The organism is Psychrobacter sp. Pi2-1 (assembly GCF_904846645.1).
Taxonomy (GTDB): domain Bacteria; phylum Pseudomonadota; class Gammaproteobacteria; order Pseudomonadales; family Moraxellaceae; genus Psychrobacter.
Genome location: NZ_CAJHBO010000002.1, coordinates 57,672 through 115,342 on the forward strand (window position 1 = coordinate 57,672; position 57,671 = coordinate 115,342).

The window sequence follows — 57,671 nt, forward strand, 5'->3', positions numbered from 1 at the left end:
ATGACTCTGTGATTAAAGATGGTGTACTCACTGACAAGAACTCTGAAGAAGCAAATAATAATAGTACTGCGATACCAAATCCTACTGCTATATTAGATGCGCCTCTACCAGAAAATGACAGCTTGGCTAAAGAAGAAATTGATCGTTTAGAAGATGAGCGTCAGCGACTGGCCGAACAAGAGAAGTTAGCCGCTGAACAAGTGACTATGAATAAGCAATTGACTGATATGAAGGCCGAACAAATTGCGCTACTTGAACAACAAATTGCTCAGTTAGAAGCAAACGACTCTAATAAAGCGACGGTTCAATAACCGTATACTTGATTTGGTTATAGAGAGGCTTACGATGGCGATTTTGCAACTCACACATGCCTCTATTTTAAATAGCAATGCACAGTTGCTTGTTTTACCTGTCAACAATGCTGGTGTCGTTTTAGATCCTGTACTTACACGAGCAAAAACTCTATTTCCTGATAATTATAGTCGCTATCATCGTGCGTGCCGCGATGGTAGTCTGAATGTTGGTAGCTGCTTAATTAATAAGCGTACACGTGAGCAAGTCGGACTTGGTATCAGTAGTAACGGGAATCAGCCAAACTATATTGCCAATCTCGTGATATCAAACCATCCTTATCATCCAACGCGCACACGCTGGCTGACTGCTGCTTTGATTGATTTGCAACAGCAAATAATGCCGCTCATACGTTACCAAGGCATACGCAGAGTTGCACTATTGGCACGTCCACTCATTTTTGATAACCCACATAATACTGCAGCTCACCAAAGTACTGAAGCAAATTCTCTGCCTTTAGATTGGCAGACTGATACGTTGCCATTACTGACCACCTATTTACAAGACTTACCAAAGCTACGTATCGATATACATCTGCCTAAAAGCATTGAGTTATAAATGGCCTTTTAGCTAGCCAGTCGTCGTCCTTTTGGACACATAAAAAAACCGCCTTGAATACTCTTACTGAGCATCTCAAGGCGGTTTCTTATTACTTAAACCACATCAGATATTGAGTATTAGTTCTGCTCAACACCTTTCATAGTTAGTTTGATACGACCACGGTTGTCAACGTCTTGTACAAGTACTTTAACGATTTGGCCTTCTTTTAGATAGTCTGACACATTCTCTACGCGCTCTTCTGCGATTTGTGAAATATGTACTAGACCATCAGTGTTTGGCAAGACATTTACAAATGCACCGAAGTCGACGATACGAGCAACGGTACCTTCATAAGTTTTACCAACTTCAACTTCAGCAGTTAGTGCTTCGATTTTACCGATAGCTGCCTTGGTCGCTGCTTTGTTTTCACCAAAGATACGGATAGTACCTGCATCATCGATATCGATAACCGCGCCAGTTTCTTCCGTTAGCTGACGGATAGTTGCGCCGCCTTTACCGATAACGTCACGAATCTTGTCTGGGTTAATTTCGATAACCGCGTAGTTTGGTGCATGAGCATTGATTTCAGTACGGCTCTCAGGCAATACTTGGTTCATTGCTTCTAGGATATGGATACGACCAGCATGGGCTTGTTTAAGCGCTTGCTCCATGATGTCAGGGGTAATACCTTCGATTTTGATATCCATCTGAAGTGCAGTGATACCGTTCTTAGAACCGGCTACTTTAAAGTCCATATCACCTAGATGATCTTCATCACCCAAGATGTCTGACAATACAGCAAAACGATCGCCTTCTTTAACCAGACCCATCGCGATACCAGCAACTGGTGCTTTTAATGGTACGCCTGCGTCCATCAATGCCAAGCTTGCACCACAAACAGAAGCCATAGAAGATGAACCGTTAGATTCAGTGATTTCTGATACCACACGAATCACATACGGGAAACGCTCGCTATCTGGCAGCATCGCTTGTACACCGCGGCGTGCTAGACGACCATGACCGATTTCACGACGTTTTGGAATACCTTCACGGCCCGTTTCGCCAACTGAGAAATGCGGGAAGTTGTAATGCAGCATGAAATGGTCACGAATCGTGCCACCTAGTGAGTCAATCATGTTGACGTCACGGCTATTACCAAGTGTGGTAGTAACCAATGCCTGCGTCTCACCACGTGTGAACAATGCTGAACCATGCGTATATGGCAATACACCAACTTGTACGTCAAGCGCACGAACTGTCTCAGGGTCACGACCATCGATACGCGGCTTACCTGACAAGATGTTGTCACGAACGGTGCGATATTTAAGATCGTTATAGATTTCTTTAAGCTCAGATACGGTATCAGCATAAGTTTCTGACTCAGCATCACCAGCAAGTGCATCAATAATTGACTGCTTAATTTCATCAAGCTTCGTGTAACGTGCTTGCTTATCAGTAATGGTATAAGCGTCAGCAACTTGCTCGCCGAACTGCTCTTTCATGCTGCTGGTAAGGGCTTGGTCACGCTCAGGAGCAGAGTATTGCTGCTTAGCAGTACCGATTTCTTCAGCCATTGAAGCAATGTTATCAATAACGATTTGTTGTTGCTGATGGCCGTACAATACTGCACCTAACATCTGGTCTTCTGACAGCTCTGCCGCTTCAGACTCAACCATCAATACCGCAGACTTAGTACCAGCCACAACCAAGTCTAGATCACTGGTTTCAAGCTGCTCAGATGTTGGGTTTAGAACGTATTCGCCGTTAATGAAACCAACACGAGCGGCAGCAACAGGACCATTAAATGGCGCATCAGAGATAGCCAATGCTGCTGAGGCACCGATTAGTGCAGCGATATCTGCAGACTGAGTTTTATCTGATGATACAACTGTTGCGGTGATTTGGATTTCGTTTACGTAGCCTTCTGGGAATAGCGGACGAATCGGACGGTCAATCAAGCGTGAAGTCAACGTTTCAAATTCGCTCGCACGGCCTTCACGTTTGCCGTAAGCACCTGGAATTTTACCTGCTGCATACATTTTTTCTTGATAATTAACCGTTAGCGGAAAGAAGTTTTGACCTTCTTTAGCTTCTGATTTTACGACTGCGGCAACTAATACTGTTACGCCGCCCATGTGTACTAAAATAGAGTTCGCTTGACGGGCAATACGGCCTGTCTCGATAACAACCTGCTGGTTGCCATACTGAAATTCACGCTTAATGGTGTTGAACATTGTCATATAATCTTCCTAATGTTGACTGACAAAACTGATATCAGCGTCAAAAAAGCTGATATCTGTCATTAAAATTCTGTGTATATGGCTATCAGTTGACATGCTTTCTATTAGAAATCATCGCAACCAATGCCAATAACGTTACTTGGTTATCTCATATATTTGTCTGAGTTAGACATCGTACTATTATGTATATTCGGTCGTGCAATTTTGGCTTTACTATAAATACTATCAAAAAGACATTAAGTCAAAAGACTTCGATGCTAAAAACCCTACAGGCTATTTTCTGAACTTTCAAATATCAGCTATCTGCGCTGATTACCAAGCCAAATAATGAATATCTTATTAATAATCGCCATATCTGTAGCAGATGCGCTATCAAACTCACAAGGCATTATTTTACAGTGATTTATAGCCATTGACCAATTAATTGCACAGTAGCGCAATTATCGTCAGAAAATACCGTATTTGAGACTTAGTTAGTACAGTTTATACCAATATTCCTCTCATCTATTCTATAGAAGGAGTTATAGCTCTTACTATTTGAGCACGGTATCTAAAACGAATAAGCATAAAAAAACGGCGTGAAACTATTCCACACCGTTTTTAAAAAAATCTATTTTATCGATAACAACAAACAAGTTCCAAGCGATTTAGCAAAAAATTCAGCATCCACTCGTACTATTGTCGTTAGATTAACGACGTAGACCTAACTGGCTGATTAGAGTAGTGTAACGACCAAGGTCTTTACCTTTTAAGTAATCAAGCAGTTTACGACGCGTGTTAACCATACGGATAAGACCGCGACGGCTATGATGGTCAGCTTTGTGTGCTTTAAAGTGGTTCTGCAAATCATTAATACGAGCACTCAACAAAGCTACTTGAACTTCTGGAGAACCAGTGTCATTTTCGCCACGTTGGTATTGAGCGATGATTTGTTCACGATCGGTATTAGTTAGCATAAATATCTCCGGCAATGCTAAAAACTTTAAATACAGGCTGCAATTTGAGTCAGTATTAAAGCAATAGAATAATAAATAAAATAACCTGTACGCCATTCAGGACAACCCTGCATTACTAGAGTTGACCTAGTGTACGACAAGCTCAGTTAACAACCATTTAGTATGTTTTGAATCGTACATTGTAGTTAGCTATAGCACTACTTAATCAAAGTAATGGGCTAATGACAGTACTTCATTCAAAACCTAATTTAAATGTGGGAGTAATTATAACAAAAAACTGCTGAACTAGCAGCAGTTTTTCATAATACTTGTAAAGCGACATTTAATTTCTAATAACTAGTATTTAATAGATAACTATCTATTAAGTGCCTACCTAGGCTACTTACTAACGTCAGACTCTGTCGCATTGCCGCCTAGTTCATCGTCTTCAAGAGGCGCAGCAGTAGTCAATTCCGCTAGGCTGTCTGGGACAGCATGCTCACGTGGATTGATTTCTTCTGCAAGCTTTTCAATCTCTTTTTCTTGCTCGTCCATATTGTTCGGTGAATTACTCATATTAGCTCCTGAATTATTATTTTGTGGACTAACTGTAGTTGCACTCATCGATCATAAGACGTGCAAACTATAAACATATCAATGCCACCTATTACAGATGGCATATTAAAAACTTACTTGTCTTCTTTCGCGTTTTCTAAATTAGCTGCGATACGTTCTGCTGCTGCTTCGCTGTTTTCACTATGATTGTCTTCAGTTTGACTTTTAAGCGCTGCTTCTGCTGAATCAGAACGTTGTTGCTCAAGTTTAGTATCGTTTGGATTAGAATTTGACATAGTATCTTCCTTAGTTATGGTTATACATGTTAGTTATACAGAGTTGAAATTTAATAGTACTTAGGTAATTAGATTTGTTTAGTTAGAAGTCAAAACTCTAAGATAATGCTTTATCTATGGCATCAACAAAATTGGGTATATCGTCTGGGTTACGCGAAGTAATAAGATTACCATCTACTTGTACTGTCTTATCTACGTAGTTTGCTCCAGCATTTTCTAAATCTAGTTGCAATGTAGGATAAGCGGTAAGGGTCTTGCCTTTAGCAATACCTGTATTGATGAGAACCCAAGGAGCATGGCAAATAACAGCTAATGGCTTTCCTGCTTCATTAATAGCATTGATAATTTGATGAGCCTTTTCATTACCACGAATATTATCTGCGTTGACAGTACCGCCTGGTAAAACCAATGCATCATAGTCAGAGACGTTGGCATCTTCTGCAAAGATATCGGCAGTAAAAGTATCACTCTTATCTACGTCTTGCTGCATGGCCTGCACTTCTTTTTTATCGTTTGTTGTTATGAGAAGTGTTTTATAGCCTTTGTCTTTTAGCTGACTATTGACGTCTTCATACTCTGCTTGTTCGAAGTGGTTATGTAGTAAAAAAGCGATCGTTTTCATAACTTTCCTTATTCTTATCTATTAGTTTTTGTGAGTCAGTATATTTTTATAAATTAGTTTTGTTATTATTCGGTAGTACATTTTCCTTTGAACTATTTTATTTTTATTCAAATGCATCCTTTCTGCATTGATTTTACTTTTAATTAGCTATTTCTAATTGTCTATTATTTTAATTATTTGCTTCATAGCAATTTTTTATTTTTATAATATTTATCCATTTTATTTTTTAGCTCAGCATTCCTTATCTGATGAATCTAGAGTACAAAAAAAACAGGTTTCACCATAGGCGAAACCTGCAATAAAATGTGACGGTATGTGATTAGTGTAAACTATTAGTAAATCAGGCCAGCATTAGGTGGTAGTTTCTCTATTTAAGTAACATTGGTGAAAACGTTACTATTAGCGCTGAATCAATTTCTTAGGTTGTAAACGTCCGTTTAAGCTCACAGACCCCAAACCAAGAAACTCTCCCTGCTCATTGAGTAGACGTATATCAACTGGTATTTCGTGCTCTAGGAGCTGAGGCGCATCATCAAGTCCAGTATCAGCTTTACCATTGGTACTAGCGTCACCATCAATACCGACAGAACTATCATTAGACAGCTGGTTAGAAACCATATTAGCAACATAATCTTTGAGCTTACCTGTCAGCTCATCAAATACGTTTAGGCGCTGCCCCATATGTACACGGGCGCATTGTTCCTCTGTCAACGTCAGTTCAGCATCAATATCAATACAAGCATCGATAGGCAGCAGCCAAGACTGACGCTCCTCTAAACTATGCTCTTCTAATAATGATAAAGCAATAGCATCATCAATGCTGAAGTTCCCTACTTGTGTACGACGTAATGCCGTCAAATGTCCTAGCGTACCTAGCTGCTTTGCAATGTCTTCCGCTAATACACGTACGTAAGTACCTTTAGTACAAGTAACCGTTAGATTAATCTGGGTATCATCTATCATCTGTAGATTGATTGCTTTAATCGTGATATCTCTAGGCGGTCTATCAACCTCAATGCCAGCGCGAGCATATTCATACAGTTTTTTACCGTCTTTTTTTAGCGCTGAATACATCGGTGGTATCTGCTGCTGAGCACCCAAAAACTGCTGTGCAATAGTCGCTAATGAGTCTTCATCAAATACTGGAATAGAAGCCTGCGTTACGATTTGGCCATCAGCATCACCAGTATCGGTTTGACTACCTAGCAAGATAGTCGCTTGGTAAGATTTATCAGCATCCAGTTGATAATGGCTAAACTTGGTGGCTTCACCCAAGCAAATAGGCAACAGGCCAGTTGCCATCGGATCAAGCGTCCCTGTATGCCCAGCCTTTTTACTATCGTGTATCGGTGATTTAAATAAATACTTCACTTTTGACACAACTTGCTGCGAGGTCATACCTTTGGGTTTGTCCACCAAGATAACACCTGAAACTTTTACTCTTTCAGGTGCTTTGCTGGCTTTTTTATCAGGTTGCTTAGACGCTATAGACATAATAATAATTTACTCGTCATTCTCGTTTTGCTCAGTTTTAGTCACGGCCTTGCTAATCAAGTCCATCATGTAGTTACCACGAGCAGTTACTTCATCATAATGAAAACGTAGGCGCGGCGTAGTACGTGTTTTTAGGCTATGGCTCAGCTCAGTACGCAAAAACCCTGCTGCTTTGTTCAGTACTTTGACGCTTTCTTCGTGATTGGTCTTGTTCATAGCATCATTGAGCTCAGGCTCCATGATAGTGACATAGACGTCCGCATAGCCTAAATCTGGGCTAACTTTGACACTAGATATAGTGACAAAACCTGTTAGACGAGGGTCATTAACTTCATCGCGAATAAGAACAGCAAGCTCACGCTGAATCTGATCCGACAATCTTTGTAAACGTTGGTTCATGTTGTTACCTTACTTTAATGGGCTTATTTTATTACTGTATAAGTCTGCTGATTAATAGATGTTGCACTGATATGTGCTAAAAAAGGCCTAGCAGGATGTACCTGTTAGGCCTAAGTACAGCTGAATATTAGCAAAATATCTAAATAGCTCAGCGGATTACGCATATTGCATTAATACATACTCTACTATCGAACAGCAGCTTTAGATAGTACGTGCGAACTCTTGGATTTCAAAGACTTCGATCTTATCGCCAGCTTCAACATCATAGCCACGAACGGCCAGACCACATTCCATACCAGTACGTACTTCATTAACGTCTTCTTTGTAACGACGCAATGATTGCAATTGACCAGTAAAGATAACTTGGTCATCACGCAATACGCGGATAGGTTTGTTGCGATAGATTGTACCTTCGACCACCATACAACCAGCAGCAGCACCGAACTTACTAGAACGGAATACTTCACGAACGTCTGCAACACCAAGGATTTTCTCGCGATGTTCAGGAGCAAGCATACCGCTCATTGCTGATTTTACATCATCGATCAAACCATAGATTACGCTATAGTAGCGAATATCCATATTAGCAGTATCTGCTTTACGGCGTGCGGTAGCATCTGCACGAACGTTGAATCCTAATAGTACCGCTTCACTCGATTCTGCAAGGGTTACGTCAGACTCAGAGATAGGACCAACGCCTGAACTGATCACTCTGACTTTTACTTCGTCAGTAGACAATTCGTTTAGGGCGGCTAGTAGTGCCTCAAGTGAACCACGTACGTCTGTTTTTAGTACAATATTCAAGAATGACACATCGCCTTGGCCCATCTGGTCAAACATGCTTTCTAAACGCATCGCATTTTGACGCTCAAGTTGACGCTCACGCTCACGGTTGGTTCTAAAGTCCGCAACTTCACGAGCTTTTTTCTCATCCGTTACCACTAGGAATTCGCTACCAGCAGCAGGTGTTTCAGGCAGACCTAAAATCTCTACAGGGATAGAAGGACCAGCTGACTTGATACGTTGGCCATGCTCGTCAGTCAATGCGCGAACTTTACCATAGTGCTCACCAGCTAGAACCAAGTCACCTTGTTTCAATGTACCTTTTTTCACTAGGACACTAACGACAGGACCACGACCTTTTTCAAGTCTTGACTCAATAACCACACCCTGAGCAGCACCGTCTAGTGGCGCTTCTAATTCCATTAGCTCAGCTTGTAAGCTAATGAATTCTAGTAGGTCTTCGATACCTTCGCCTGTTTTGGCTGAGATACGAGCCATTGGTGTATCGCCGCCCCATTCTTCTGAAACAACTTCTTTCGTCGTTAATTCATTAAGAACACGGTCAGGATCAGCACCTGGCTTATCCATTTTGTTGATAGCAACAATGATCGGCGTACCAGCTGCACGTGCATGATCGATTGCTTCTGCTGTTTGTGGCATCATGCCATCATCAGCTGCAACCACCAATACAACGATATCAGTCGCTTGAGCACCACGTGAACGCATTGCGCTAAACGCTGCGTGACCTGGAGTATCAAGGAAAGTAATAACACCGCGATCAGTTTTTACATGATAAGCACCGATATGCTGTGTAATGCCGCCCGCTTCGCCATTGGCAACTTTCGTTTCACGAATCTTGTCTAGTAGTGAGGTCTTACCATGATCGACGTGACCCATGATAGTCACTACTGGTGGACGAGTCTGGATGTTGCTGCTACGCTCATCAACTGCGTACTGTAAGTCATCTTCAACTTTAGTATCACTAACTGGTACTGGGTTGTGGCCCATTTCTTCAACAAGCAAGCTTGCGGTTGCTTGATCAATCGTATCTGACTCACGAGCCATTTCACCCATTTTCATAAGTAATTTGGTTACTTCGCGAGCTTTAACTGCCATGCGCTGCGCAAGATCGGCAACTGAAATTTGCTCACTAATCTCGACATCATAGACGATTTTTTCAACAGGTTTTTCAAACTTATGCTGTGACGCCTGAGTTGAACGCAAACCGTTTTTGCGGTTTTTGATTTCGCGCTCATCTTGGTTCTTACGACGACGACCACGAGTACCAGTACTATTCGAACCGCGTTTGATTTCGCGACGCTCTTTTTCAAAAGACTCTTCTAATGCATCACCGACCAAACCTTCAGCCAATGGCTCATCTTTACGTACTTCAGTAACAGGCTCACGGTCTGTATATTTACCAGCCATTTTGCGCATTTGCTCAAGTGTACGCTTTTGCGCTTCTTCAGCTTGTGTGCGGCGGGTTTCTAATTCGATTTCACGCAGACGCGCTTCTTCTTTCTCACGAGTCTCGCGAGCTTTACGTTCAGCAGCGGTTTCAACTTTAGGCTTAGTTGCAGCAACTTTCTTCTTCGGCTGTTCTTTAGGCTTAACTTCAGCCGTCGCTTTACCGCCTTTTTTGACGACAACTGATGTAGAAATATCATCGTTTTTGTCGTCTGATTTTTTGCTAGAGCCTAAGCTTGCGCGCATTGCTGCTAGCGTTGCTGCTTGACGCTCTTCCGCTTTTTTCTTAGTAGCGGCGCGTTCTTCAGCTTCTTTTGCTGCACGTTCTTGAGACTCAACCAGAGCCTGCTCACGAGCGGCTAGCTCTTCAGCCATCTTTTCTGGATCAGGCTTTTCGAATACTTTCTTTTTACGCACTTCTACATTGACGCTCTTAGATTTACCAGAAGAGCCGGTCACACGTGCAGTACTGGTCGTCTTAGATTTAAGACTAATACGACGCTTTTCTTGTTGACCATGACTTTGTTTTAAATACGTCACCAGCTTTTCTTGCTCAAGCTCGGTGACTAGGTCATCCTCTGCGCGAGCAGGCAGGCCAGCATCTACTAATTGCTGCTTTACAGCATCTGTAGTTTTGCCTACCATTTCTGCCAGTTCTTTGACGGTCTTATCTGCCATTTATTATCACCTACTGTCTATTATTTGCTATATGTTCAATTCAGTTGTTGGCTACAAATGATTGGGTTAAGGCTGATACTTATAAATAGATATCAGCGCTTTATTCTCAATAGCATATCACCAAAAGACAGCGATATGCAGTTACCGCTTATTCATCGAACCAAGATTCCCGAGCTTTCATGATGAGTTTTCCTGCAGTTTCAGAGTCTAATCCTTCGATATCTTCTAGATCGAAGACGGCTTGTTCTGCCAAATCATCAACAGTAATGATGTCTTTTTGCGCCATTTTATAAGCCCAACTGACTGTCATACCTTCAAGCTCTTGAAGCTCTTGACTTGGCTCTTTCATGTTCTGTTGTTTGACCAGTTCATCAGCGATGACAACTTCTTTAGCACGCTCTTGAATCATATCAATCGCTTCATCGTCTAGACCTTCGATATCATAGAAAGTCTCAACTGGTACATAGGCCACTTCTTCGATACTGGTAAAACCAATATCAACCAATGCTTGTGCTAAATCTTTATCTACTTCTAGGCGCTCATAGAATAATTCAATAAACGCTTTTGATTCGTTTTGTTGACGTTGCTGATATTCTTCTTCGAGCATCATATTCAGCTTATAGCCCGTCAACTCAGACGCTAGACGTACGTTTTGACCTTGTGAGCCAATAGCACGCGCCAATTGATCATTGGTGCTAAAGATAATATCTGCCGTTTGCGTATCTTCATCTAAAATGATACTGCTTACGTCAGCAGGCTCTAGAGAGCTGATGATGAACTGGGCAGGATCATCTGACCATACCACCACATCAATACGCTCACCGTCTAACTCTTGCTGTACTGCTTGGATACGTGTACCACGCATACCAATACAGGCACCAACTGGATCAATACGATGATCGTTGGTCTTCACGGCTATTTTAGCACGAGTACCTGGCAGACGAGCGACGTTACGAATTTCGATAATTTGTTCTGCGATCTCAGGCACTTCTTTTTGCATCAATGCTGATAACATTTCAGGATGTGTGCGGGATAACAATAACTGTGCACCACGGTTTTCACGGTTCACATGATACAAGATAGCGTTGATACGCGACTTTGCACGGAGTTGTTCGCGTGGCAACATTTGATCACGTGACAAATAACCTTCAGCATTGTCACCCAAATCAATGATATAGCCATCACGAGTCTGTTTTTTGACTTCGCCATACATCATCTCACCAACACGCGGCTCGAAAGCATCTGCAACTAGTGCACGCTCAGCTTCACGAATCTTTTGGATGATGACCTGTTTGGCTTGAGTGGCAGCGATACGACCAAATTCGATTGATTCAATTTGCTCTTCTTTAATATCACCAATTGACCATTCTTCTTGATCAAGATCGGTGATAGCAAGCTGACAAGCTGGCATTTCATGGTCTTCATCTGCAACCACTGTCCAGTAACGATAAGTATCGTAATCGCCAGTTGCACGGTCGATTGCTACCCGTACAGCCACTTCTGGCTGCTCGGTATATACTTTTTTCTTAGTCGATACCACCAAAGCGTCTTCAATTGCTTCAAAGATATCTTCAGGATTTAAGCCCTTTTCATTACTGACAGTTTCTACTACCGTTAAGATTTCACGACTCATGCTATACCTGTCCTATCATTTTTTAATTGACTTAAATTTTATAATTTGGGTGCTGCTATTATATAGTTGCTATAAGCCACATAAGCTATTGGAAGATAAAACTGTCTATCTATAAACAGTTACCCTAGTAAGAATCTAGGCATCTTCATAAATCAAATTGGCTTTATCAATATTACTTAGTGCAATCTCAAACTGCTCGCCATCACTTGACGTCAGTTTTAAAGAGTTTTCATCAATACTATCTAAAGTACCTGTGGCTTTACGACGTTTTTGATCGCCTGTACCGATGGCTTGAATCAGACGCAAGCTCACAGTTTGACCAACATACGCATGCATTTGCTCATCTGAGAAAAACGCACGGTCAAAACCAGGTGAAGATACTTCTAAGATATACTCACCAGCGATAGGATCATGAACTTCCAAGATACCGCTTACTTGGTGATTTACTGCCGCGCAATCTTCAATCGTTACTTGCTTATCTTGGGCTTGCTCTTCTGGCAATGCCTCAATATAGATACGTAGTAAAGAGCGACGACCTTGTGGCGCAAACTCGATACCCCATAATGACACATCACAAGCGGCCACGGCAGGGGCAATAATATTAGTCAGTTCTGCAACTTTAGTCGAAAGCTTCATAATCTCTTGGTATTTTCCTATTCACTTATCTATCGTACTTAGTAAACCGTATTAAAGATGAACTCTTATCTATATATAACAATCTTATGATAAGAATCACGGTCAGTATATAATTTTAAATCACAAATATATGATACGTATTGTGCATTTATATAGGGACGAGCGTAAAAAACATCAAGCTCGGCCAAACAATGCTTTTATTATTTATAAAGCACTACTATCGATAAAAGTATGAGGAATAAAAGATAGTGTTGCTTAAGAAGCATCGTGCCGGTAGCGGCCGATGATGACCAGTGACGAGTAATATCGTACTCTATAGACTTAGAGCTTAGCATAAGTAGGATAGATACCGCGATAACACTGACCTTCAGATACAAAAAAACCCACAAACATAATGGTGGGCTAATCGGTACTGACAAATTTAGTGTACAAAACATCAGTATAAAAAGTGGTAGCGGGGGCTGGATTTGAACCAACGACCTTCGGGTTATGAGCCCGACGAGCTACCAGACTGCTCCACCCCGCATCAATCTAGAACGCATATTATAGGGAGGTTTTGTAGAAGTGTCAATACTTTTTTTAAATTAATTATAAAATAAGTATTACCTGCTAAAAATCTAACCTAACGCTATGCTGCGTCTGTAAAACTTGGTGCGATTGGGGGGACTTGAACCCCCACAGCTTTCGCCACCACCCCCTCAAGATGGCGTGTCTACCATTCCACCACAATCGCATTGTACTGCTCTGTCTCTATCATCCAATCTATAATCAATGATGCTTAAGGTAGGCATCTATAGAACAGGAGTTGCGAAAACAGGAAAGCATTGTAAATCTAACCTACCAAAATAGCAAGCGCTGCCTACTTAAAAGAGGCTTACTCAGGATTTTGAGTCAATGGACGCGGCGTTTGCGGTGCTGAAACTGGCGCATCTAGACGAAACTGATCTTCTGCTTGCTTACGCGCATGAACAGCAAGTGTCATACTCGTAATAAAAAATATGACCGTTAGTACTGCCGTAGCACGCGTCAAAAAGTTAGCAGTTCCTGCTGCGCCAAACACGGTACCTGATGAACCAGCACCAAAAGAAGCTCCAGCGTCTGCCCCTTTACCATGCTGTATCAGAATCAAGCCGATCATGGCAATGGCCACAATAATATGCAGGGCTAATATAAACGTAAACATGGTGGCCTCTTTTGCCGCGTAATGACGACTGATAACGGAAAATAAAACGTAAGGTTAATAGAAAGACAATCGGCATGATCAAATGCCAAATCGACTATATAAATAAGGCGCATTGTACACGATTGCAAGGGCAGTGTTAAACCTACTTTTACTAACTGGTAAAAGCATACTGTCTATAAGCTATGATCTTGATATCTGAGCGTTATTTATTCATTTAAGCATTGGCTTGGTTAAAGGCATCGGCAATCGCTAGAAAGCTCTCTGCTTTTAATGAAGCACCGCCTACTAATGCGCCATCAATCATAGCGTCAGAAGCAAAGCTATTGGCATTATCAGCATTAACACTACCGCCATACAGCACGGTAATCGTATCTGTTATATCAGCAAAGCTTGCAACCGTTTGTTTGATGTACTGATGAGTCTTACTCACTTCTGCCACAGTAGGTACTTTACCTGTACCAATGGCCCATACAGGTTCGTAAGCGACGAGCAGCTGTTCAGATAACGATGATGCTAAATCTGGCTGCTGAGTCAGTAAGTCTTTAATAACCGAGAGTTGCTCATTGATAACGTCGAGTGTTTGACTATTGTCATACTGCTCTTGTGTTTCGCCGATGCAAAACACCACGCCTAAGTTCTGGGAAAACGCATGAGACAATTTGCTTATCAGGCAATCATGAGACTCTTTGTGATATTGACGACGCTCAGAGTGGCCAAGTAGCGTCCAAGTAGCACCTGCATCTGCTACCTGTTGGGCTGAGCAGTCACCAGTATAGGCTCCTGTACTTGCACTATAGGTACTAACGTCCTGTGCTGCACAAAGTATTGAGCTATCTGCTAGACGCGTACTCACTGTACTTAAATGAACACAACTGGGCGCTACCATTAATTTACAGCGGTTTTTTGATGTCTGAGAGTTGGCTTGTTCTTCAGTATTAACTTTCGTCAATAAGTCGTCCAATAGTGCATTGACAGCACTGTTAGTCGCAGGATTCTGTTTCCAATTGCCAATTACCCAAGCTTGCATACTTATTTACCTTGTCTCATGTATTCATGCCAATTCGGCTAATATGCGCGTCAGTATAACAAATAATTCGTAAGTGCTATAGTAGCGTGCCACCATGAGCAGAATCACTTCTGTAAACTTATCTATAGATAGTGCATCAATAGACCATTATTTTTACGAGCTAGTCGCCTAATGGTATATATAAATTTTTCAAACTAAAGTAAAGTTCTATACTACAGAATGTATAAAATCAAATATTATTGCTAGCTATATATATAGATACGCAGGTAGATAAGATAAACAAAGCAATATAGTTATAGCGAGTTATCAACTGAAAACAACAAGCATATAACGTGTAATACCAAGCAGTTTTACAGAATATTTTGTATCAAAGGAGAGGTTAAAATGTCTATCGCAACCAGTAAGTACGGTGGTCTAGCGCAGCAACTGATTAGCGACGGTGTCGTTAGCGAAGCGAACATGAAGACGGCACAGATTGAGTCGCAGCAGCAGCAAATAGGACTGGTACCTTATCTAGTAGACAATAAATTGGCCGATGCTTATCAACTTGCCCAAATGCTATCCCAAGCTTTCGGCGACCCTCTATTCGATCTTGATGCATTAAATGTTGATGTTATTCCAAAAGACTTGGTTGATGAGAAAATCGTTCGTAAGTTTAATGCGTTACCACTCTTTAAACGAGGACAACGTCTATTTGTCGCACTAAGTGATCCCACACGCGTTGATGCTATTGATGCGATTGCCTTTAATTCTCGTCTGTCGATAGAAACCATTGTTGTCGAAGAAAACAAGCTCAAAAAGCGTATTGAAAGTGCATACGCAGATACGATGCAGAGCTTTGATAGCTTTTCTAATAGTGATTTAAATGTCGACTTCGATGATGGGCAGGAAGAAAACGAGACCAAGCTTGATGATGGTATCGACGAAGCACCTGTTGTAAAGTTCGTCAATAAAATGCTAGTCGATGCTATCCGTATGGGTGCTTCTGATTTACATTTTGAGCCATACGAAAAATCTTTCAGAGTACGATTTCGTGTCGATGGCGTCATGCAAAAAATGGCTAATCCACCAGTTCAACTTGCGAATAAAATTGCAGCACGCTTAAAGGTCATGTCTCAGATGGATATCTCAGAACGTCGGGTACCACAAGATGGGCGTATTAAACTAAAAATTTCTAAAAATAAAGCGATTGATTTCCGGGTAAACTCATTACCGACGTTATTCGGTGAAAAGCTTGTTTTGCGTATCCTTGATCCATCGTCAGCCATGTTAGGTATTGATGCATTGGGGTATGAACCAGATCAACAGGAAATGTTTTTAGAGGCATTACACAAACCACAAGGCATGTTGCTTATCACTGGTCCTACTGGTTCTGGTAAGACAGTATCACTTTACACTGGTATCAACATCTTGAATACTGGCGCAACCAATATCTCAACGGCTGAAGATCCAGTCGAAATTAACCTTGAAGGGATTAACCAAGTCAATGTTAATGCCAAAGTTGGTCTAACATTTGCCAATGCGCTAAAGTCTTTTTTACGTCAAGATCCTGATATTGTCATGGTCGGTGAGATTCGTGACCTTGAGACTGCTGAGATTGCGATTAAAGCGGCGCAAACAGGTCATATGGTTCTTTCTACTTTGCATACTAACTCGGCACCTGAAACATTAACGCGCCTACGCAATATGGGCGTCGCCTCCTTTAATATTGCCACGTCGGTTAACCTAGTCATTGCTCAACGTTTGGCACGACGTCTCTGCAAGAACTGCAAAAAACCTATTAACATCCCGCGTCAAAGCTTGTTAGAGATTGGTTTTACCGATACTGATTTAGATAACACTGATAATGTCATTTATGAACCAGTCGGCTGTAATGAATGCCGTGAAGGTTATAAAGGCCGTGTAGGTATCTATGAGGTGATGAAAGTCAGCCCTGATATTTCACGCATTATCATGGAAGATGGTAACGCAATAGATATCAAAGATGCTGCCATCAAAAATGGTTTCCGCGACTTGCGACGTTCTGGGATTTTAAAAGTGTTGCAAGGTGTCACAAGTATTCAGGAAATGATGCGAGTGACTTCTGAATAATAAGTAAAATCATAGAACACGTAATTTATGTCTTAGCATATTGACTTTTAGTTATTATAAGAGTGATAAACTAGCAACGTTCCTTATCGTATGTCTTTAAAAATAAAACAGATAGCCACTGGTTTTTTACGCTAAAATAAAGTATGCCTGACTGGTATCCTAAGTCTGGTATTCTATTGTAAATTTACAATTTATATTGGACAATTTTGAGGGTAGTAACATGGCAAAAGCTAAGACCGATATGTTGTTAGATTTTGTTTACGACGGTGTGAATCGACGCGGACAGAAAGTTAAGGGCGAAACTACTAGTCGTAGCTTAGAGCTGGCGAAGGCAACCCTGCGTAAACAAGGTATCACGGTTAAAGGGATCAAGAAAAAACCAAAGCCACTTTATACTTTCAAAAAAGCTATTAAAGCCATTGATATTGCTATTTTTGCTCGGCAATTAGCAACAATGATGAAAGCAGGTGTACCGTTAACTCAGTCTTTTGAAATTGTCGCCGACTCTCTCGATAATCCGAGTATGAAAGACTTAGTATTGAAAATAAAAGCAGATATTGAAGCCGGTGGTACCTTTGCTTCTTCTTTGCGCAAACATCCTCGCTATTTTGATGATTTATTCTGTTCACTCGTCGAATCTGGCGAACAATCGGGTGCACTTGAGACGATGCTTGAACGAGTCGCTACTTACAAAGAAAAGAGTGAGCTACTAAAAGTAAAAATCAAAAAAGCAATGAAGTATCCTATTGCCGTTATCGTGGTTGCTATCATTGTTACTATGATTCTACTGATAAAAGTAGTACCTGTATTCTCCGATCTATTTGAATCATTTGGCGCAGAGCTGCCTGCCTTTACACAGATGGTTGTTGGCATGTCCGAATGGATGCAGGCATGGTGGTTTATCCTTATTATTGCTATCGGCGGTGCAATCGTTGGCTTCTCAGAAGCTAAAAAACGATCTAAGAAATTTCGTGACTTTTTAGACCGTGCTGTCTTAAAAGCTCCCATATTTGGCAACATCGCCTATCAAGCGATTATTGCACGTTTCTCTCGTACACTATCTACAACTTTTGCTGCTGGTGTTCCACTTATCGATGCCCTAGACTCTACTGCCGGTGCGACTAATAATGTTGTATTTTACAATGCAACTCAACAGATCAAAAATGACGTATCTACTGGCCAGCAATTACAGTTTTCCATACGCTCCACCAATTTATTCCCGAGCTTAGTTATTCAAATGGTTGGTATTGGCGAAGAGTCTGGGAGCTTAGAAGAGATGCTAGATAAAGTCGCTGTCTACTACGAAAACGAAGTTGATAATGCGGTTGATGGTTTAACCAGCTTGATGGAGCCAATGATTATGGCAGTTTTAGGTGTATTAGTTGGTGGCCTAGTCATTGCAATGTACTTGCCAATCTTCCAAATGGGCGCAGTAGTAGGATAATGATTTGATGCAATTTATGCAGTTATTACAAGAGAACAGTACCCTAGCTTTATTCGTATTTGGCCTATTAGGTCTTTGTGTTGGCAGTTTTCTAAATGTTGTGATTCATCGCATACCGCTGATGATGTTGTATGGTTGGAGACAAGAGTGTAGCCAGTTTATGTCTGAACAGGCTGATATACCACGCGAGCATACGCTACCCATAGCAAATATTGTCGCTACTGACCAACCAATTACTTTAAGTCGACCTGCTTCACGCTGCCCTCATTGCGCACATAAAATTAAGTGGTATGAAAATATTCCTTTAATAAGCTGGCTATTATTACGCGGACGCTGTTCAAGCTGCAAAGCGGCTATCGGTCTACGTTATCCTCTCGTTGAGCTAGTAACCGCCCTCCTGTCCGTATTAGTAATATATAAGTTTGGGGTAAGTACTACAGGCTTGTCCGCATTGGTTTTAGTATGGACACTAGTGGCGTTAACAGGTATCGACTTTGACACACAGCTACTACCTGATCGTCTAACTTTTCCTTTGGCAGGCTTAGGATTGGCGGTAAACTCACAAAGCTGGTTCGTCTCACCAACACAATCAATATGGGGATTACTACTTGGGTTTTTATCGCTATGGATAGTAGTCAAGGTATTCTATTTAATCACTAAAAAACATGGAATGGGCCAAGGGGATTTTAAACTATTAGCAGTATTAGGTGCTTGGCTTGGGCCTATGATGTTACCCTTAATCATCCTACTATCGTCTTTACTTGGCTCTATCGTTGGATTGATCTTGATGAAAAAACAGGGTGAAAGTCGACCTTTTGCTTTTGGGCCTTATATCGCTATAGCAGGTATCGTTGCCTTATTATACGGCTCAGATATCGTCAGCTGGTATCTCGGTATGTATGTCTAATAGCTGACAGCGTACACTAGATTATTGTAGGAAATTTCCGGCAGTGACTCATAATTAAAGCCTTAAAAGGCCGGTTATGAGTTTAAAGCTGCATTCATTGTTCTATCTGTTAGATAAGCTATTATTATGTCAAAAAACACATCTCACTCTTATTCACACCAACCACAAACCACGCAACCAAAAAACAAGACGCTCGTGGTTGGTTTGACGGGTGGGATCGGTAGTGGCAAATCTGCCGCTAGTGCTTGGTTTGCTGAGCAAGGGATCGATATTATCGATGCAGACGTGATCGCCCATGAGACTGTCGCTAAAGGTAGCGTCACTCTGCAGAAAATCCAGAAAAAATTTGGTGATTGGATACTGACGGATGATGGTGTTATGGATAGGGCTGCTGTACGTACACACGTATTTGCAAATCCTGAAGCGCTGATTGAGCTTGAGGCTATTACTCATCCAGCGATACGTGAGACAGCAAAAGCACAGCTAGATGCTAGTACTTCACCGTATATAATCTTGTCTGCGCCCCTACTTATAGAGGCGGCAGAAGCAGGACTGGCCAATTTATGTCAACGTATTTTGGTCATGGATGCGACCGAAGACACGCAGCTTGCGCGTGCCAGTCAGCGTGATGATCAAAGCATACAAAAGATTAAGGCCATTATGACCAATCAGCTGAGTCGTGAAGAGCGTAATCGTCATGCAGACAATGTCATACTCAATGAGAGCGACCTTGCCTCTCTATATCTACAGTTAGAACCCTTGCACCAAGAGTATCTTACGCTTGCCCAGCAGCTAAAGTTCGCTGGCGATTAACCTCATACAACGCCATGCCAGTAGCAACACTCACATTTAGGCTCTGTAGATTACCATGCTCGTTTCCTGACATTGGAATATAAACCAACTCATCACAGCTCTCCATTGTCAGGCGACGCATACCCTCTCCTTCTGAACCCATAATGATAGCGGTCTTGCCAGTTAGGTCAGCGGCATGTATTGGCTTAGCCTCTTCACTAAGTGCCGTACCAAATACAAAAACGCCTGCATTTTTGATTTGCGACAACGTGCGTGCTAAGTTCGTAACGCTGACAATCGGCATCATCTCTGCTGCGCCAACTGATACTTTAGCCACTGTTGGCGTCAGACTCGCTGCATGGTGTTTTGGACAAACCACTGCATCCACACCCATAGCCACGGCGGTACGTAGGCAAGCGCCAAAGTTATGTGCATCTGTGATTTGATCTAGTACCAATAACAAGCATTGCTCACGACCAATAATAGTATCAAGCAAACCTTCATCAGCGAAGCCTAACGGACGAGCATTGAGCACCACGCCTTGATGCTGCGGACTGCCACATAATTGCGTTAGCTTGTCTTTTTGGGTTGGTTGAATACTAATGCCGTTTGCTTCCGCTTCGGCCATGATAGCTTGTACATGACTGTCACTCTCACGCCCTTGCTGCACAAACAAACTAAGACCATCAAGAGGACGATGTTCAAGTAATGCATCAATGGCATGGATGCCGTAAAAATAAATGGGTTTTGCCATAATAGGCCTACTAAATATAAAGTGGATATCGCACTAGGCGACGGGATAAAAGAAGATAACGTAGATTTTACGTGTCATGACCCATTGATGATGAGAGAACAGTAAACCAAACGTCAAAAAAAGAAATAAACAATACCAATCCGATATTGTTTATTTTCTCGAAATACTAATATGTGATAGAACAGGCGTTAGAATAATAAAGCTCAAGCGCCCTATTAATAATATCAGCCCTCTAGATGACAGACATATTGAACAATCTCTTCAGTACGTAGGTTAAAACCGCTATTGCCTTCAACGACAAATGACTGACCTGCACGGTAGTAGCTGAATTCATCATCACCATTGATCTTTACTTCACACTCACCACTGGTAATTTCGATACGCTCAGAGGTATTGGTGCTAAAGTGATAATGCTCAACCAAGTTGTCACAAGGTAAGATCACGCCTAGCGTTTTATGACGACCATCCTCAAACATAATGGTATGGCTTGAGCAGCGACCATCATAAGATACTGTCGCTTGGGCATTAACTGTTACGTTAGTAAATTGCGCCGCTGTCATAGTGGCTTCCTTATCAAATAATTATGGCAAAACTAAAAAATAAGTAACGGATTAAAGTACCGACAGAGTTGCACTGGACTTCAAATACGCGACCAGTAAGCAAACACGCCTGCTTTAGATACTTTATCCCTCTATAGTAGATATCTGCGCGCTAAAGGTAGCCACAGGTTCTATGAAAACGCTTTTGAATAATGATCGAGTGGCATGTTTTTTACCACTATACGCCTACAATTTTACGAAATTATGACTCGTTATTAGGTTGCATCGCGCATCAGACTCATAAGAAGAGTTTATCATTATGTGAGATTATGCTACCACATTATATCTATAAAGTTTGTTAAAGCGACTAGGAAAATTCTATTTAATGGCAAGTATCTACCCGTTCGTTTAATATTCATTTGGTATTTTTCTAGGCGGATGCTAGGCCACTAACTTAGATATATTTTTATCATTATCAGTCAAAATACTTCTTTGCATACTATGCTTATTTTTAGATATCTAATTACTCTAACGATTAATATTATAAGGATTATGTTGATGATTTATTGTCAGTTTTTAATAGTTTTATGGTAATCTCCCAATAATAAATTCTGTTATATCTCGTCTTAAAGTTTGTATTTACGCACATTTAACACCATACTATTTGCCTACAATATTTATCTAATTAGCAAGTTTAAACAGATATTTTCACTTCCTTATTTACCCTATTTATAGATGGCTTCCTAAAATTTATATGATGTCCATTGTCTGTCCTGAGAGGCGTTGATGCTAGTATCGTTAACTTTACATCAGTTTGCGTTGATTGCTCAGCATGAGCTGAGCGTGGCTGAAGGTTTTAATGTCATCACTGGTGAAACAGGTGCTGGCAAGTCGTTATTGCTAGATGCCCTATCACTGTGTGTCGGTGAGCGAGCAGACAGTGCGATGGTCAGGCATGGAGCCGCGCATGCAGATATCTACGCTCAATTTGATGTAGAAAATAACAGCGTCGTCGCTGAGTGGTTTACCAAAAATGATCGACCGCTAGAAGAGCCTGAATTACTTATTCGTCGACAATTAAGCAATACTGGCCGCTCAAAAGCATGGCTAAATGGTTCACCAGTTAGCTTAGCGGAGCTAAAGAGTTTAGGCACTTTATTGGTCAATATACATAGCCAACATGCTCAGCAAGCATTGCTCAAGCCGCAATTTGTGGTGCAATGGCTTGATGAGATGGCACAGATAACACCGCTAGCCATCCAAACTGCCAGTAGCTATCAAGCCTATCAGCAGCTAAAACGTCGCGCGGACGACATCGCAAGTCGCGAAGCCCAGCGTCAAGATCGTATTCAGTTGTTGCAGAGTCAATTGGCAGATATTGCGCCGTTATTGGCTGTGGATTACGCAGAAGTTGAATCTGAACATGAAGAGCTCTCCAATATTGAAGCCTTAATGCAAGAGGCCAGTCATGGTCTGCATTTGCTCGACAATGATACCGATGAGCCAGACGTCATGACCTTGCTCGGACAAGCGATTAAACTCTGTGACAACCAAGTAGGCGTCAGTCAAACGTTTGAACAAGCTTCTGAACAGCTCCATCTAGCACAACAGCAAATCACTGAAGTGACTGCCCTACTATCAGATTACGCCGAACAGCAGCTACCTGATCCTGAACGTTTGCAAACACTAGACAATTTAATCAGCTTAGGACATCGTTTGTCACGTAAGCATAGCTTGCCCGCCAGTGATTTAATTGATGAAGCAAAAGGCTGGGAAGCGCAATTAGAGCAGCTAGAGAACGAGCCAAGCAGTAATGCAATGGCAGCACAAATTGAGCAGGCTTGGCAAGACTATCTCGCTCTGGCCACACAGTTAAATAAAGAGCGCACAAAAGCTGCTCCGATAATTAGTAAGCAACTCATCAAACAACTACAACCGCTTGCGCTACCCAATGCTCGCTGTGAATTTGTCTTTACCAAAAAAGCCGAACCTAGTCAGTACAATGCCCAAGGTTGTTTCGATATTGATTTATTATTCAGCGCCAATGTCGGTATGCCAATGCAGCCCCTACACAAAATCGCTTCAGGTGGTGAACTGTCACGTATGGCGCTCGTGATGCAAGTCTTACAAGCGACCAATGCCGATAATAATGCTGCCAAGCCTATGCTGGTATTTGATGAGGTCGATGTCGGTATCAGTGGCGGTACTGCGCAAGTGGTTGGCGAACTGCTACGCTCGCTTGGGCAAACACAGCAATTACTGGCCATCACACACCAAGCGCAAGTCGCAGCGCAAGCGCATCAACATATCTTGGTACAAAAGCACCATCAAGAACAGACCGAAAGCGAGCTACTCATACTGACCAACAGTGCGCAAGTAGACGAGTTGGCGCGTATGTCTGGTGGTGTCATTATCACTGATGTCACGCGCGATCATGCTCGCAGCTTATTATCCGATGTTAAGTAACGCTTATCTGACCTATCTAACGTTAAATAATTATTCGTTTTCATTAAAACGGATGGTTATTTGAGTCTACATGATGGTCAGTGGCAATTAGTGCGAATCTTGCTTTTCTATTGATTATCACCATATAGTGGTCTTTCACCCTTATTATTAGGTTGCGTTTGTTTCTATGTCTAAAACCAATTTGACCCATCATTTTTTGATTGCAGCACCAGAGCTGTCAGACCCAAGGTTTGAGCAGGCACTTATATATATTTGCCGTCATGACAAGCACGGTGCGCTAGGTCTGATGGTCAATCGTCCGCTTGAGCAATCTCGCGTAGGTAAGCTGCTAGAAGATTTAGATATTGAAGTAACCAATCCGCAGGTGATGGAAGATGTGGCATTAGAAGGCGGCCCTATGTATCCTGAGGTCGGCTTTGTGCTGCATACTGGTCAGCCAGAATGGGCCTCTTCTTTTGCTATTTCAGAGAACGTTTGCATCACGACTAGCCAAGATATTCTAAAGCGTATTGCCGCAGGGCAAGGTGTTGGTCACTATCAGCTGTGTCTAGGTCATGCCAGCTGGGGCAAAAAACAGCTAGACCAAGAGCTGAGTAATGGTGACTGGTTAGTCTGCCCTGCTGATCTGAATTTATTATTTGATACCCCGTTTGAAGAACGCTGGCAAATCGCAGCCGACAAAATCGGAGTCAATTTCGACTATCTTAGTAGTGACATAGGTCATGCGTAATATCATACGCTCTACGAATTTAGATAAAGACATAAAGGACACCCATTACTATGGCAGATAGTACTTTTACGGCCAATAGCACAGACGCTATAGATAGTGACATTGATATTGATACTCTCGATAACGGTAGCAATAGCGCTTCTGAAACTATCGATCTAGAAGTAAAGCCGCATCTTATCTTGGCGCTAGATTACGGCGTCAAAAAGATGGGCATGGCGCTCGGTAATACCATCACGCAGACAGCGCGTGCCTTTGACATATTGGCGATGAATAATGGTCAGCCAGATTGGGACAATCTAATTGGTATCATTAAAGTCTGGGGCGTGGCGCAAGTCGTGGTTGGCCTACCGCTTAATATGGATGGCACTAGCTCTATACTTTCAAAACGAGCACACAAATTCGCTCGTCGTCTGGCCCATAGAGTGATGGAGCAACATTTGCCAGTGACCGTATCACTGTGTGATGAGCGGCTGACTTCAATCGAAGCAAGAGAAATCGCATGGGACAATGGTTGGATCAAAAACGAACGCGACCCAATCGATGATATCTCCGCTTGTATTCTAATGTCGACCTATTTTGCTGATCCTAATAGCAGTATCGCTATCGATGCAATCAAAGCAGAATAAAGCAGCCAAATAGGTAAAAGACACGTGTGCGGCTATAATGTCACTTCGATACATCATACCTCTCAACGGATAAATGACTGATTACTATGACCACTGTCTCAGACCAACCTTCGCAACATAAGTCGCAACATGGTTTTGCTCCTCTTGCTATTGCCCGTATTAAAGGCGCACAGCGTGCCAACCAAATAGCGATTTATCTCATTTACGCGGCTATTTTCGCATTTGTGGTCTTTGGCACGATTGCTAGTATCAAAGCCTTCCATGATAACCAACTGCTTTATCAATTATTTTATAATTTGCCATATGCCCTAGTAGCCCTCACGATACCCATTACTATTTATGATGCGTTAGTCGTTTATCGTTATCGCTTGAATCAACCGTCGATGATTGCCATGAGTATTGGCGTATCAACCATTATATTGGTTGGCGGATTAATTTTTGCCGATACTGCATGGTTAGGGCTATCTTGTTGGCTAGGCGTGGCATTTTTATTTAAAGTAAGTTTTAAGCGATTTTTTAACTTTTTAGAAGTAGCTGATGTACCTGAAGTCGACGAAGAGGCTGAAAGTACTGAAGCATAGAAGACCTACAAAGTACGCCATGATAAGCACTTAAGCAAACTACTTACCCTACTCGTCCTCCAACCCACTTATTTAGCTTTATGATAATGACTATGACCACTTCGATACCAGACACGCCTATCCACCATCACTTAGATACTCAAGGGCTGATTTGTCCTGAGCCGGTCATGATGCTACATCGCGTCATTCGCAAAGCAGATGGCGGTGAAGTGATTGAAATATTGGCGACGGATCCGGCTACCACGCGCGACATTCCGAATTTCTGTCGTCACCTGGGTCATGAACTAGTAGGTCAAGAAACACTGGCTGAAAACGTGAGCTTAGATGCTGACCCTGATGAAATCACCATCGATAGCGATGATGATACGCCTGCAAGCGTAACGCTATATCGCTATCTGGTTAAGAAAAAAATGGCATGATAGGTTTGGCATTATTTTAATAACTGTCTGTTATTGCTCACTTAACCCCTACCTGAGTATCGTCCTATGAGCCGTGATCGCGCCGTGCAACAACGACAGCCTAAAGCATTGGCGGTCGATGATGAGCCAGCTTACATGACTGAGTTTCGTCAAGCCATGCTGGCGCGCGGTCTAGCGACGCGTACTCGTAATGCGTACGTCCGCGATCTACGCTCTTGTGAGCTGACCAATTCTAGCGCCCTGACACGATGGCAGCCTGATGATGTGCTGCATTGTCTGTCGCTCCTTGCTAAAGATGGCAAAACTCCACGTACCCAAGCACGCATGCTCTCAAGCTTGCGTCAGTTTTATCTATGGATGATCGCCAGCAATTTGCGTGAAGATAATCCTTGTGAGCGTATTAAAAGTCCAAAACTCGGACGTCCGCTGCCAAAAGACTTAGCCGAGGCTGACGTCGATAATCTACTTGCTGCACCTGATACCGGCACCGCGCTCGGTCTCCGTGATAAAGCCATGCTAGAAGTTTTATACGCTTGCGGTCTGCGGGTGAGTGAGTTGATTAACCTCTCATTAGAGCAAGTGAATCTAAACTCAGGCTGGCTACAAATCACAGGGAAAGGCAATAAAACGCGATTGGTGCCCCTCGGCGAATATGCAGCGGATGCATTGGAAGATTATCTATCGCATGGCCGCGGCGATCTAATTGCCCATCTAAAATCTGGCAATTGCCAAGCGGTGTTTTTGACTGCGCAAGGTGGTTATATGACGCGGCAGAATTTTTGGTATCTACTTAAGAAATACGCTCAAATTGCTAGTATCGATAAAGAATTATCACCGCATACGCTACGTCACGCATTTGCCACGCATCTACTTAATCATGGTGCCGACCTGCGTAGCGTGCAGTTATTGCTTGGGCATAGTGATTTATCCACCACGCAAATCTATACCCATGTGGCGACCGCAAGATTGCAGCAGTTACATGCTACGCATCATCCGCGTGGGTAACTTTTGGGTAGCGTGGTGAGCAGAATTGTCATTCAACATTGGTTCATGATCGTCAGAGGAATACATAGTGTCGCAAGCTCAGCCATCTACCTTATCTACCCTAACCAAACAACAAAATGCTGCTCTCAGAAACCTCACTATTATGGGTTATTTGGAAGGCACGTCTTTTTTGCTGTTACTGGGTATCGCCATGCCGCTTAAATACATGTTGGGCATGCCTGAAGCGGTGAGTTATATCGGGCCAGTCCATGGGGTGTTATTCGTTGCTTATATTATGGTGCTGATCATTACAGCGGGTAGAATAAAACTGCCCCTATGGGCGCTACCCGCTGGTGTGCTTGGCTCGTTTCTACCCTTTGGACCGTTTGTGTTTGATCACTTATTGAAGAAGCGTTTGAGAGATTAATACTCAAAATATTTTGTATGCTGGCAACGCTTAGGAATGTAATATAAAGAGTTATCTTCGAAGATAAAAAAATGGCAACAGCTCTGAAGCCATTGCCATTTTATAAGATTAAACTCTAGCAGTTAAAAATCGAAAGACAACTGCTGATTTGGATAACTACGACAATGTTCACAAACGCGTTCCCAGCGTTTGAATCTATACCGCCAGTACCAACGTACATGAACGGCTTTAGGGTAGAAACATTCTTTAGCCATATAGGCCTCCTGACTTCTTATAATTAATGAGATATCAATTTACAAGTAGCCACAGAGGCATAGACAATGCCTAACATTTAATATAAAGTATGTGTGTACCCTGCAAAAGTACAAAATACCTTAAAATAATGATAGTCATCAACCTCTGAGACTACTCATTTTTTTTGGTTTTTAATTTCTAAGCTCAGCAATTGTCGTTGCTGAGCTTTTTTAATCCTCCATATTTTGTTCCTCCTCTTCGCTCACTGGTTGTAAAGAATAAACGCCTTTCTTACTAGGAAGAGAATATATTAAATTTTTACTAATCATTCTATATAACTTTGCACCGAGCTTTTGACGCTCAAGTATTTCACCAGTTTTATGGTAAACTCGAATCATTATTTTATCGATACTTGCAATACCACCCAGATCTTCAACAACTTCCATTAATAGGAAATCCTGTTTATCTGATTCGGAGATATTAAGCTCTGCAATTAGTTCAGGAGGTAAACCAATAAGGTCATTAGGAGTGATATAGATAGAGTTTGAGGAGGGTTTTTCTCTATAGTTATTTTCGATAAACTGTTTTAAAGATAGAAAGTCCTTGGACCTATTACGGTAGGCATCAGCTCTTACTTGATCACCTTGCTGTTCAAAATGACCGCTACGTGCAACTTGATAAGTTGCTTGTTCGTTGACAAAATCTAGTACTTTGGGTAAACTATCCATTACTACCTCATGTAGTATTCGTAAAAAAATGGTACAGCCTGAGCTGTTTAATAATCCATTACTCTATCTGAAAAACTGCTCCTGAACGCTCTCTTTAGTCGGATAGCTCGCTCAGGGGCTTTTTCTTGTCTCTATAACTTAGATTCTATTGCATACTTTAATGCAAGTCAAGGTGGTTAATTGAGATTTTGAAGTATAAAGCAATGAGTAACGCGATTTTTAAGAAAGGCCAAGAGCTGAAAACTAAGAAAAATAAATAATATACTATATTTTTCAACATGTTACATAGAAAGAATCTATCTTGTCATATATATTTGGTATTCAGTTAACTATATTTTAACGAATGTAACTTGCTCAAAAATTTAAAATTAACATATCGACGTCTTAGAAATGCTGTTTATCATTCTTTAACAGCTGTCTTCCCCATTTAAATCTCGCAATAATACAATAGTCGCCTTACGGTGCAGTTTAGCCCTGACTGGAGCAGTTATCCTGTCATAACTGCTAGATTGCGAAGGCTTGGTAGGTCAGGATGTCGCGGTAGCAGCAACCTGACCTGTCTATAGCCGTGCCCTAGCAGATATGGCAGATAATAGCGGACGGCAGGATCAGCTCCTATCACAATTTTTGCAATAACGACGTCCCACAATACAATAGATAGCTGCAAACCTGCATTTTTCTCGTTACAATACCCATCATACGATGCGCACTGTCTGACTGGACAACGCCCCCCCCCTTTTACCTATCTATTATCCGAGAATCCTATGAGCCACCCACTAAATCATAAGCCACCTGCCGACCTCCTCAAAAACGCCGAACACTGGCGCGAAGACATTCATTTTCGCCAAGACGTGCTAGGCAAGCCGTTTGATTTTGCGACCACGTGGGGTATTTTTTCACCGCAAAAGCTCGATGATGGTAGCCTGATGCTGCTTGATTATGTAGATTTCCAAGACGATGATGATTCGATCGATTTGGGCTGTGGCTATGGTGTGCTGGGTATGACAGCAGCACGTGAATGTCCAAATGGTCAGCATACGCTCATTGATAAAGACTTTATGGCGGTAGAGTATGCGCGCCGTAACTGTGAGAAAAACGGTCTAAACAACGTCGATGTGCATTTATCAAATGGCTTTAACCATGTGGCAGCCGATAAAGACTTTAGCCTTGTGATGTCAAACTTGCCCGCCAAAGTAGGTAAAGAGCAGCATTATCTGTATTTCCTCGATGCTTATGCGCGCATGCGCAAGGGTGGACGTTTTTATGTCGTGACGATTAATGGCTTACGTCAATTTGTGAAACGCTCATTTACTGAAGTGTTTGGCAATAGTGAAAAGATTAAACAAGGTAAAACCTACACAATTACTATGGCGACCAAAGACTAGTTTTAGCTTTTCCTGATTAAGTTTCGGCTATTTAAACTGAAGCTTAAATTGAAATCGACATAAAAAAGCACGCTAAATTAATTTTAGCGTGCTTTTTATTTTGTATGACCAATTGTCTTTTTACATCTGGCGTTTTATCAAATATCCGCCCAATAGCGCGCTGCCGATAATCGGCAATAGCACCATAAGCATCGGTGAAAAGCCTGTCGCTAGCGATACAAAACCAACTAGGTCTTGAATATAGCTAAATAGTAGACCAAACAGCAATGCCACGACGATACGCAAGCCTAAGCTGTGCGTCCGTAGCGAGCCAAAGACAAACGAGCAAGCGACAATCACCAGCGACAATATCGACAATGGCGATAGTAGCTTTTGCCAAAATGCCACTTCATGATCTAAAGAGCGATTACCCTGTTGACGCATAAACGTACGGTGCTCATACAGTTGCGTCAATGACAAATCCTCTGCCTTACGCGTTAGCAGATACACAGACTCTGGGGCAAAGGGTAAGCTTAACGTATCTGATGGTGAAATAGCTTGGCTACTCTCAAATCCCTGGTTGATAGAGAGCTTAACCATATCATTTAGCTGCCACTCGTAACGATACTGCTCGCTTGGTTTTTCACTATTTACATCGATTGGTTCACGGCCAGTATACTTTCCACCTTCCGCATGGACAGCAGTTTGCAAATTACCGTTGTTGTCCAAATGCCAGCGTTTCACTTCGCCAATATTACCCGCGACATCAGCATAATCAATATATAAAATATCGCTACCATCAGGTGTGGCACTGCCATCTTCTGCGGTTTCGAAACGTGGCTGTATCGTCCAGTAGCCGCGTACTGATGTGACCAGTGAAGTGCTATCTTCATCATTAATTTGTTTTGCTAACTGGTTAGAAGACGGTAGGACGAATTGATTAATAGCCAATGCCAGTAGTACAAATATTAAAGCGGGCTGCAATACCCAGCCGACGATACGATAGATACTGACCCCAGCCGCGCGCATGACGACCAGCTCGCTTTTATTGGCCAGCAATCCCAACCCTATGACAGCACCCAATAGCGCACCCGTTGGGATAAATTGCTCTAAAAAATAAGGCGAGCGATAAAAGATATATTTGAGCGCCTCGCCCATAGTGTAGTTATCATCTAACGAATCAAGCTCTGATAAGTAAGAGAAAATCAGCTGTAATGCCCATAAGCCAATGACGGCAGCGATAATAGCCAATAGAGCATTGAGTTTGACATAGCGGCTAAGGACTTTTAGATTGGCAGGTTTCTTAGCCAATTGATCAGACTCGGCTGATTTAGCAAATAAAGAGCGCATTAAGACTGCCCTCCTTGTGAGCTGTTGTTCTGATTATCTATGTCGCTAACTGAACTAGTTGTGGCAGCGGCTAGCCTATTTTCTTGTTTGCGAAAGCGTAGTCGATGTTGCACGCGGCTGCCCCAATTCATATAAAGCGCCAATGCCATAAATCCTAAGATAAGCCATGCATACGCCCATACGCTGATGCTGTCTTTGCTCACCGCGTTTTTGAGCGAGATGATACCTAATGCACAGCTGACAAATAATAAGATAGAAGGAAACAATCGCAACCAACGTCCTTGACGCGGACGGACTTGCGCCAGTGGCACGGCCAACATAGGCGCGATAATCATCAGCCATGGTAGCGCCAAACGATAGCCAAGCTCACCTTGTGCAGCACGCATTGCACTATTCGTACCTGATGGTGAGCTACTCGTGGCGGCCTGCCACAATGTTCCAATCTTTTGCGTTTCGATATTGTCTTCGGTGATAACTTCCTGTGAAGACTCAGTCAAGGTGATGCGATAACGATCAAAAGCGACTTGATTATATTTCAGACTGCCTGCGCCGACTTCGTAACGACGTCCTTGGAACAAATCCAACTGGGTCACGCCGCTATTGCCGGTATCCACTTGCTCAGCACGCTTAGCCAGCGTGATAGTGTCTTTGCTAATGTCCTTTGCACCGCTATTTATAATATTTTTTGGTATGTCTGAGATGCCAATCTGTTCGGCCGTCTCGCTGTCAATCGTATTATTCATATCAGTGGCATTGGCATTAGCATCGACACTTTCAGCAGCACTACCTTTTTTCGCAGGTTCAGATTGGATCAAGATCACATCTTGCAACTTTTTCTTATCATCGCTGAGACTACCTACGTATAAATGGTAATTACCGCTACTGATAAACTCGTTCGGACGAATCAAATCAAACGCACTGGTTAATGCTTGCTGCTGCCAGACCGCCTCAGACGAGCGGACACCCCAAGGTTTACCAACGACAGATAGCGCCGCTTCACCAACGAACAATGCCAATATTAATGGTGTCATCAATCGAGCAAGCTTACCTCGAGATACGCCACTAGCATTGATCACTGCCATTTCTTGATCGACATATAAGCGGCCAAATACCAGCATCAAAGCGATAAAGAATGCTAGCGGTAAAATGAGCTCTAAAAAGTACGGTAGGTTATACCCAATGATCGTAAACAGTAGGCTGACGTCCAAACGACCTTCAGCAGCGATGCCAAAATAGCGTATCAAACGACCACCAAGCATCATCACTACCAAAAACCCCAACACTAAGGCAGTGGTCGAGGCAACTTGTTGTGTCATGTAGCGGCGTAATATCACAATGGGTACTCTTAAACAGTTGGTATGCGCGCGATTGATGATGAGCTTATTAAATATCTAGGTCGTACGGCGACATATCATCAGCATGATATGGGTCATCTAAATACTCAAATAACGGTAAACGTTACTAAGCGACTGGTTAGTCATACTCAATAAACACCAGCAACAGATATAACCGCTAATGCTAGCATGTTTTGCATAAAAATGGCTGTGAAATGTGTTTGAAAACATTACCTACATCTTGCTGAGAGCGCATTATTGATAGTAAGTAACAAATATAGCAAATATTGGATAAATAATTGCTAAAACCTCAAATTACGTCGAATTGATAGTATTTATAGCGCTAAGTTTTTGCTTTATTTATTTTAGAAAGGTTTGTTTGTCATTCGTATCATCGAACATTTATCTCTGTTATTAATTGCTAGACTGACTAATAGAAAAATATACTTATATCGTCAAACGGAGAATAATACTAATGAATAACACGATCTCTACACCCTCTACCCTACTTGAACTCGCTGGCGGCACATTCGATGCGCTTGATTGGTCAAATTGTGCGCTCGTTCTTATCGACTATCAAAACGAATATGTCGATGGCGCTATGCCATTAGGGGACGCTGGGGCAAAAGCTATCGCCAATGCGCGCCTACTACTCGATAAAGCGCGTCAGCAAGATCTACCTATCTTTCACATTACCCATCACGGTGCCGAGAATGGCAATGTCTTTGACCCTTTGTCAGCCAATGTTGAGATCGTCGAACAGTTGCAGCCGCAAGATGGCGAAACAGTAATTGCCAAAAAGCATCCGAATGCCTTTTATGATACGCAATTACAATCACTGATTTCAGCAGCAGAAAAGAAGCAGATTATTTTTGCGGGTTTTATGAGCCATATGTGTGTCAGCTCAAGCGTCCGCGCCGCATTTGATTTAGGTTTTGATAGCCTTGTCTGCCATGATGCCTGTGCCACTCGCGACCTACCTAGCGCTACAAGAAAGCCGATAAGCGCTGAAATCATGCATGATACTGCCATGGCAGCACTACAAGACAGATTTGCCGCGATGGTAACGACCGATGAATTGGTCAATGGCTAATATGTTGGCATCATCGAAAAATGATAATGTAACCGCTAGACCATAGCGTAAGTTAGCACAGCATAATAATTCAAACGTATTACCTAAGGCTTGCTAACTGCGCTCGATTATCGCAATATGCTACACTACTGTGATTGCTCGATAGACCAAATAATCTAATAATCTGACAGGTATAAGCAGTCATCCAAATCCTGCAATTTTCATAACTCTAATAAGGATAACTATATGAATATCAAATTATCTCAGCATTTACCAAAGACCCATACACAGAAAATCTTGAAAAAAGAAGCCAAAAGTAAAGACGATGCTTGTCTGGTTGTATTGGTCGATGACAAGAAAAACATTCTTGCTGAATCTGTACTGACCGAATATACCACTCGTATTGAGCAGTTGATTGAAGTATCACATTTCAAGGGCACTACCTGTGAGACTGTTGCTGACTATGCGCTGGCAGGTGATAAAAAGACCACTAAGCAAAACCCTGTTCAACTGCTGTTGGTCGGTGTAGGTAACACTGATAAATTCAACAATACAGTACTGCAAAAAATCGCCAATACTATCTATAGCAGCACACAAAAGCGTGTGTCTTCTATCACTGTCGCCTTGAGTGATGCACTGGAAGAAAATCACTTTGGTCAATTTGCCCTTAATCTACTAGCAGCAAGCTACCGCTTTGACAAGTATAAGTCTGAGCAAGCGAGCCCTGTATTGACTGATGTTTATCTGTTAGCTGATGAGTCACTACAGCCTGCGCTAGCATTTGCTCAGTCAGTATTTGCTGGTCAGAGCCTCACTCGTGATGTGGCCAATGAACCTGGCAATATCTGCTTCCCAGCTTACATGGCTGAACAAGCTCAAGAGCTTGCAAAAACTTATCCTGACCTATTGACCGTGAAGGTACTAGGTGAAGACGAGATGTCAGCGCTAGGTATGCATTGCTTCTTGGCCGTTGCACAAGGCTCTACCAAAGAAGGTAAACTGGTGCTCATGGAGTACCGTGGTAAATCAGAATTTAGTTCAAATGCAGGCACTACCGAGCACACCACTAGCAACGCAAAAGTAAGTGGTCTAAAGGCATTAGCCGATAAACTACCAACCAAAAAGTCAGCTAAAAATGCGAGCAAAAATAGCAATGACAATGCACAAGCGACCAATGACGACGCACCTATCGTATTAGTCGGTAAAGGCGTAACCTTTGATTCAGGCGGTATCTCAATCAAGCCAGGTGCGGCGATGGATGAGATGAAGTTTGACATGGGTGGTTCGGCGTCAGTACTTGGTACAATCAAAGCATTATGTGAAGCACGTCTACCAATCAACGTCGTTGGTGCGCTAGCCTGTGCTGAAAACATGCCATCAGGTGATGCCACGCGTCCAGGCGATATCGTTAAAGCGATGAATGGTAAATCAGTTGAAATCTTGAACACTGATGCTGAAGGTCGCTTGGTACTAGCAGATACTTTGTGCTACGTGCAGCGTTATCAGCCAAAAGCCATCATCGATGTTGCCACTTTGACTGGCGCTTGTGTGGTTGCGCTAGGCCATGTTCGTTCAGCTGTATTTAGTAATGATGAAGATGTCCTGTTTGATTTAGAAAATGCCAGCAACCTATCAGGCGACCTAATTTGGCATATGCCTTTAGATGATGAATATCAAGCTCAGCTTGATTCACCAATCGCTGATATGCAAAACATCGGTGGTAAAGGTGCTGGTGCCGTAACTGCCGCCTGCTTCTTATCGCGCTTCATTGAAGAAGGACAAGCATGGGCGCATTTAGACATCGCTGGTACTGCATGGAATTCAGGCAAAGACAAAGCAGCCACTGGCCGTCCTGTGCCATTGTTTATGCAATATCTAAAAAACAGTGTAGAGATGGCTTAATTCATTTATGAAAATTAGTTTTTATGTATTAAGTGAGAGTAAGGCCCAAGATTTCTTGGGCTTTATTTGTCAGCTGACTCAGACGGCGCTTAACAAAAGCGCTCAGTCTTTGCTGATTTTAATTGAAGATGAAACATTACTATCAACTCTAGATACGGCACTTTGGGCACAAGATTCCACGAGTTTTATACCGCATCAGTGTCTTTCTGATACTGACCATAAAAGTACTGATGTTGATAGCAACATTGCTACTTCTGAAGTATCAGCGCCTGTACTGCTAGGCAATCATATGCCAGCAGATTTTAATGGTATCGTGCTCAATACAACGACACGTCCGGTCAACGATTTTATGGCTGCTACCAATAATTCAAAACCCTCTCGAGTCCTTGAGCTGATCCGACCTGATGCTACAAGTACACAAGAAGGTCGCAATAAATATAAAGCCTACCAGCAATTAGGTTATGATCTGACCCACTTTAAGGTGTAGCTCTACTGTTTATTTTCCCCTTATCTTTTACAACGAAATACCCTTCCTACCTTATATATCACTGCCTATATCGCTGCTTTTACTCTCCTATAAATGAAGTATTCTGAGTAGCTAGCCCTTGCCTATAAGTGCTGCATTCTTTTTATACTAGTTGTATAACTTTACTATCCCTCTGTTTGCACGCAACAGCTACTGCTATGAACGGTATGCGAATATGCCAAAAAATGCTACCATCCTTCGATAAATTTTCTGTTGTGACAATTCACTTACTTTTAACGGACTTGAGGGTGTACAGATGCGTTCATTGATTGCGATGTATCAGCGTATAGGGCTGGTGCCGCTTATTATTATTGGCTTGGTATTAGGGGTATTGATTGGTTGGCTAGCGCCAAGTATCGGCACCGCCATAGGGTTGCTTGGTACACTCTTTGTCGGCGCACTAAAAGCAGTCGCTCCCATCCTAGTATTTATTCTGGTTATGGCAGCCATTAGTCAACATCGCAGTGGCAATGAAGTCTACGTAAAGCCGGTGCTTATCATGTACATGTTCGGCACTTTTTTGGCAGCGCTAACGGCAGTCGGTGCCAGCTTTTTATTCCCGACTGAGCTGGTCTTGATCAACGCCGATATCGCACAAGTACCACCTGCTGACCTTAAAGAGGTCTTGACGAACTTGCTCATGAACTTGGTCGCCAACCCGATCAATGCAATCGCTGAAGCCAACTATATTGGTATCTTAGCATGGGCAATTATCATTGGTTTTGCATTGCGCCAAGCCAGTGATACTGCTCGCAATGTTGTCGGTGATTTTGCTGATGCCATCTCACAAGTGGTCAAATGGATTATTGCTTTAGCGCCATTTGGTATCTTAGGCCTAGTTGCTAGCACGGTTGCTGAGACAGGCTTTGCTTCTTTGGCAGGCTACGCACGTATCTTGATGGTATTGATCAGCTGCATGTTATTCATTGCGTTGGTTGCCAATCCACTTATCGTCCTTATTAAAACGGGTAAAAATCCTTATCCACTCGTGTTCAGATGTCTGCGCGAATCAGGAATTACTGCCTTCTTTACACGCAGTTCAGCGGCCAATATTCCAGTCAACATGAACCTTGCCCGTAAGCTTGGACTGCATGAAGACACTTATTCGGTGACCATTCCACTAGGTGCCACCATTAACATGGCGGGTGCTGCGATTACGATTAATGTCTTAACGCTTGCTGCTGCTCATACGTTGGGTATTGAAGTGACGTTTGCATCAGCGCTGCTACTCAGTCTGGTTGCTACGATTAGTGCTTGCGGTGCTTCTGGTGTTGCTGGTGGTTCGTTGCTATTGATTCCACTCGCTGCTAGCTTATTTAGCATTCCAAATGATATCGCGATGCAAGTGGTTGCGATTGGCTTTATCATCGGTGTGATTCAGGATTCAGCTGAGACTGCCTTGAACTCTTCAACTGATGTATTATTTACAGCAGCAGCGGATCCTACGTATTCGCGTTAATTTCTGCTAAAGTGTTTTATATAGACATAAAAAAAGGGCCTTTAAAGGGCCCTTTTTTTATGCGGTATTTTGATTGTTTGATTACTTTAGGTTATCTATGTCGACTTCGATGACTGGTGTTTGCTGTTCTATTTGACGTTTAAGTTGGCGCAGTTGCTCAACCTCATCTAACAGCTCAAGTATCAAACCAATTGCTGGTACGCTGGCTTCAAAGTCACGACTCAGTCGTGATGCACGGCGCACTGTCGTCAGCTGATAACCAGTGAATTGCTCACGCTCTGGTACATCATACTCAATGATATTTTCTTCGATTAATTCGATGACCCATTGGCGCTCTTGGCCACAGGCAGAGACCAGTTCATCTAAGCTCATGATGATGTCTGTAAATTCAGTCGAGTGGTTCATAGCTATTATCCTCGTTTTCTCTTTATTTCATCGGTATCGTATTCATCTCTGCTATTCGTCTATTACTTCAGTAATAAATGACAGTTATTTATAACCTTGTTTAACGACTAATATTGATATCCGCAAAGGCTTGTTTTAGCTGCTCATAAGCCTGTATCGACGCATCGTTACTGACATCAGGATTGACGATATTTAAAGTTAGATACAGGTCACCTGCTTGCTTGGCAGGGATACCCTTGCCTTTAAGACGTAAATTGCTACCGGACTTGCTATTCTTAGGAATAGTCACACCAAGCGTACCCGCTGGCGTACTGACATTGATTTTTTCACCCAATGCCGCTTCCCACGGTGCAATATTTACAGTTTGATAAACGTCTGTGCCTTCTATGCGAATATTGGCATCATGACGAATTTTAACCTTCAAAAACAAATCACCATTTTTGCCATTACTGCTACCAGCAGCACCTTGCCCTGCTAAACGAATTTGCTTACCATCAGTGATACCTTTAGGAATTTTGATCTTAAGGGTTTTATTGTCGTAGTCGACATTGCCATTGGGCTGACGAACAGGGACGTTTAGCTTAATGCTGTAGTCGTCGCCACTATAGACTGAAGATAAATCAACGGTAATCTCGGCATGTTGATCTTGACCTTTGCTATCTTGTGCACCAAACCCACCGCCAAATTGGTCAAATCCTTGACTTTGAGAACGACCACCTGCCTGTCCACTAGCCGACCCACGTGCCCCGCGACCAAACGCTGAGAAGATATCATCGAAGCGAAAACCACCATCACCAAAGGCCTCACCGTCACCAAACTGGTCTTTGATATCTTCCCAGCGAAAACCACCTTGACCCGCATCAGTTTGCCCACTACCACCAAACCCACTTGATCTACTTTGACCAGCAAATGGATTATTGAGCATAGCGTCATATTCGGCGCGCTTTTCTTTGTCTCTAATCGTTTCGTAAGCGTTGTTTATTTCTGCAATTTTATTATCAGCGTCTGGATGATCACTGACATCGGGATGGTATTGACGAACAAGCTTACGGTATTTTTTTTTGATATCAGCGTCTGAGGCGTCTTTTTTGACCCCTAAAATGTCATAGTAGTTTTTCTCTGCCATGTTATTTTCCCCAAAATAAAAACATATTAGTGGTATCAGTCTGCCAATTTCAAACGATACGGTATAGATAGCTACTAGATTTTGCTATAGCAATTTTTGTAGCCTACTTATCATCATAACAATAATTACAACAAACACCGTTATATAAATATTACCAGTAGTGATGCCAAGCGATATCTACAATACTCTCTAGTACAGGCAAACAAACACCTTTGCCTTAAACTAGACTTTTTTAAAATTTAGAATCATTAACTCTCTATTGACACTACAAGAATGCCAAACCTTCTTTTTTACAAAATAGTAAGAATATAGCAAGGTTTTTTACATTATATTATCTATCTCTATTTGAGCTTTCATAACGATAATTATGCTATATCGATAGATTTGGTCTTTATATATTACCTATTTATATTGCGTTATTGGCTTTTCAATATTTTGTCGGCTTCTTGATGAGAATCACTCTTTATAAGTCTAATTTTAGTACCTACGACATCGTTATTTCTTCTAAAAAATAGCTATTTTTCCTTAAAAAACAGGTATTTGACCTCATGAGTTTTTTACACGGCAGTAATAATATGACAAGCTAGCTCTTGTAGAATCCCCTATTATTCATACTCATAGGGAGTATAGATAACGTAGGCAAGAGCATCTGTCTATTTTATTAATTGCTTAAAGGTATTAAATGTCTTATTTAATCAAGTCTTTGGTTGTCACTTTATCGCTATTACTTAGCACCACAGTTTTTGCAGCCAATACCAGTTACTACGGTAGTAAGTTTCATGGTAAGCGCACAGCGAGTGGCAGTATCTTCAACATGAACTCTTTAACCGCTGCACATCGCACGTTACCGTTCGGCACGAAGGTACAAGTAACCAATCAAAAGACAAAGCAGAGCGTCGTTGTAAAAATTACGGACAGAGGACCTTTTATTAGAGGTCGTATCCTTGATTTATCAAAAGCCGCTGCTGGTGAAATAAACTGTCAGCTTTGTACGACCACGATGGAAATACTGTCGTACGGTGATGGCAAATATCGTAAGGAATAATGTAATAAAAAAGGGATGGCTTATGCCATCCCTTTTTTATGTCTGCTTATATAACTAACTATCTAGAACGCTTTATGCGAACTTAGCTTCCATCTCTTCTAAAGTCGTCATTGATAGTAGTAACTTCTCTTCATTATCACTATACTGCTGCTGTAGCGCCGTTTGCTCATTGAGCAAGACAAGTAAGTCAGACTTACGGCTCTCTTCGTACAGCTCTGTATCAGCCAGTTTTTCTTCAAGCGTTACAAGCTGCTTATCAATTTTAGCCAGTGTCTTTTCTGTTTCCTCTATCTCACGGCGGATAGGTGCTGTCATTTTACGTTGTTCAGCGGCTAGCTTACGCTGCTCTTCTTTACTAAGTGCAGGTGTTGCAGCTTTACTCTTTAACGAGTCATCAGATGACTTGTTACTTGCTTGACTATTATCTGTTTCACGTGAAACGAATTTCTTACTCTCCTTTTTGCTTTTTTTCTTACCAGTATTTTTATCTGATGCGTTTTCTTGCTTGCGCTTCTCTGCTAGCCATTTACCATAGTCACCAATGTCACCATCGAACTCTTCGATGATGCCATCATGTACCAGATACAGCTCATCACAGACATTGGCAATTAGTTCTCGATCATGCGATACCAGTACCACTGCACCTTTAAAACCTTGTAAGGCGATAGTCAATGCTTGACGCATTTGTAAGTCTAAATGGTTGGTAGGCTCATCGAGTACAAGGACGTTTGGACGCTGCCAAACAATCAACGCCAAGGTCAAACGCGCGCGCTCACCCCCTGAGAATAGCTCGCTTGGGGTATCAATGCGCTCACCGCGGAAGTCAAAGCTACCCAAGAATGAACGTAGCATCGCATCAGAGGTTTTGCCCGCTAGGCGACGTAACATCTCTATAGGCGTTGCTTTGGCATCTAGGATATCCATTTGATGCTGATTGAAATAGCCTAGCTTTAGGGTATCTGAAACACGATATTTCCCTGTTAGTACGCCAAGCTCACCGACTAATGCTTTAATCAGCGTTGATTTACCAGCGCCGTTCATACCCAATAAGCCAAGACGGGTGTCAGGGGTCACCTGTACATTGGCATTATGTAGAAGCGGTGTCTCACTATAGCCAATATCTGCGTTGGTCAGCTCAATCAGCGGTGAGCTCATGTTTGCTGGCTCATAAAACTGAAACGAGAAAGGGTTGTCAGCCATCATTGGTGATAGCTCTGCCATACGCTCTAACTGCTTAATACGGCTCTGTGCTTGCTTGGCTTTACTGGCTTTAGCACGGAAACGACGAATAAAGTCATCCAAGTGAGCCTTGGTCGCTTCTTGCTTTTCAAACGCTTGCTGCTGCTGCGCCATACGCTCGTGACGGGTACGAATAAACTGCTGATAGTTACCAGTATAAAGGGTGATTTTTTGTTGCTCTACATGCAGGATATGACCAACTGTCGCGTCCAAAAACGCTTGGTCATGCGAAATCACAATGACCAGGCCCATATAGGCATTGATCCATGTTTCAAGCCACAGAATAGCGTCCAAGTCCAAATGGTTGGTTGGCTCATCGAGTAACATCAGATCAGCACGGCTCATCAAGGTTTTGGCGAGGTTTAAGCGCATACGCCAACCACCAGAAAACCCTTCTACTGGCAGTTCATGCTGGCTCGTCTTAAAACCAAGACCTGCCATAATTTGTGCTGCTTTGGTCGGCGTACGATATCCGTCGATTTCATCGAACTGCTGGTGTAGCACACCAATTTGCTCATCACTAACACTGCTCAAATCATTTAGCGCCGCATTAATTTCATACCACTGCTCATCACCGCTCAATACATAATCGATTGCAGACTGCGTCGTAGCACCAACTTCCTGTGCCATGTGCGCCACATGCCAGCTATCAGGAATACTGACTTCACCTTTATCAAGGGTGACCTCTGTATCGCCTGTACCCATCTGCGTCAGTAGTAGCGCAAATAAGGTAGATTTGCCTGTGCCGTTGTTGCCCGTCAGTCCAACTTTGTGACCTGGATGGAGCTGAAAGCTTGCACCTGCAAACAATTCACGACCATCACGGCGAACACCAACGTCTTTAAATTCGATCATATAATTTCTTCATCTCAACAATAATATAGATATAGGGCAATAAGAAACACACATAGGGTATGCCAACTGGCGGCTATTATTTCAAACGCTTGCTCCATAGGCAAACAATTAAATAACTATTTCAAAACTAAGTATTTATTATGCTAAGTACCTTACGTTGCACAAGCGACTCTTGAGCTCATACATGGTTGTTACTATTATAAAGGTTATGGCCGTAAAATACCGTAATATGACTAATAAGCTTTAAGACTGCCTAATATTATTAAGTAGTGTTTTATATAGTCACACGCTATTATTTTTTAGTCTGGTTATTGGTTTAGCCCCTTGACGCAGTTATTTTAAAAAACACAATATCAAAAATGGAGCACTGCTATTCATTAGTAAAATTCAGTAGTTGCATCACTCTTGACAAACGAATCAGCACCCCCATTATGATATACTGCTAAAAGATAAGTGCCCACTATCAATAGAGCCAATAAAACGTTGTAGTAGCACAAATACTATTTTGAAATTGTACAAACAGCTTATAATGCACCAATAGCTTTGCCATAATGACAGCACCCAATTAAATCAAACGCCGTGCGTATCTTTATTTGCAAGTACCCTATTGCAAACCCAAACAGGACGACGACCGCATTTGATCCTAGCAACTGAGGTAGATATGAACGAATCAGCCAACCAATTTAGCCCAAGCTCAAGCCAGCCAGTAGACCCAACCGTATTAAGCCTAACCGATAGTGCGGCGCAAAAAGTACGCCGTCTACGCGAAGAAGAAGGCGATAGCGATCTTATGTTACGTGTTTATGTGACAGGTGGTGGTTGTTCTGGTTTCTCTTACGGGTTTAACTTTGCCAACGATCTAAACGAAGACGATGCCAATTTTGATAATGGTGATGTGACGTTAGTCGTCGATTCGCTAAGCTATCAATACTTGCAAGGCTCTACCGTTGATTATACTGAAGGACTGGAAGGGGCACGTTTTGTGGTGACCAATCCAAATGCCACGACCACTTGCGGCTGCGGTTCGTCATTCTCTATATAAGCCAAATAGACGTGGTCGCGCTATGATTATTAAGATAATGCGATAGTGTGCCAATACTATGTCAAATAGCTTGTAGGCATAATGAACAAAGCATCTATCTCTCAGGTAGATGCTTTTTTTATCAAACTGTCTGGCCAGAATAACGCTATATTCGAGATGAATTTGTATTAAAAACAGGGTCAAAATCCTCACAAATCGCGTTGCCTAAAGCTTATCGTATTTGTAATTGTCCGTGGTTTTCAAGACAGCTTTGAGCTAAACTGACGGAATTATTGACCTAACATTTACCTATTTTATGGACAAACGCTTATCGTGTTTTGATCCGCCATAATAAATAACAATAGATGACTATTATGAGTAATTTTGCGAGTAGCTTTGTTAATTTCGAAATCCCTAATTGGTTTGATAGCCAACACTTAACGGGTATGCTCCGCGGTATTGAAAAAGAGGGCCTACGCGTAAAGCCTGATGGTTTCTTGGCACAGACCCCGCATCCAGCCAAACTTGGGTCAAAACTTACCCACCCTTTTATCACTACCGATTACTCAGAAAGCCTGCTTGAGCTCATCACTGAACCAAAGTCCTCACCAAAAGAGACCCTCAATATGCTGCGCCAATTGCACGTATTGGTCTATCAGGGCATACCTGAAGGTGAGCTGATGTGGCCATTATCGATGCCTTGCATGTTGTCTTCTAAAGACGAAGATATCCCACTAGCTGATTATGGTAGCTCTAATACGGGTAGGCTAAAAACTCTATATCGTAGTGGCCTTGGTATCCGCTATGGTCGTCGCATGCAGACTATTGCTGGTCTACATTACAACTTGTCTTTTGGTGATACGTTGTTTGAGACGTGGCAAGCCCAAACACCGACCGCACAAAGCCAAACGTTGACAGAGTTCAAAAACGAAAAATACTTAGGGCTGATTCGTAACTTTAAACGTCTAACCAGCCTTGTTTTATATTTGCTAGGTGCCAGTCCAAGCGTGTGTCCTTGTTTCTTGGCAGGGCGTGAGCACGATTTAGAATTGCTCAATGATTCGACCTATTACAAACCTGCGGCGACTAGTCTGCGTATGGGCAAGCTTGGCTATACCAATAGCGTGCAAGAGCAACTTGATATCCGTTATAACTATCTGCCAGAGTATGTCGATGGTCTACGCCGTGCCATCCAAACGCCGCACGAAAGCTTTGCTAAGCTTGGCCTAGAAGACGAAGCTGGCAATCCAATCCAAATTAACAATCATATTTTGCAGATAGAAAACGAGTACTACAGCCCTATTCGTCCTAAACAAATCGCAATGAGCGGTGAAACACCAACCGAAGCGCTTGAGCGTCGTGGTATCGCCTATGTCGAGTTCCGTGCTATCGATCTTGACCCATACAGTGACGTAGGTATTCGCCTCTCTAGTGCTTGCTTCTTAGAAGTGATGGCGCTGTATTGCCTGTTCAGTGACTCACCAGACTTGCTACCTGAAGAAGAAGACACGCTCGCTATCAATCTTGAACGTGTGGTCAATGAAGGTCGCCGTGATGACTTGCATATTATCAATAATGGCCAAGAGCAGTCACTTGAAAGCTGGATGCTCACTCATCTAGAGCGTATGCAGCCGCTTGCTGCATTGCTTGATGCTCACTACGGTGGTAACGATTACCGCGCGGCCGTAGCATTGATGCAAGGCAAAGCAGGACACTCGGAGTCGACTATCTCTGCACAAGTGAATTCCGATAGCAAACGCTTAGGCAGCTTATGGCAGCTTGGATTTACGTTGGCTCAGCAGCATCGCGAGTCTTTACTACAGCAGACACTTAGTCCAAATACTCAAGCTAAATACGAGGTATTGGCAGAAAAATCTATCTTACAGCAAGCTGAGATTGAGCAGTCTGAAACAGAAGACTTTATGGAATTTTTACAGCAGTATCGCTAAGCCTTGATTGCTAGCTTTCAACTGCCAGTTATTGATTGCTGAGTTCTGATGACTAGTTTTCGATTGCTAAGGTCTAATTGCTAAGTCCTGACTGTGAAGTTTTGACCGCCTAATTTTATTTGCTACCCTACATCTATTATAGATAAATCCATAAGAGTAACCGCACAATGCGACAGCTAACCACTTACCGTAACCTGCAAGTATTTTTGGTGATAATGGCCATCATAGGCATGAGTTTTGCGCTGTTTTATCTACAGCGCCATCTAGGGCTTTCACCTTGCCCGCTCTGTATTTTTCAGCGTGTTGGTCTAATCGTCATGGGCGGATTTGCCCTGATATCAGCGTTGTTTAATCCTAAGTCTAAAGTGATAAGACTACTGCTATGGCTTGGTAGTCTAGTTGGTATTGGTTGGGCAACCGCAGTAGCAGCACGCCATGTATGGCTACAACATCTGCCTGCTGATCAAGTACCTTCTTGTGGTCCAGGACTGAACTATTGGCTTGATACCCTCCCTATCCTACAAGTATTCAAAGAAGTATTTGCAGGATCTGGCGAATGCGCTTCTGTTGATTGGACGCTTATGGGATTAAGTATTCCTGAGCAGTCGTTGATTCTATTCAGTGTGCTGCTGATCGTACATGTCTTGATATTAATGCGTATCGTAAAATCTGCTAATTAGTATCTTATGAATTAATAAGACGTTAGGTTTCTTTCCTAATTCTGCTTTTAAAACAGACATTGCTATCTTCGATACAATGTCTGTTTTTTTGTCTACTATTAACCCGCCCTTACAACCCATATTAGCGTTACCAACAGGTATCGCTAATGTCAACTTATGCCTTTTAGATATAAGGCCAACAACAAAAAGCCCACAGAGATATTTTTAAGCCTTTGATATCTTTAGTCAGCTTACCTTATAAACGGATAAGCATTAGATATTTGTCGCTTTCTACTCATAAGCTATCTGTATTTTGAATATAAGATAATGCTATCAAGTTCTTGATTTATATTATTACTACGCGCCCATGCCTTATTATCTTTATCTTTGACAATGGCTTTACGTTGTCGATAGTATAGATGAGCTTGAAAAATACTTGTTAAAAACTGTTTTTGGTATGACCATGATATATTTTGCTCCCGTTCGCTCTACTACGCTTGCTATCGTAAAACGGTGGCGTCCTTCGTTACTTGTAGCGTCACTATGCGTGCTACTCGTAGGCTGTGATAGTGCCTCGTCCAATACCGATAAAGACATGGTATCTACGTTCGCGTCGACTGGTTCTGAATCGCAGGAGGCTTCACAATCATTGCAAGATGACAATGCTAAAAATGCTGAGCTAGCGGATAATGATGAGACAAGCGAGATGGTGGAAGGGCAATCATTAATTGCTGCTGCTCAGTCAAATAAAGATACCTATGCAGACAGCTCTATGGAGCGATCAGAAGCAAAAAGCAGTATGCTGCAAGCAACACTGATGGGCGATTATGGCGGCATGGTCTCTTGTACAGATTGCGACAGTATCGATGTCACATTGAACTTGTTCGCTGATGGGTCTGTACTAAAAGCAAGTTATTATCATAATCCTGAAAAACCAAAAACACCCCTACTCGAATCGGGTATCTATCGACAAGACAATGATAAAATTACCATTGTCTATGAAGGGAAAAATATCGAGACCTACCATATCCAAGACAATCATTTGATACGGATCGATGAGCACGATAATTTAGAGGATGACTATACGTTATCTCGCAAGTAAAAGCGTCATTATGCTAACTGTTAGTTGGCGTATCGCTACATACTAAAATAACCAAATTACATTAGCTACATAGCGCCTACTTGTTAGGCGTTTTTTATTGGTCATCGAACAGGGTTTACTTTACAATGATTGCTTGTTTGCCAAGCTGATATATTGGTCGTTGTTTATCAAAGCGTTTATTTTTACTGCTAACAGCTAGGCACCTCACATTTTATTTTATCCGCTCTCTATTCTTTTCATTCAAGCGCGTACGGAACGTCTATGCATATTCATATCCTTGGTATTTGTGGTACTTTTATGGGCTCACTGGCATTGCTAGCACGTGCGCTTGGGCATACGGTCACAGGTTCAGATGCCAATGTCTATCCTCCTATGTCCACTCAACTCGAAAATGCTGGCGTGACTATAGAAGAAGGCTATCTGGTAGAACACTTGCAACCAACGCCAGACTTAGTCGTCGTTGGGAACGCGATGAAGCGCGGCATGGATGTGATTGAGTATATGCTAGATAATGGCTTGCGCTATACCTCAGGTCCGCAGTTCTTATCTGAGCAAGTATTGCAGTCACGCCACGTAATCGCCGTTGCAGGTACGCATGGTAAGACCACAACCACGACTATGCTTGCGTGGATATTACATTATGCTGGTATCGACGCAGGGTTTTTGATTGGCGGTGTACCACTAGTTGATACAACTGACGAGCATTTGCAGCAAGTGTTCGCGCACAGCAGCTATTTGGGTGCTGATAAAAGCGATAATGATAAATCTGGTTACTTTGTGATTGAAGCAGATGAGTACGACTCTGCGTTTTTTGATAAGCGCTCAAAGTTCGTTCACTATCGTCCGCGTACTGCTATTTTGAATAACCTTGAGTTTGATCATGCAGACATCTTTGCAGATCTCAATGCAATACAAACTCAGTTCCACCATATGGTGCGCATGATTCCAAGCACTGGCAAAATCATTATGCCAGCCGCGACCATTAGTTTAGAAGATACGCTAGCGAAAGGGGTTTGGACACCTATCTGGCGTACTGCCGTCATCGACTCTACTTTAGATGATACGAGTGAAAATGCGCGTGCTTTAAAAGATAGTAGCGACTGGCAGTCTGAGCTGATTCAAGAAGACGGTAGTAAGTTTAAAGTCAGTTTTGCCACTGATAAAAAGGCAACTGCTGTCGTAAACTGGTCAATGAGCGGTATCCATAACGTCAATAACGCGTTAGTTGCTGTGGCTGCTGCCTATGATGTTGGTGTCAGTGTTGAGACTGCTTGTGCTGCTTTATCAGATTTCGCTGGTATCAAGCGCCGGATGGAGCTGATTGGCGACGTCAATGACATCTTAGTCTTTGATGATTTTGCCCATCATCCAACAGCTATTACAACCACATTGGATGGTGCCAAAAAGAAGCTGGCTGATAGACGTATTTGGGCTATCATTGAGCCGCGTAGTAACACCATGAAAATGGGTATTCATCAAGACAGCTTGGCTCAATCAGCGGCACTTGCTGACTACACGTTATGGTACGAGCCTACTGGTCTGGAATGGGGCTTAAAAGAGGTCATCGAACAAGCCAAGGCTACTAGCGACGCTATCGGCAACCAACAAGTGCTATCAAGCATTGATGCTATTATTGAGCATATCAGCAGTCATGCAAAAGCAGGTGATGCGATTGTGGTCATGTCAAATGGCGGTTTTGAAGGGATTCATCAGCGTTTATTAACGGCATTGCATAACGGTTGACGCTTCTAGCTAAGATAAAGAAGCAGCTCTTATAAAGAAACAGCTCTTCTTATTTTCCTCTATACAAACGCAGCTCATCTAATAGATGGCTGCGTTTTTTACTTCTAATATTTATATGCCTTCATTATATGAATTCGGCACTACAGGTACCACGTTGATAAACGCTGTTAGCACCACTGCTACCTTTGTAACCTTTCGTTTACTTATTGCCCTTACTCGATAGCAAATCGGACTTTTTCCTCACATAGCCCCTACAGTAGTAACATTTTATGCTTACTTTTGCGTCCGAGGAGTGTTTACAATAGGCTTATCAAAACTTGTAACACATTATAAATATTAATAATATTAGGAGAATAACATGAGCTTTATTTGGATGATTATTGTAGGTTTAGTCGCAGGTTTATTAGCACGTGCCATCAAACCAGGTAACGACCCTATGGGTTGGATTATGACTATCGTATTGGGTATCGTTGGTGCAATGCTAGGTGGTTTCCTAGCTGGCCTAATTGGTATTAACGCTGATGGCGGTTTCACTGGTCTTATATTCTCAGTAATTGGTGCAATTATCTTATTGTTCCTATATGAAATGATTGTAAACAAACGCCGTGCATAACTAGTTATAAACTGTGCGTAATTAATTACTAGCTAATTAAAATACTATATAAACAAAGCCTTGCGTTAAGCAGGGCTTTTTTATGCCATTTATCATTGAAATTTAATTTTTCTATATGCATATAGCATCATATGACTGCGAAAGTATTGATAAGCATTACTTTTGTCCCCATTTATCTTATAATATCAACCCTATTTTGTCCTTATCTTTGAGGTGAGCGTTATGGCACTACTCCCTATCTTAAGTTACCCAGATCCTCGCTTGCGTACTATCGCCAAGCCTGTCAAGGAAGTGACTGCTGAAATCAAAACCTTAATCGCAGACATGATCGAGACGATGTATGATGCTCAAGGCATTGGGCTTGCAGCCAGTCAAGTGGATCATCATATTCAGCTTATCGTTATGGATTTGTCTGAAGACAAAAGCTCTCCTAGAGTTTTTATCAATCCAAAAGTCACGCCACTGGTAGAAGAAAAGCAACCGTATGAAGAAGGCTGCTTATCTGTACCTGATGTCTATGACAAAGTCGAGCGTCCTAATAAAGTCCGTATCGAAGCGCTAGACGGTAACGGTGAGGTCATCGACGAAGTCGTTGAAGGATTGCTTGCTGTTTGTATTCAGCATGAAATGGATCACCTAAATGGCGTAATCTTCGTTGACTACTTGTCTCGTCTTAAACAGACGCGTGCTCGTGATAAAGTTCGTAAAGTTCTTAAAATACGTGAAAAGCAAGAAGCTCAATCAGCAGAAAAACAGACACAAGCCGTCAATTCTTAAAGCTCTACTCTTTATTCTTATCTTTTTATTTCGTCTTTATCCTTCACATAGTTACGTCTACAGTGAGTGTTAATATTTAGCATTCACTGTTTGGCGATAACTTTTATAACCGATACAGTTTCCACAAAAGGTTTACTACTATGACAATGATCAAAATTGACCAATATTTTGAACCTGCCAGCTGGCAGAAATTTACCAAGGCTGCTGAAGGTCGCGAAACGCCTTTCTTAGTAGTTGACCTTAGTCGTATCGAAACCAAATACCACGAAATGGTAAGCCTGTTTCCTAACGCGAAACTGCATTATGCAATGAAAGCTAGCCCTGCGGTGGAAGTAATCGATCTACTAGCAAACCTTGGTTCAAACTTTGACTGTGCCTCTATCTATGAGCTTGATCGCGTGCTTGGTTGCGGCGTTGAGCCATCTCGTATCTCGTATGGCAACACCATCAAAAAAGCTGAGCATGTCAAATATGCCTTTGAGAAAGGCATCGATCTATATGCGACTGATTCAGAAGCAGATCTAAAAAACATTGCCAAACACGCTCCAGGTTCTAAAATATTTGTTCGTATCTTGGTTCAAGGGTCAGAGACAGCAGAATGGCCATTGTCACGTAAGTTTGGCTGCCATCCTAATATGGCAATCGACCTATTGGTTCAAGCACGCGAGCTGGGCTTGGTTCCTTATGGTATCTCGTTCCACGTTGGTAGCCAGCAAAAAGACGTCGCTGCATGGGATGATGCATTATCCAAAGTTAAATATATGTTTGACTGGATGAAGAACGAAGAAGGTATCAAGCTACAAATGATCAATTTGGGTGGTGGCTTCCCGACCAATTACATTAGCGAAGTCAACCCTATTAAAGTCTATGCGGAAGAAATTACCAGCTATCTGACTGATGACTATAATGATGACGAAATGCCAGAAATTATTTTGGAGCCGGGTCGTTCGTTGGTTGGTGGTTCAGGCGTGTTGGTCAGTGACGTGGTACTGATCTCTCGTAAGTCTGATACCGATTTGACTCGTTGGGTATATACCGACGTTGGTCTATTCCAAGGCTTAATCGAGACGCTAGGTGAAGCTATCAAGTACCCTGTCTATACGCCCAAGATGGAAACATCTACCAGTGAAGGTACAGTAGTATTGGCAGGCCCAACCTGTGATTCAACTGATATTATGTATGAAGAAGCAGGCTATCAGCTACCAGAAGAGCTTGAGATTGGTGATAAAATCTACTGGCTCACTACTGGTGCTTATACCAACTCTTACTCATCGGTAGAGTTCAATGGTTTCCCACCGCTCGAAGTGATTTATATTGACTAGTACTTAACACTGTTTCACAAAAAAGCGCGGCACGGTTAATACTCGTATCGCGCTTTTTTGTGCGTAACGACTTAGTAACTAGTCAACTCGCAAAGAAATAGGCACGCTATTATTGTTATCAATAGTTCGGCTACCGTTGCTGGTGCTACTGCTTGAGTTTTGTGAAACTTGCCCAATCGTCACCCATTGTCCACGTGGCACGATAATCGTACTGTTAAATCTTTGACCCCGAATAGCATTGCTAGCATTGCCAGTAGAATTATCAGCAGAACTCATTTTATTATAAGGTGAATTCGGCTGCACTAACCTTTCTTCTACTTGGGAGAGTTGTACTTCCACCTGTCCATTGGGCAGCAGTCTTGGTGTGACAGCAATACCTTGCGTCGTTGGCAGTAGTATTTGCTGCTGAATCACAATCTGTGGTCTTAAGTTATCGCTAGCTGAACGATGATAAGTTGAATAGTTATTAGCATTGTAGGTTTGAGTCAGTGAGTAGAGCGTACCTGTGCTGATACTCGCCGCACTGCCAGATAGTGTTTGTACTTGATATAGATTATTACCCTGCTGCAGGCTGCTACGCTGACTAATAACCCCTGCACCTTGGATACCGCGATTGGTAATAATGACCTGACTTTGCTGAATATTGCCTTGTCCGCTACTACTATTGCCAACACGTACGGCGACCGCCAATGCCTGTGGCTGACGGTCAATTTGAGACAATAACTGCTGTACCGCCTGATAATTGCGTGCCGTCGCTTGTAGTACCAATTTATCTTGATACGTAGTCACCGTGCCACCGTCAGGACTACTATTTAATTGTTGCCTTACTGCAGGTAACAGACTAGCCCCACCATAAGTATGGATAACATAGGTTTGAGCAGTGCTAGCTTGTACGGTTACTGGTAGAACCGCTAGACTCAGTGCAAAAGCTGATAGGTTCGCAAGGTTGATGGTACAAACAGCACCAATCAGTCTATGACTAATATAACGTTTGATACTATTCATACCTGCTCCCTTGCTGCTATTAAGTCATCGAACCATCAGCCATAACGCTAAACTTGACCGTCAACCATAAGTAGTTATTAGTCACTTAATCCAAGTACGTCCTGCATATTGTACTGACCTACTTCCTGCTCAACGACCCAAGTTGCGGCACGTACGGCACCAGCGGCAAATGTCATGCGCGCGCGTGCACGATGGGTAATCTCAACCACTTCGCCATCTGCGATAAACATCACAGTATGGTCGCCTACGATTTCGCCGCCACGTACTGCATGAATACCAATTGTCCCAGATTCGCGCTCGCCAGTTTGTCCTTCGCGGCCATAAATAGCGACGTCTTTTAGGTTCTGTCCGCGCGCTTCCGCGACGGCTTCGGCCATCATATACGCCGTACCAGAAGGCGCATCAATTTTATGCTTATGATGGGCCTCAATGATTTCTACATCAGCGTCATTACCAAACGCTTTGGCAGCCATCCCGAGCAGCTTCAATGATAAATTAACGCCTGTCGAATAGTTACCCGCATATACGATAGTGATTTGCTCACTTGCTTTTGCCAGTACTTGTTCTTGCTGTTCATTGAATCCTGTCGTACCGATGACCATAGCAACATTATGCTCAACACAAACTTGCATGTTTTTTTCAGTGGCATCAGGCAAGCTAAAATCAATCAGCACATCGATATCATCAATCACAGCGGCTAAGTCGTCAACGATTTGTACATTTAAATGACCGATAGCAGCAACTTCGCCTGCATCAGCACCGACTAGGCTAGAGCCTTGACGCTCAATCGCTGCCTTTAATGTAGTTTGCGGGTTATTCTGTACTGCCTCGATGAGCATACGACCCATACGGCCGCCTGCACCGATTACCCCAACGTTGATAGATTTATTATTTGCTTGTTCGCTCATACTTTTACCTTAGATGTTTTATATTTAGTGAAACTATTTTTGACTATCATTTATTGTAAGTTTAGCAAATATCATCACATGAATGGCTTTTTATACCATCAATAAAAAGCCCAAAGGTTTCATGTGAAACCTTTGGGCTTTATTTAATACTAGCTACTTAGTTAAACTATTTCTTAATCGAACAAATCACCGATTTTTTTGAAGAATGACTTCTTATGTGGCGACTGTTGGTGCTTACTGTCGTCATCCAAAGTATCTTGGAATTGGCGTAGCAAGTCTTTTTGCTCACGAGTTAGATTCACTGGCGTTTCGATAACCACACGGCAAATCAAATCACCTTTCATAGTAGTACGGACTGGCGTTACGCCCTTGCCGCGTACACGCAGCAACTTACCGCTTTGCGTACCTTCTGCCACTTTGATTTTTACTTTGCCATCTAAGGTTGGGATTTCGACTTCTTTACCCAATGCTGCATCAGTAATGCTGACGGGTACATCCATATATAGGTCAGCACCTTGACGGGTAAAGACATTATGCTGTTTGACGCGTACTTCGACATATAGATCGCCGTTTTGTACGCCAGCGCCGCCTGCTTCGCCTTCGCCAGCTAGACGAACACGATCACCATCATCGACGCCTGCAGGGATAGAGACTTCTAACGTACGTGATTTGTCTTTTACGCCATTACCATGACAGTCTGAACAAGGGTTTTTGATCTGTTTACCAGTACCGCCGCAATGAGGACAAGCTTGCTGTACCGCAAAGAAACCTTGCTGCATACGTACTTGACCTTGGCCATGACAAGTCTGACAGGTAACCACATCAGACGCATTTTTTGCCCCTTTACCATCACAGGTATCACAAGGCGCAGGAGCCGTGAAACTGATTTCTTTTTTGCAGCCACGTACAGCTTCTTCTAATGTCAGCTCAATCACATAACGCAAGTCAGAGCCGCGACGCGTACGCCCACCGCCGCCACCACGTTGCTGACCGAAGATATCACCGAAGTTACCAAAGATATCGCCGAAGATATCTTGGAAGTTGCCGCCACCTGCGCCGCCGAAGCCGCCGCCACCCATGCCGTTTTCAAAGGCTGCATGGCCCATACGGTCGTAGGCTGAACGTTTCTCTTCGTCGCTCAATACTTCATAAGCCATTGAAGCTTCTTTGAATTTGTCTTCCGAATCAGGATCATCAGAGTTGCGATCTGGATGGTATTTCATGGCAAGCTTACGGTAGGCTCGCTTAATTTCTTTGCTGTCAGCGGTCTTGCTGACACCTAATATTTCATAAAAATCGCGCTTACTCATGCTCTCTCCTATCGTCTTTACAGTCACACCGGCTCGTCAAATCATCAGCTCAATTGATAATTGTCTTAATCTTATTCATGGTTCTTAGCTATCAGATATATATAACGTTTCACATGAAACATCACAACTCATCATGCTATAGAACCATAATGCTTAGACTTAACCAACAAATACGGTGAAGGCTGCTTAGCCAAATCAATTATAAAAAGTTTGCGCTATTTATGGAGATGGTCTGCTGATTTATCAAGCTCTTAAATGATGAAATTAGCAGTTGGCATCGCTGCGGCAAAAGCCAAACGATTCATTAAGGTTACTGCAAAGCTTTTCGTACCTGAGCGATGCCCAGTCGTGCTAATATTTACCGCCACATCTACGGTCATTTATACTCATAGTGATGACGATTGCGACAAGGTATCAAGTCTTATGAAAAAGCTGGTTATTCTATTAATCATCATTGCGGTAGCAGTGTATGCAGGTTCGCCTTATTACAGTGCTTATCAGCTCAAAAACGCTTATGACGATAAAGACGGTGCCACTATCGCAGCGGCTATTGATTATGAGCAAGTGCGACCAAGCGTCCAAAATCAGCTAACCAGCCAATTTGCGACGACAATGACTAAGTACCCACTAATTTCTGAGTTGGGCGGTGAGCCGTTGACCGAAGCCGCGAATGGTTTTATCGCGCAGGCAGTTGAAGGGGCTATCACTCCGCAAAATATCGAAAAAGTGATTAATACCCAAGGTCAAGCCAATACAGCAACCAAAGAGCTAGCCGCAGCATGGGCCATCGCTAGCGATCAAGTTGACTTGAAAAACCTAATTCAGAGCTTAATCATTCAGCGTGGTGATGTCGATGCCGTGGTCAAAAGCCAAATGCAGCAAGTCATGAAAAAACAAGCGGCAGAACTTGAGCAGCATGTCGCCCAAGGCAATGACAGTGAAAAGCCAACGCTTAGCTACTGCGGTATCAACTGCTTTAGTATTAGTGGTCAGGTAAAAGGCTACCCTCTCACTATCGAGATGCAGCGTGAAGGGCTTATCAATTGGAAAATTATTGATATTGTCTTACCATAAATTATTTAAGACAGCTTTTGAGATGCAAAAATGTCTGAATAGAACCAAAAAAACCGCCCTATGAACTGATTCATAAGGCGGTTTTTTTACATTGTTTAGCAGTCCAATATCTTAAAGTTTTGAATTGCTAGAACACCCAACCATACCAGTCGATTATTCAACACCCAAGAATTCTAGAAATTCTGGGCTTTCAAAACTCGCCTGATATAGCACGCCATCTTCACGATAGATTGCAGGCGTCGCCATTACCGCGAGTCCAGCTGCTTTTTCACGATTGGGTGTCACATGGTCAACTGTACAACTTGCTGATGCAGGCGTCATTTCACCCTGTAGCATCGCTTTGTCAAATGCCTGACGACGACTGTCTTCATCCGCTTGGCACCAGATACCACGCATCTGCTTCGGTGACGCATCATATATCGGATAGCCGATGACATTGACCGTCACGCCTTTTGCATTGAGTGAGGGCACTTGCTGATGTAATCGGCGGCAGTAAGGGCAGTTCACATCATCTGCCACATAGATAACGGCTCTCTCAGTAGTGGTCGCTGGATAAGTAATCAGCTGGCTTTTGTCCAATGACGCAAACACCGACTGGTTTTTATGTTTTTCAAAGTTCTCATCGAGGCCGATAAATTGACCGTTTTCGATGACTGATATTTCACCATCGGTAATATACTGCGCATCATCTGATAGTAAAAACGGCACGCCTTCTAGGGTTGCGCCCCAGATGACCCCCGGTACTGCGGTATAAAAGAATGGTGTTTTCGCGCTCATGTTCTTAAGCGCCGCCATATTTGCTAGCATAGACGATTTGACTGAGGCACTGACAGGTTTGCCTACTTGCGTACTCGTGCTACGTACTGGTGTTTTGGTGACAACTTGCTTACTTGGGTTTTTCTGTAGCTCACCCTGAATGACGTAACGACCATCTTCGGTGATGTGCAGCGGCAACTGGCCAGCCAAATTCACTTGATACATATTGGGCAGTTTGGATGGCACAATAGAAGTAATCTTTGTTTTGATGCCTGCTTGGGTCAGTACTTGGCGCAATCGCTTATCGACAGTTGCACTCACTGTTTGAGCTACTTGCGAATTTGTAGTGCTTTGCGTTACGTTATTGCTATTAGCATCTGCTGAACTTGGCTGAGCGCAAGCAGTGGTTGCTAATAGTATGACGCTGATTAGGCTAGCGGACTTTAATACAGGTAATGTCACAGAGAGATTCCTATCTGGTTTTTAATAATGGCAGTTTTTAATATTAAGACCAATTCCAAATCTACCACTAAATCTACCACTAACTGAAAGGTAGCAATCCACTTTCTGATTAGTCAGGTTCTTGGAATTGGTTTAAGGGTTGTCTGTCATAAAAATATAGATTAAAAAGACTGTAGCATATGGGATAGTTTTGCAAAGCGCAAAATGGCTAAAGTCGCAAAACTGCTACTTAGCTTTAAGAGATAGGCAACACAGGTAGGTAGTAGACATAAATACAATATAGTAGACCGCAAAAAGCAGCACACTGAGTAGCGGCTGCTAATGGGTTTAAAACGATAATTTCAAGACAAATACTAATGCCAAAGCTTAATAATTTCAGTGCTCATTGATTAAAACTTGGCAACTTCTTCTGGCGTTAAGAAACGACTATCGCCTTTTTCTAGCCCTTCTAGATTGATATGACCGATACTGGCGCGGTGCAGATCGGTGACTCGATTACCGAAGTAACCCATCATACGTTTGACCTGATGGTATTTGCCCTGCTCCAATGTGAGGCGTGCATGTTTTTCATCAATGAACTCAAGAACAGCAGGCTTGGTTGGCTCGTAATCACCTTCAAGCAAGATGCCTTCAGCCACTTTCTTAACGGCTTTTTCTTGTGCATCACTATCCATTGCATCTGCCAAAGTCAGCTCATACACCTTGGCATGCTCGTGCTTAGGACTGGTGACA

The 57,671-nt window shown here is 42.5% G+C and carries 55 protein-coding genes and 2 tRNA genes (2 of these 57 cut by a window edge); 29 read left to right on the plus strand and 28 right to left on the minus strand.

Annotation, left to right across the window (positions count from 1 at the left end; all coding sequences use genetic code 11):
* Together JMX91_RS02265 and JMX91_RS02270 are read left to right on the plus strand one after the other, a co-directional pair.
* Positions 1-311 carry the 3' portion of a hypothetical protein gene (locus JMX91_RS02265; RefSeq protein WP_201547497.1) on the plus strand. It extends 238 nt beyond the left edge of the window, so only the last 311 of its 549 coding nucleotides appear in the window; its start codon lies off the left edge, out of view; the stop codon is at positions 309-311.
* Between the two features lie 34 nt (positions 312-345).
* Complete coding sequence (locus tag JMX91_RS02270) at positions 346-909, plus strand: hypothetical protein (RefSeq protein ID WP_201547498.1); 564 nt, start codon at positions 346-348, stop codon at positions 907-909.
* A 119-nt stretch (positions 910-1,028) separates the two neighbouring features.
* Here the strand turns inward: JMX91_RS02270 and pnp are convergent, their stop codons facing one another.
* The 14 genes from pnp to tpiA all read right to left on the minus strand — a co-directional run bounded on the left by pnp (position 1,029) and on the right by tpiA (position 14,839).
* Positions 1,029-3,131 (minus strand): polyribonucleotide nucleotidyltransferase, encoded by a 2,103-nt coding sequence (gene pnp / locus JMX91_RS02275; protein ID WP_201547499.1) that lies wholly within the window; start codon positions 3,129-3,131, stop codon positions 1,029-1,031.
* A 689-nt stretch (positions 3,132-3,820) separates the two neighbouring features.
* The gene (rpsO, locus tag JMX91_RS02280) at positions 3,821-4,087 is read right to left on the minus strand and encodes a 30S ribosomal protein S15 (RefSeq protein ID WP_045443035.1); all 267 of its coding nucleotides are present in this window, start codon (positions 4,085-4,087) and stop codon (positions 3,821-3,823) included.
* A gap of 378 nt (positions 4,088-4,465) precedes the next feature.
* Positions 4,466-4,642, minus strand: a complete 177-nt coding sequence (locus JMX91_RS02285) for a hypothetical protein (protein WP_201547500.1) — start codon at positions 4,640-4,642, stop codon at positions 4,466-4,468.
* A gap of 113 nt (positions 4,643-4,755) precedes the next feature.
* Entirely contained in the window at positions 4,756-4,917 is a 162-nt protein-coding gene (locus tag JMX91_RS02290; protein WP_185156577.1) for a hypothetical protein, read from the minus strand.
* Positions 4,918-5,014: 97 nt separating this feature from the next.
* Positions 5,015-5,539, minus strand: a complete 525-nt coding sequence (locus JMX91_RS02295; RefSeq protein ID WP_201547501.1) for a type 1 glutamine amidotransferase domain-containing protein — start codon at positions 5,537-5,539, stop codon at positions 5,015-5,017.
* Positions 5,540-5,938: 399 nt separating this feature from the next.
* Positions 5,939-7,033 carry a tRNA pseudouridine(55) synthase TruB gene (gene truB, locus JMX91_RS02300; protein ID WP_201547502.1) on the minus strand — a complete coding sequence of 365 codons (1,095 nt, stop codon included), beginning with the start codon at positions 7,031-7,033 and terminating at the stop codon, positions 5,939-5,941.
* Positions 7,034-7,042: 9 nt separating this feature from the next.
* Positions 7,043-7,432: a ribosome-binding factor A gene (locus tag JMX91_RS02305; protein ID WP_201547503.1), complete on the minus strand. Its 390-nt coding sequence runs from the start codon at positions 7,430-7,432 to the stop codon at positions 7,043-7,045.
* Between the two features lie 201 nt (positions 7,433-7,633).
* On the minus strand, positions 7,634-10,360 hold the full coding sequence (infB, locus tag JMX91_RS02310; RefSeq protein WP_201547504.1) for a translation initiation factor IF-2: 2,727 nt from the start codon (positions 10,358-10,360) through the stop codon (positions 7,634-7,636).
* A gap of 148 nt (positions 10,361-10,508) precedes the next feature.
* Entirely contained in the window at positions 10,509-11,993 is a 1,485-nt protein-coding gene (gene nusA / locus JMX91_RS02315) for a transcription termination factor NusA (RefSeq protein WP_057757751.1), read from the minus strand.
* Positions 11,994-12,128: 135 nt separating this feature from the next.
* Positions 12,129-12,629 carry a ribosome maturation factor RimP gene (rimP, locus tag JMX91_RS02320; RefSeq protein ID WP_057757748.1) on the minus strand — a complete coding sequence of 167 codons (501 nt, stop codon included), beginning with the start codon at positions 12,627-12,629 and terminating at the stop codon, positions 12,129-12,131.
* Between the two features lie 449 nt (positions 12,630-13,078).
* A tRNA-Met gene (locus JMX91_RS02325) sits at positions 13,079-13,155 on the minus strand.
* Between the two features lie 123 nt (positions 13,156-13,278).
* A tRNA-Leu gene (locus JMX91_RS02330) sits at positions 13,279-13,362 on the minus strand.
* Positions 13,363-13,503: 141 nt separating this feature from the next.
* The gene (secG, locus tag JMX91_RS02335) at positions 13,504-13,812 is read right to left on the minus strand and encodes a preprotein translocase subunit SecG (protein ID WP_021814138.1); all 309 of its coding nucleotides are present in this window, start codon (positions 13,810-13,812) and stop codon (positions 13,504-13,506) included.
* 214 nt (positions 13,813-14,026) lie between these two features.
* Positions 14,027-14,839: a triose-phosphate isomerase gene (gene tpiA, locus JMX91_RS02340; protein ID WP_201547505.1), complete on the minus strand. Its 813-nt coding sequence runs from the start codon at positions 14,837-14,839 to the stop codon at positions 14,027-14,029.
* Between the two features lie 384 nt (positions 14,840-15,223).
* Here tpiA and pilB point away from each other — a divergent pair, with 384 nt between their 5' ends.
* From pilB to coaE, 4 genes are all read left to right on the plus strand, one after another.
* Positions 15,224-16,930 carry a type IV-A pilus assembly ATPase PilB gene (gene pilB / locus JMX91_RS02345; RefSeq protein ID WP_201547506.1) on the plus strand — a complete coding sequence of 569 codons (1,707 nt, stop codon included), beginning with the start codon at positions 15,224-15,226 and terminating at the stop codon, positions 16,928-16,930.
* Positions 16,931-17,150: 220 nt separating this feature from the next.
* Positions 17,151-18,374, plus strand: coding sequence for a type II secretion system F family protein (locus JMX91_RS02350; protein ID WP_201547507.1), 1,224 nt, complete (start codon positions 17,151-17,153; stop codon positions 18,372-18,374).
* A 7-nt stretch (positions 18,375-18,381) separates the two neighbouring features.
* Positions 18,382-19,281, plus strand: a complete 900-nt coding sequence (locus JMX91_RS02355; RefSeq protein WP_201547594.1) for a prepilin peptidase — start codon at positions 18,382-18,384, stop codon at positions 19,279-19,281.
* 126 nt (positions 19,282-19,407) lie between these two features.
* Positions 19,408-20,094, plus strand: coding sequence for a dephospho-CoA kinase (gene coaE, locus JMX91_RS02360; RefSeq protein WP_201547508.1), 687 nt, complete (start codon positions 19,408-19,410; stop codon positions 20,092-20,094).
* On the opposite strand, the gene rlmB is transcribed toward coaE, so the two are convergent.
* Both rlmB and JMX91_RS02370 read right to left on the minus strand, forming a co-directional pair.
* Positions 20,057-20,827, minus strand: coding sequence for a 23S rRNA (guanosine(2251)-2'-O)-methyltransferase RlmB (rlmB, locus tag JMX91_RS02365; protein WP_102078746.1), 771 nt, complete (start codon positions 20,825-20,827; stop codon positions 20,057-20,059). The two genes, coaE and rlmB, sit on opposite strands and share 38 nt — an antisense overlap.
* 224 nt (positions 20,828-21,051) lie before the next feature.
* Positions 21,052-21,387 (minus strand): pyrimidine/purine nucleoside phosphorylase, encoded by a 336-nt coding sequence (locus tag JMX91_RS02370; protein WP_057757729.1) that lies wholly within the window; start codon positions 21,385-21,387, stop codon positions 21,052-21,054.
* 765 nt (positions 21,388-22,152) lie between these two features.
* On the opposite strand from JMX91_RS02370, the gene recN reads away from it, so the two are divergent.
* The 7 genes from recN (at position 22,153) to JMX91_RS02405 (ending at position 27,599) form a co-directional block, all read left to right on the plus strand.
* Positions 22,153-23,832, plus strand: coding sequence for a DNA repair protein RecN (gene recN, locus JMX91_RS02375; RefSeq protein ID WP_201547509.1), 1,680 nt, complete (start codon positions 22,153-22,155; stop codon positions 23,830-23,832).
* A gap of 166 nt (positions 23,833-23,998) precedes the next feature.
* Positions 23,999-24,562, plus strand: coding sequence for a YqgE/AlgH family protein (locus JMX91_RS02380; RefSeq protein ID WP_101204671.1), 564 nt, complete (start codon positions 23,999-24,001; stop codon positions 24,560-24,562).
* 50 nt (positions 24,563-24,612) lie between these two features.
* A complete protein-coding gene (gene ruvX, locus JMX91_RS02385; RefSeq protein WP_201547510.1) occupies positions 24,613-25,188 on the plus strand; it encodes a Holliday junction resolvase RuvX in 576 nt (191 codons plus the stop codon).
* An 86-nt stretch (positions 25,189-25,274) separates the two neighbouring features.
* Complete coding sequence (locus JMX91_RS02390; protein WP_134292251.1) at positions 25,275-25,769, plus strand: hypothetical protein; 495 nt, start codon at positions 25,275-25,277, stop codon at positions 25,767-25,769.
* Positions 25,770-25,861: 92 nt separating this feature from the next.
* Entirely contained in the window at positions 25,862-26,188 is a 327-nt protein-coding gene (gene tusA, locus JMX91_RS02395) for a sulfurtransferase TusA (protein WP_134292250.1), read from the plus strand.
* 66 nt (positions 26,189-26,254) lie between these two features.
* Entirely contained in the window at positions 26,255-27,193 is a 939-nt protein-coding gene (gene xerD / locus JMX91_RS02400) for a site-specific tyrosine recombinase XerD (RefSeq protein WP_201547511.1), read from the plus strand.
* Between the two features lie 67 nt (positions 27,194-27,260).
* Positions 27,261-27,599, plus strand: coding sequence for a DUF3817 domain-containing protein (locus tag JMX91_RS02405; RefSeq protein ID WP_227679235.1), 339 nt, complete (start codon positions 27,261-27,263; stop codon positions 27,597-27,599).
* 464 nt (positions 27,600-28,063) lie between these two features.
* On the opposite strand, the gene JMX91_RS02410 is transcribed toward JMX91_RS02405, so the two are convergent.
* Positions 28,064-28,561: a hypothetical protein gene (locus JMX91_RS02410; RefSeq protein WP_201547512.1), complete on the minus strand. Its 498-nt coding sequence runs from the start codon at positions 28,559-28,561 to the stop codon at positions 28,064-28,066.
* Between the two features lie 764 nt (positions 28,562-29,325).
* Here JMX91_RS02410 and JMX91_RS02415 point away from each other — a divergent pair.
* The gene (locus JMX91_RS02415) at positions 29,326-29,946 is read left to right on the plus strand and encodes a class I SAM-dependent methyltransferase (protein ID WP_201547513.1); all 621 of its coding nucleotides are present in this window, start codon (positions 29,326-29,328) and stop codon (positions 29,944-29,946) included.
* 120 nt (positions 29,947-30,066) lie between these two features.
* On the opposite strand, the gene lptG is transcribed toward JMX91_RS02415, so the two are convergent.
* Entirely contained in the window at positions 30,067-31,275 is a 1,209-nt protein-coding gene (gene lptG, locus JMX91_RS02420; protein ID WP_201547514.1) for an LPS export ABC transporter permease LptG, read from the minus strand.
* Entirely contained in the window at positions 31,275-32,591 is a 1,317-nt protein-coding gene (locus tag JMX91_RS02425) for an LPS export ABC transporter permease LptF (protein WP_201547515.1), read from the minus strand. The genes lptG and JMX91_RS02425 overlap by 1 nt, the downstream gene beginning before the upstream one ends.
* A gap of 42 nt (positions 32,592-32,633) precedes the next feature.
* Between JMX91_RS02425 and JMX91_RS13365 the strand changes: the two genes are divergently transcribed.
* The 5 genes from JMX91_RS13365 to sstT all read left to right on the plus strand — a co-directional run bounded on the left by JMX91_RS13365 (position 32,634) and on the right by sstT (position 37,568).
* Positions 32,634-32,765: a hypothetical protein gene (locus tag JMX91_RS13365; RefSeq protein WP_265089149.1), complete on the plus strand. Its 132-nt coding sequence runs from the start codon at positions 32,634-32,636 to the stop codon at positions 32,763-32,765.
* A 319-nt stretch (positions 32,766-33,084) separates the two neighbouring features.
* Complete coding sequence (locus JMX91_RS02430; protein WP_227679236.1) at positions 33,085-33,702, plus strand: cysteine hydrolase family protein; 618 nt, start codon at positions 33,085-33,087, stop codon at positions 33,700-33,702.
* Between the two features lie 225 nt (positions 33,703-33,927).
* Entirely contained in the window at positions 33,928-35,583 is a 1,656-nt protein-coding gene (locus JMX91_RS02435) for a leucyl aminopeptidase (protein WP_201547516.1), read from the plus strand.
* A gap of 7 nt (positions 35,584-35,590) precedes the next feature.
* The gene (locus JMX91_RS02440; protein ID WP_201547517.1) at positions 35,591-36,070 is read left to right on the plus strand and encodes a DNA polymerase III subunit chi; all 480 of its coding nucleotides are present in this window, start codon (positions 35,591-35,593) and stop codon (positions 36,068-36,070) included.
* A 295-nt stretch (positions 36,071-36,365) separates the two neighbouring features.
* Complete coding sequence (sstT, locus tag JMX91_RS02445) at positions 36,366-37,568, plus strand: serine/threonine transporter SstT (protein ID WP_057757687.1); 1,203 nt, start codon at positions 36,366-36,368, stop codon at positions 37,566-37,568.
* An 81-nt stretch (positions 37,569-37,649) separates the two neighbouring features.
* Here sstT and JMX91_RS02450 read toward each other — a convergent pair whose 3' ends face one another.
* On the minus strand, positions 37,650-37,973 hold the full coding sequence (locus JMX91_RS02450; RefSeq protein WP_134292240.1) for a chaperone modulator CbpM: 324 nt from the start codon (positions 37,971-37,973) through the stop codon (positions 37,650-37,652).
* A 100-nt stretch (positions 37,974-38,073) separates the two neighbouring features.
* On the minus strand, positions 38,074-39,099 hold the full coding sequence (locus JMX91_RS02455) for a DnaJ C-terminal domain-containing protein (RefSeq protein WP_201547518.1): 1,026 nt from the start codon (positions 39,097-39,099) through the stop codon (positions 38,074-38,076).
* 682 nt (positions 39,100-39,781) lie between these two features.
* Between JMX91_RS02455 and JMX91_RS02460 the strand changes: the two genes are divergently transcribed.
* Entirely contained in the window at positions 39,782-40,144 is a 363-nt protein-coding gene (locus JMX91_RS02460) for a septal ring lytic transglycosylase RlpA family protein (protein WP_057757673.1), read from the plus strand.
* Positions 40,145-40,216: 72 nt separating this feature from the next.
* Here JMX91_RS02460 and JMX91_RS02465 read toward each other — a convergent pair whose 3' ends face one another.
* On the minus strand, positions 40,217-42,238 hold the full coding sequence (locus JMX91_RS02465) for an ATP-binding cassette domain-containing protein (RefSeq protein WP_201547519.1): 2,022 nt from the start codon (positions 42,236-42,238) through the stop codon (positions 40,217-40,219).
* A gap of 661 nt (positions 42,239-42,899) precedes the next feature.
* On the opposite strand from JMX91_RS02465, the gene erpA reads away from it, so the two are divergent.
* The 8 genes from erpA (at position 42,900) to JMX91_RS02505 (ending at position 51,424) form a co-directional block, all read left to right on the plus strand.
* Entirely contained in the window at positions 42,900-43,280 is a 381-nt protein-coding gene (gene erpA / locus JMX91_RS02470) for an iron-sulfur cluster insertion protein ErpA (RefSeq protein ID WP_057757666.1), read from the plus strand.
* Positions 43,281-43,633: 353 nt separating this feature from the next.
* The gene (gene gshA / locus JMX91_RS02475) at positions 43,634-45,208 is read left to right on the plus strand and encodes a glutamate--cysteine ligase (RefSeq protein ID WP_201547520.1); all 1,575 of its coding nucleotides are present in this window, start codon (positions 43,634-43,636) and stop codon (positions 45,206-45,208) included.
* A gap of 167 nt (positions 45,209-45,375) precedes the next feature.
* Positions 45,376-45,888: a disulfide bond formation protein B gene (locus JMX91_RS02480; RefSeq protein ID WP_057757661.1), complete on the plus strand. Its 513-nt coding sequence runs from the start codon at positions 45,376-45,378 to the stop codon at positions 45,886-45,888.
* 442 nt (positions 45,889-46,330) lie between these two features.
* Positions 46,331-46,969, plus strand: a complete 639-nt coding sequence (locus JMX91_RS02485) for a copper resistance protein NlpE N-terminal domain-containing protein (protein ID WP_201547521.1) — start codon at positions 46,331-46,333, stop codon at positions 46,967-46,969.
* 261 nt (positions 46,970-47,230) lie between these two features.
* A complete protein-coding gene (gene mpl, locus JMX91_RS02490) occupies positions 47,231-48,712 on the plus strand; it encodes a UDP-N-acetylmuramate:L-alanyl-gamma-D-glutamyl-meso-diaminopimelate ligase (protein ID WP_201547522.1) in 1,482 nt (493 codons plus the stop codon).
* 358 nt (positions 48,713-49,070) lie between these two features.
* Complete coding sequence (locus tag JMX91_RS02495; RefSeq protein WP_057757652.1) at positions 49,071-49,325, plus strand: GlsB/YeaQ/YmgE family stress response membrane protein; 255 nt, start codon at positions 49,071-49,073, stop codon at positions 49,323-49,325.
* 222 nt (positions 49,326-49,547) lie between these two features.
* A complete protein-coding gene (def, locus tag JMX91_RS02500) occupies positions 49,548-50,102 on the plus strand; it encodes a peptide deformylase (protein ID WP_057757649.1) in 555 nt (184 codons plus the stop codon).
* Between the two features lie 146 nt (positions 50,103-50,248).
* A complete protein-coding gene (locus JMX91_RS02505; protein ID WP_201547597.1) occupies positions 50,249-51,424 on the plus strand; it encodes a type III PLP-dependent enzyme in 1,176 nt (391 codons plus the stop codon).
* A 78-nt stretch (positions 51,425-51,502) separates the two neighbouring features.
* Here the strand turns inward: JMX91_RS02505 and JMX91_RS02510 are convergent, their stop codons facing one another.
* The 4 genes from JMX91_RS02510 to JMX91_RS13370 form a co-directional block, all read right to left on the minus strand.
* Entirely contained in the window at positions 51,503-52,429 is a 927-nt protein-coding gene (locus JMX91_RS02510) for a hypothetical protein (RefSeq protein ID WP_201547523.1), read from the minus strand.
* Between the two features lie 77 nt (positions 52,430-52,506).
* On the minus strand, positions 52,507-53,337 hold the full coding sequence (dapB, locus tag JMX91_RS02515; protein WP_201547524.1) for a 4-hydroxy-tetrahydrodipicolinate reductase: 831 nt from the start codon (positions 53,335-53,337) through the stop codon (positions 52,507-52,509).
* Positions 53,338-53,510: 173 nt separating this feature from the next.
* A complete protein-coding gene (dnaJ, locus tag JMX91_RS02520) occupies positions 53,511-54,647 on the minus strand; it encodes a molecular chaperone DnaJ (protein ID WP_201547525.1) in 1,137 nt (378 codons plus the stop codon).
* 251 nt (positions 54,648-54,898) lie between these two features.
* Entirely contained in the window at positions 54,899-55,027 is a 129-nt protein-coding gene (locus JMX91_RS13370; protein ID WP_265089150.1) for a hypothetical protein, read from the minus strand.
* 43 nt (positions 55,028-55,070) lie between these two features.
* On the opposite strand from JMX91_RS13370, the gene JMX91_RS02525 reads away from it, so the two are divergent.
* Complete coding sequence (locus JMX91_RS02525) at positions 55,071-55,721, plus strand: DUF2939 domain-containing protein (RefSeq protein ID WP_102078213.1); 651 nt, start codon at positions 55,071-55,073, stop codon at positions 55,719-55,721.
* A 153-nt stretch (positions 55,722-55,874) separates the two neighbouring features.
* Here the strand turns inward: JMX91_RS02525 and JMX91_RS02530 are convergent, their stop codons facing one another.
* Positions 55,875-56,939, minus strand: coding sequence for a disulfide isomerase DsbC N-terminal domain-containing protein (locus JMX91_RS02530; RefSeq protein ID WP_201547526.1), 1,065 nt, complete (start codon positions 56,937-56,939; stop codon positions 55,875-55,877).
* A gap of 389 nt (positions 56,940-57,328) precedes the next feature.
* Positions 57,329-57,671: the 3' portion of a pseudouridine synthase gene (locus tag JMX91_RS02535; protein ID WP_201547527.1), read on the minus strand. 362 nt of this gene lie beyond the right edge of the window; 343 of the gene's 705 nt are visible here — the last part of the coding sequence; the start codon falls outside the window, past its right edge — the gene reads right to left on this strand; the stop codon is at positions 57,329-57,331.

Bases quoted from the DNA above. Each gene is read 5' to 3' on its own strand.
- JMX91_RS02270 (WP_201547498.1), top strand. From the start codon at position 346: ATGGCGATTTTGCAACTCACACATGCCTCTATTTTAAATAGCAATGCA.
- pnp (WP_201547499.1), bottom strand. From the start codon at position 3,131: ATGACAATGTTCAACACCATTAAGCGTGAATTTCAGTATGGCAACCAG.
- rpsO (WP_045443035.1), bottom strand. From the start codon at position 4,087: ATGCTAACTAATACCGATCGTGAACAAATCATCGCTCAATACCAACGT.
- JMX91_RS02285 (WP_201547500.1), bottom strand. From the start codon at position 4,642: ATGAGTAATTCACCGAACAATATGGACGAGCAAGAAAAAGAGATTGAA.
- JMX91_RS02290 (WP_185156577.1), bottom strand. From the start codon at position 4,917: ATGTCAAATTCTAATCCAAACGATACTAAACTTGAGCAACAACGTTCT.
- JMX91_RS02295 (WP_201547501.1), bottom strand. From the start codon at position 5,539: ATGAAAACGATCGCTTTTTTACTACATAACCACTTCGAACAAGCAGAG.
- truB (WP_201547502.1), bottom strand. From the start codon at position 7,033: ATGTCTATAGCGTCTAAGCAACCTGATAAAAAAGCCAGCAAAGCACCT.
- JMX91_RS02305 (WP_201547503.1), bottom strand. From the start codon at position 7,432: ATGAACCAACGTTTACAAAGATTGTCGGATCAGATTCAGCGTGAGCTT.
- infB (WP_201547504.1), bottom strand. From the start codon at position 10,360: ATGGCAGATAAGACCGTCAAAGAACTGGCAGAAATGGTAGGCAAAACT.
- nusA (WP_057757751.1), bottom strand. From the start codon at position 11,993: ATGAGTCGTGAAATCTTAACGGTAGTAGAAACTGTCAGTAATGAAAAG.
- rimP (WP_057757748.1), bottom strand. From the start codon at position 12,629: ATGAAGCTTTCGACTAAAGTTGCAGAACTGACTAATATTATTGCCCCT.
- secG (WP_021814138.1), bottom strand. From the start codon at position 13,812: ATGTTTACGTTTATATTAGCCCTGCATATTATTGTGGCCATTGCCATG.
- tpiA (WP_201547505.1), bottom strand. From the start codon at position 14,839: ATGCAAGCTTGGGTAATTGGCAATTGGAAACAGAATCCTGCGACTAAC.
- pilB (WP_201547506.1), top strand. From the start codon at position 15,224: ATGTCTATCGCAACCAGTAAGTACGGTGGTCTAGCGCAGCAACTGATT.
- JMX91_RS02350 (WP_201547507.1), top strand. From the start codon at position 17,151: ATGGCAAAAGCTAAGACCGATATGTTGTTAGATTTTGTTTACGACGGT.
- JMX91_RS02355 (WP_201547594.1), top strand. From the start codon at position 18,382: ATGCAATTTATGCAGTTATTACAAGAGAACAGTACCCTAGCTTTATTC.
- coaE (WP_201547508.1), top strand. From the start codon at position 19,408: ATGTCAAAAAACACATCTCACTCTTATTCACACCAACCACAAACCACG.
- rlmB (WP_102078746.1), bottom strand. From the start codon at position 20,827: ATGGCAAAACCCATTTATTTTTACGGCATCCATGCCATTGATGCATTA.
- JMX91_RS02370 (WP_057757729.1), bottom strand. From the start codon at position 21,387: ATGACAGCGGCGCAATTTACTAACGTAACAGTTAATGCCCAAGCGACA.
- recN (WP_201547509.1), top strand. From the start codon at position 22,153: ATGCTAGTATCGTTAACTTTACATCAGTTTGCGTTGATTGCTCAGCAT.
- JMX91_RS02380 (WP_101204671.1), top strand. From the start codon at position 23,999: ATGTCTAAAACCAATTTGACCCATCATTTTTTGATTGCAGCACCAGAG.
- ruvX (WP_201547510.1), top strand. From the start codon at position 24,613: ATGGCAGATAGTACTTTTACGGCCAATAGCACAGACGCTATAGATAGT.
- JMX91_RS02390 (WP_134292251.1), top strand. From the start codon at position 25,275: ATGACCACTGTCTCAGACCAACCTTCGCAACATAAGTCGCAACATGGT.
- tusA (WP_134292250.1), top strand. From the start codon at position 25,862: ATGACCACTTCGATACCAGACACGCCTATCCACCATCACTTAGATACT.
- xerD (WP_201547511.1), top strand. From the start codon at position 26,255: ATGAGCCGTGATCGCGCCGTGCAACAACGACAGCCTAAAGCATTGGCG.
- JMX91_RS02410 (WP_201547512.1), bottom strand. From the start codon at position 28,561: ATGGATAGTTTACCCAAAGTACTAGATTTTGTCAACGAACAAGCAACT.
- JMX91_RS02415 (WP_201547513.1), top strand. From the start codon at position 29,326: ATGAGCCACCCACTAAATCATAAGCCACCTGCCGACCTCCTCAAAAAC.
- lptG (WP_201547514.1), bottom strand. From the start codon at position 31,275: ATGCGCTCTTTATTTGCTAAATCAGCCGAGTCTGATCAATTGGCTAAG.
- JMX91_RS02425 (WP_201547515.1), bottom strand. From the start codon at position 32,591: ATGACACAACAAGTTGCCTCGACCACTGCCTTAGTGTTGGGGTTTTTG.
- JMX91_RS13365 (WP_265089149.1), top strand. From the start codon at position 32,634: ATGCGCGCGATTGATGATGAGCTTATTAAATATCTAGGTCGTACGGCG.
- JMX91_RS02430 (WP_227679236.1), top strand. From the start codon at position 33,085: ATGAATAACACGATCTCTACACCCTCTACCCTACTTGAACTCGCTGGC.
- JMX91_RS02435 (WP_201547516.1), top strand. From the start codon at position 33,928: ATGAATATCAAATTATCTCAGCATTTACCAAAGACCCATACACAGAAA.
- JMX91_RS02440 (WP_201547517.1), top strand. From the start codon at position 35,591: ATGAAAATTAGTTTTTATGTATTAAGTGAGAGTAAGGCCCAAGATTTC.
- sstT (WP_057757687.1), top strand. From the start codon at position 36,366: ATGCGTTCATTGATTGCGATGTATCAGCGTATAGGGCTGGTGCCGCTT.
- JMX91_RS02450 (WP_134292240.1), bottom strand. From the start codon at position 37,973: ATGAACCACTCGACTGAATTTACAGACATCATCATGAGCTTAGATGAA.
- JMX91_RS02455 (WP_201547518.1), bottom strand. From the start codon at position 39,099: ATGGCAGAGAAAAACTACTATGACATTTTAGGGGTCAAAAAAGACGCC.
- JMX91_RS02460 (WP_057757673.1), top strand. From the start codon at position 39,782: ATGTCTTATTTAATCAAGTCTTTGGTTGTCACTTTATCGCTATTACTT.
- JMX91_RS02465 (WP_201547519.1), bottom strand. From the start codon at position 42,238: ATGATCGAATTTAAAGACGTTGGTGTTCGCCGTGATGGTCGTGAATTG.
- erpA (WP_057757666.1), top strand. From the start codon at position 42,900: ATGAACGAATCAGCCAACCAATTTAGCCCAAGCTCAAGCCAGCCAGTA.
- gshA (WP_201547520.1), top strand. From the start codon at position 43,634: ATGAGTAATTTTGCGAGTAGCTTTGTTAATTTCGAAATCCCTAATTGG.
- JMX91_RS02480 (WP_057757661.1), top strand. From the start codon at position 45,376: ATGCGACAGCTAACCACTTACCGTAACCTGCAAGTATTTTTGGTGATA.
- JMX91_RS02485 (WP_201547521.1), top strand. From the start codon at position 46,331: ATGATATATTTTGCTCCCGTTCGCTCTACTACGCTTGCTATCGTAAAA.
- mpl (WP_201547522.1), top strand. From the start codon at position 47,231: ATGCATATTCATATCCTTGGTATTTGTGGTACTTTTATGGGCTCACTG.
- JMX91_RS02495 (WP_057757652.1), top strand. From the start codon at position 49,071: ATGAGCTTTATTTGGATGATTATTGTAGGTTTAGTCGCAGGTTTATTA.
- def (WP_057757649.1), top strand. From the start codon at position 49,548: ATGGCACTACTCCCTATCTTAAGTTACCCAGATCCTCGCTTGCGTACT.
- JMX91_RS02505 (WP_201547597.1), top strand. From the start codon at position 50,249: ATGATCAAAATTGACCAATATTTTGAACCTGCCAGCTGGCAGAAATTT.
- JMX91_RS02510 (WP_201547523.1), bottom strand. From the start codon at position 52,429: ATGAATAGTATCAAACGTTATATTAGTCATAGACTGATTGGTGCTGTT.
- dapB (WP_201547524.1), bottom strand. From the start codon at position 53,337: ATGAGCGAACAAGCAAATAATAAATCTATCAACGTTGGGGTAATCGGT.
- dnaJ (WP_201547525.1), bottom strand. From the start codon at position 54,647: ATGAGTAAGCGCGATTTTTATGAAATATTAGGTGTCAGCAAGACCGCT.
- JMX91_RS13370 (WP_265089150.1), bottom strand. From the start codon at position 55,027: ATGACCGTAGATGTGGCGGTAAATATTAGCACGACTGGGCATCGCTCA.
- JMX91_RS02525 (WP_102078213.1), top strand. From the start codon at position 55,071: ATGAAAAAGCTGGTTATTCTATTAATCATCATTGCGGTAGCAGTGTAT.